The 57,671-nt window shown below is 58.8% G+C and carries 51 protein-coding genes and 1 pseudogene (1 of these 52 running past the window's edge); 31 read left to right on the top strand and 21 right to left on the bottom strand.

Features of this window, described 5'->3' with window-relative positions; all coding sequences use genetic code 11:
- The 9 genes in view from FHC49_RS11895 to FHC49_RS11855 are tightly spaced (at most 54 nt apart) and all read left to right on the top strand, a layout consistent with a single transcriptional unit that may run on beyond the window.
- Positions 1-227 carry the 3' portion of a EutN/CcmL family microcompartment protein gene (locus FHC49_RS11895; RefSeq protein WP_220439854.1) on the top strand. It extends 31 nt beyond the left edge of the window, so only the last 227 of its 258 coding nucleotides appear in the window; its start codon lies beyond the left edge, outside the window; it ends in the stop codon at positions 225-227.
- A gap of 15 nt (positions 228-242) precedes the next feature.
- Positions 243-1,400 (top strand): 1-propanol dehydrogenase PduQ, encoded by a 1,158-nt coding sequence (locus FHC49_RS11890; RefSeq protein WP_220439853.1) that lies wholly within the window; start codon positions 243-245, stop codon positions 1,398-1,400.
- A 22-nt stretch (positions 1,401-1,422) separates the two neighbouring features.
- On the top strand, positions 1,423-4,809 hold the full coding sequence (gene cutC / locus FHC49_RS11885; protein WP_220439852.1) for a choline trimethylamine-lyase: 3,387 nt from the start codon (positions 1,423-1,425) through the stop codon (positions 4,807-4,809).
- A gap of 54 nt (positions 4,810-4,863) precedes the next feature.
- Positions 4,864-5,811: a choline TMA-lyase-activating enzyme gene (gene cutD, locus FHC49_RS11880; protein ID WP_220439895.1), complete on the top strand. Its 948-nt coding sequence runs from the start codon at positions 4,864-4,866 to the stop codon at positions 5,809-5,811.
- A gap of 11 nt (positions 5,812-5,822) precedes the next feature.
- Entirely contained in the window at positions 5,823-6,263 is a 441-nt protein-coding gene (locus FHC49_RS11875; protein WP_185666483.1) for a BMC domain-containing protein, read from the top strand.
- Entirely contained in the window at positions 6,260-6,880 is a 621-nt protein-coding gene (locus FHC49_RS11870; RefSeq protein ID WP_220439851.1) for a phosphate propanoyltransferase, read from the top strand. Before FHC49_RS11875 ends, FHC49_RS11870 begins: the two co-directional genes overlap by 4 nt.
- An 11-nt stretch (positions 6,881-6,891) precedes the next feature.
- Positions 6,892-7,554 carry a hypothetical protein gene (locus tag FHC49_RS11865; RefSeq protein WP_220439850.1) on the top strand — a complete coding sequence of 221 codons (663 nt, stop codon included), beginning with the start codon at positions 6,892-6,894 and terminating at the stop codon, positions 7,552-7,554.
- A gap of 34 nt (positions 7,555-7,588) precedes the next feature.
- Positions 7,589-8,002, top strand: coding sequence for a multidrug efflux SMR transporter (locus tag FHC49_RS11860; protein WP_220439849.1), 414 nt, complete (start codon positions 7,589-7,591; stop codon positions 8,000-8,002).
- A 17-nt stretch (positions 8,003-8,019) separates the two neighbouring features.
- The gene (locus FHC49_RS11855) at positions 8,020-8,349 is read left to right on the top strand and encodes a multidrug efflux SMR transporter (protein WP_185666487.1); all 330 of its coding nucleotides are present in this window, start codon (positions 8,020-8,022) and stop codon (positions 8,347-8,349) included.
- A gap of 94 nt (positions 8,350-8,443) precedes the next feature.
- On the opposite strand, the gene FHC49_RS11850 is transcribed toward FHC49_RS11855, so the two are convergent.
- The 4 genes from FHC49_RS11850 to speFL form a co-directional block, all read right to left on the bottom strand.
- Positions 8,444-8,773, bottom strand: a complete 330-nt coding sequence (locus FHC49_RS11850; protein WP_220439848.1) for a hypothetical protein — start codon at positions 8,771-8,773, stop codon at positions 8,444-8,446.
- Between the two features lie 13 nt (positions 8,774-8,786).
- Positions 8,787-10,100: a putrescine-ornithine antiporter gene (gene potE, locus FHC49_RS11845; protein WP_185666489.1), complete on the bottom strand. Its 1,314-nt coding sequence runs from the start codon at positions 10,098-10,100 to the stop codon at positions 8,787-8,789.
- Positions 10,101-10,215: 115 nt separating this feature from the next.
- The gene (speF, locus tag FHC49_RS11840; RefSeq protein WP_220439894.1) at positions 10,216-12,384 is read right to left on the bottom strand and encodes an ornithine decarboxylase SpeF; all 2,169 of its coding nucleotides are present in this window, start codon (positions 12,382-12,384) and stop codon (positions 10,216-10,218) included.
- Positions 12,385-12,674: 290 nt separating this feature from the next.
- Entirely contained in the window at positions 12,675-12,779 is a 105-nt protein-coding gene (gene speFL / locus FHC49_RS11835; protein WP_185666490.1) for a leader peptide SpeFL, read from the bottom strand.
- Positions 12,780-13,322: 543 nt separating this feature from the next.
- On the opposite strand from speFL, the gene FHC49_RS11830 reads away from it, so the two are divergent.
- Positions 13,323-14,918, top strand: coding sequence for an EAL domain-containing protein (locus FHC49_RS11830; RefSeq protein ID WP_220439847.1), 1,596 nt, complete (start codon positions 13,323-13,325; stop codon positions 14,916-14,918).
- A 13-nt stretch (positions 14,919-14,931) separates the two neighbouring features.
- On the opposite strand, the gene FHC49_RS11825 is transcribed toward FHC49_RS11830, so the two are convergent.
- Positions 14,932-16,290: an LLM class flavin-dependent oxidoreductase gene (locus FHC49_RS11825; protein WP_185666492.1), complete on the bottom strand. Its 1,359-nt coding sequence runs from the start codon at positions 16,288-16,290 to the stop codon at positions 14,932-14,934.
- Between the two features lie 234 nt (positions 16,291-16,524).
- Here FHC49_RS11825 and FHC49_RS11820 point away from each other — a divergent pair, with 234 nt between their 5' ends.
- Genes FHC49_RS11820 through FHC49_RS11765 form a run of 12 tightly spaced genes read left to right on the top strand, consistent with a single transcriptional unit; the run spans position 16,525 to position 31,969 of the window.
- Positions 16,525-18,147, top strand: a complete 1,623-nt coding sequence (locus FHC49_RS11820) for an ABC transporter substrate-binding protein (RefSeq protein WP_220439846.1) — start codon at positions 16,525-16,527, stop codon at positions 18,145-18,147.
- Positions 18,144-19,097, top strand: a complete 954-nt coding sequence (locus FHC49_RS11815; RefSeq protein ID WP_220439845.1) for an ABC transporter permease — start codon at positions 18,144-18,146, stop codon at positions 19,095-19,097. Before FHC49_RS11820 ends, FHC49_RS11815 begins: the two co-directional genes overlap by 4 nt.
- Before the next feature lie 2 nt (positions 19,098-19,099).
- Entirely contained in the window at positions 19,100-19,936 is an 837-nt protein-coding gene (locus FHC49_RS11810; RefSeq protein ID WP_220439844.1) for an ABC transporter permease, read from the top strand.
- Between the two features lie 12 nt (positions 19,937-19,948).
- Positions 19,949-21,589 carry a dipeptide ABC transporter ATP-binding protein gene (locus FHC49_RS11805; protein ID WP_220439843.1) on the top strand — a complete coding sequence of 547 codons (1,641 nt, stop codon included), beginning with the start codon at positions 19,949-19,951 and terminating at the stop codon, positions 21,587-21,589.
- 22 nt (positions 21,590-21,611) lie between these two features.
- Positions 21,612-23,018, top strand: a complete 1,407-nt coding sequence (locus FHC49_RS11800; protein WP_185666497.1) for an LLM class flavin-dependent oxidoreductase — start codon at positions 21,612-21,614, stop codon at positions 23,016-23,018.
- Positions 23,015-24,157: an LLM class flavin-dependent oxidoreductase gene (locus FHC49_RS11795; RefSeq protein WP_220439842.1), complete on the top strand. Its 1,143-nt coding sequence runs from the start codon at positions 23,015-23,017 to the stop codon at positions 24,155-24,157. The genes FHC49_RS11800 and FHC49_RS11795 overlap by 4 nt, the downstream gene beginning before the upstream one ends.
- 43 nt (positions 24,158-24,200) lie before the next feature.
- On the top strand, positions 24,201-25,421 hold the full coding sequence (locus tag FHC49_RS11790) for an acyl-CoA dehydrogenase family protein (protein ID WP_220439841.1): 1,221 nt from the start codon (positions 24,201-24,203) through the stop codon (positions 25,419-25,421).
- Positions 25,422-25,431: 10 nt separating this feature from the next.
- Complete coding sequence (gene eis, locus FHC49_RS11785; protein ID WP_220439840.1) at positions 25,432-26,640, top strand: enhanced intracellular survival protein Eis; 1,209 nt, start codon at positions 25,432-25,434, stop codon at positions 26,638-26,640.
- Positions 26,641-26,658: 18 nt separating this feature from the next.
- The gene (locus FHC49_RS11780) at positions 26,659-28,413 is read left to right on the top strand and encodes an ABC transporter substrate-binding protein (protein WP_255581352.1); all 1,755 of its coding nucleotides are present in this window, start codon (positions 26,659-26,661) and stop codon (positions 28,411-28,413) included.
- A 10-nt stretch (positions 28,414-28,423) separates the two neighbouring features.
- Positions 28,424-30,064, top strand: coding sequence for an ABC transporter ATP-binding protein (locus FHC49_RS11775; protein WP_220439839.1), 1,641 nt, complete (start codon positions 28,424-28,426; stop codon positions 30,062-30,064).
- The gene (locus FHC49_RS11770; protein WP_220439838.1) at positions 30,042-30,977 is read left to right on the top strand and encodes an ABC transporter permease; all 936 of its coding nucleotides are present in this window, start codon (positions 30,042-30,044) and stop codon (positions 30,975-30,977) included. Before FHC49_RS11775 ends, FHC49_RS11770 begins: the two co-directional genes overlap by 23 nt.
- Positions 30,974-31,969 carry an ABC transporter permease gene (locus FHC49_RS11765; protein ID WP_220439837.1) on the top strand — a complete coding sequence of 332 codons (996 nt, stop codon included), beginning with the start codon at positions 30,974-30,976 and terminating at the stop codon, positions 31,967-31,969. The genes FHC49_RS11770 and FHC49_RS11765 overlap by 4 nt, the downstream gene beginning before the upstream one ends.
- 18 nt (positions 31,970-31,987) lie before the next feature.
- On the opposite strand, the gene FHC49_RS11760 is transcribed toward FHC49_RS11765, so the two are convergent.
- Entirely contained in the window at positions 31,988-32,599 is a 612-nt protein-coding gene (locus FHC49_RS11760; protein WP_220439836.1) for a class I SAM-dependent methyltransferase, read from the bottom strand.
- Between the two features lie 158 nt (positions 32,600-32,757).
- Between FHC49_RS11760 and FHC49_RS11755 the strand changes: the two genes are divergently transcribed.
- Positions 32,758-33,564 carry an SDR family NAD(P)-dependent oxidoreductase gene (locus tag FHC49_RS11755; protein WP_220439835.1) on the top strand — a complete coding sequence of 269 codons (807 nt, stop codon included), beginning with the start codon at positions 32,758-32,760 and terminating at the stop codon, positions 33,562-33,564.
- Between the two features lie 3 nt (positions 33,565-33,567).
- Here the strand turns inward: FHC49_RS11755 and FHC49_RS11750 are convergent, their stop codons facing one another.
- The 4 genes from FHC49_RS11750 to FHC49_RS11735 form a co-directional block, all read right to left on the bottom strand.
- The gene (locus FHC49_RS11750) at positions 33,568-34,467 is read right to left on the bottom strand and encodes a helix-turn-helix domain-containing protein (RefSeq protein ID WP_220439834.1); all 900 of its coding nucleotides are present in this window, start codon (positions 34,465-34,467) and stop codon (positions 33,568-33,570) included.
- 106 nt (positions 34,468-34,573) lie between these two features.
- A complete protein-coding gene (locus tag FHC49_RS11745; protein WP_255581351.1) occupies positions 34,574-34,894 on the bottom strand; it encodes an NIPSNAP family protein in 321 nt (106 codons plus the stop codon).
- A complete protein-coding gene (locus tag FHC49_RS11740; RefSeq protein ID WP_220439833.1) occupies positions 34,891-36,009 on the bottom strand; it encodes an NADH:flavin oxidoreductase/NADH oxidase in 1,119 nt (372 codons plus the stop codon). Before FHC49_RS11740 ends, FHC49_RS11745 begins: the two co-directional genes overlap by 4 nt.
- Before the next feature lie 14 nt (positions 36,010-36,023).
- Positions 36,024-37,760: an FAD-dependent oxidoreductase gene (locus tag FHC49_RS11735; RefSeq protein ID WP_220439832.1), complete on the bottom strand. Its 1,737-nt coding sequence runs from the start codon at positions 37,758-37,760 to the stop codon at positions 36,024-36,026.
- A gap of 310 nt (positions 37,761-38,070) precedes the next feature.
- Between FHC49_RS11735 and FHC49_RS11730 the strand changes: the two genes are divergently transcribed.
- On the top strand, positions 38,071-38,988 hold the full coding sequence (locus FHC49_RS11730; RefSeq protein WP_185666510.1) for a helix-turn-helix domain-containing protein: 918 nt from the start codon (positions 38,071-38,073) through the stop codon (positions 38,986-38,988).
- Here FHC49_RS11730 and FHC49_RS24420 read toward each other — a convergent pair.
- Both FHC49_RS24420 and benC read right to left on the bottom strand, forming a co-directional pair.
- Positions 38,985-40,715 (bottom strand): cytochrome P450, encoded by a 1,731-nt coding sequence (locus FHC49_RS24420; RefSeq protein ID WP_370631762.1) that lies wholly within the window; start codon positions 40,713-40,715, stop codon positions 38,985-38,987. The genes FHC49_RS11730 and FHC49_RS24420 overlap by 4 nt on opposite strands.
- A gap of 33 nt (positions 40,716-40,748) precedes the next feature.
- Positions 40,749-41,759 (bottom strand): annotated as a pseudogene (gene benC / locus FHC49_RS24415) (benzoate 1,2-dioxygenase electron transfer component BenC); the annotation flags it as partial.
- Between the two features lie 479 nt (positions 41,760-42,238).
- Here benC and FHC49_RS11720 point away from each other — a divergent pair.
- From FHC49_RS11720 to FHC49_RS11700, 5 genes are all read left to right on the top strand, one after another.
- A complete protein-coding gene (locus FHC49_RS11720; RefSeq protein WP_370631761.1) occupies positions 42,239-43,240 on the top strand; it encodes a FecCD family ABC transporter permease in 1,002 nt (333 codons plus the stop codon).
- Positions 43,240-44,010 carry an ABC transporter ATP-binding protein gene (locus FHC49_RS11715; protein ID WP_220439830.1) on the top strand — a complete coding sequence of 257 codons (771 nt, stop codon included), beginning with the start codon at positions 43,240-43,242 and terminating at the stop codon, positions 44,008-44,010. Before FHC49_RS11720 ends, FHC49_RS11715 begins: the two co-directional genes overlap by 1 nt.
- 24 nt (positions 44,011-44,034) lie before the next feature.
- Positions 44,035-45,162 carry an ABC transporter substrate-binding protein gene (locus FHC49_RS11710; RefSeq protein ID WP_220439829.1) on the top strand — a complete coding sequence of 376 codons (1,128 nt, stop codon included), beginning with the start codon at positions 44,035-44,037 and terminating at the stop codon, positions 45,160-45,162.
- A 479-nt stretch (positions 45,163-45,641) separates the two neighbouring features.
- Positions 45,642-45,878 carry a hypothetical protein gene (locus tag FHC49_RS11705; RefSeq protein ID WP_185666515.1) on the top strand — a complete coding sequence of 79 codons (237 nt, stop codon included), beginning with the start codon at positions 45,642-45,644 and terminating at the stop codon, positions 45,876-45,878.
- Between the two features lie 49 nt (positions 45,879-45,927).
- Positions 45,928-46,068 (top strand): hypothetical protein, encoded by a 141-nt coding sequence (locus FHC49_RS11700; RefSeq protein ID WP_220439828.1) that lies wholly within the window; start codon positions 45,928-45,930, stop codon positions 46,066-46,068.
- A gap of 49 nt (positions 46,069-46,117) precedes the next feature.
- Here FHC49_RS11700 and FHC49_RS11695 read toward each other — a convergent pair whose 3' ends face one another.
- The 7 genes from FHC49_RS11695 to FHC49_RS11665 form a co-directional block, all read right to left on the bottom strand.
- Complete coding sequence (locus FHC49_RS11695; RefSeq protein WP_185666517.1) at positions 46,118-46,498, bottom strand: hypothetical protein; 381 nt, start codon at positions 46,496-46,498, stop codon at positions 46,118-46,120.
- Positions 46,499-46,566: 68 nt separating this feature from the next.
- A complete protein-coding gene (locus FHC49_RS11690) occupies positions 46,567-48,168 on the bottom strand; it encodes an MFS transporter (RefSeq protein ID WP_220439827.1) in 1,602 nt (533 codons plus the stop codon).
- A 3-nt stretch (positions 48,169-48,171) separates the two neighbouring features.
- Positions 48,172-49,185 (bottom strand): glutaminase A, encoded by a 1,014-nt coding sequence (gene glsA / locus FHC49_RS11685; protein ID WP_220439826.1) that lies wholly within the window; start codon positions 49,183-49,185, stop codon positions 48,172-48,174.
- Positions 49,186-49,781: 596 nt separating this feature from the next.
- Positions 49,782-50,540: a thiol:disulfide interchange protein DsbG gene (dsbG, locus tag FHC49_RS11680; RefSeq protein WP_220439891.1), complete on the bottom strand. Its 759-nt coding sequence runs from the start codon at positions 50,538-50,540 to the stop codon at positions 49,782-49,784.
- A gap of 44 nt (positions 50,541-50,584) precedes the next feature.
- Entirely contained in the window at positions 50,585-51,307 is a 723-nt protein-coding gene (locus FHC49_RS11675; RefSeq protein ID WP_220439825.1) for a DsbA family protein, read from the bottom strand.
- A 6-nt stretch (positions 51,308-51,313) separates the two neighbouring features.
- Positions 51,314-53,344 (bottom strand): protein-disulfide reductase DsbD, encoded by a 2,031-nt coding sequence (locus FHC49_RS11670; protein WP_220439824.1) that lies wholly within the window; start codon positions 53,342-53,344, stop codon positions 51,314-51,316.
- 47 nt (positions 53,345-53,391) lie between these two features.
- Complete coding sequence (locus tag FHC49_RS11665) at positions 53,392-53,754, bottom strand: hypothetical protein (protein ID WP_185666521.1); 363 nt, start codon at positions 53,752-53,754, stop codon at positions 53,392-53,394.
- A gap of 163 nt (positions 53,755-53,917) precedes the next feature.
- Here FHC49_RS11665 and FHC49_RS11660 point away from each other — a divergent pair, with 163 nt between their 5' ends.
- The gene (locus FHC49_RS11660) at positions 53,918-54,850 is read left to right on the top strand and encodes a hypothetical protein (RefSeq protein WP_220439890.1); all 933 of its coding nucleotides are present in this window, start codon (positions 53,918-53,920) and stop codon (positions 54,848-54,850) included.
- A 42-nt stretch (positions 54,851-54,892) separates the two neighbouring features.
- Here the strand turns inward: FHC49_RS11660 and ansP are convergent, their stop codons facing one another.
- Positions 54,893-56,335, bottom strand: coding sequence for an L-asparagine permease (ansP, locus tag FHC49_RS11655; protein WP_185666523.1), 1,443 nt, complete (start codon positions 56,333-56,335; stop codon positions 54,893-54,895).
- Positions 56,336-56,648: 313 nt separating this feature from the next.
- Positions 56,649-57,248: a transporter gene (locus FHC49_RS11650; protein WP_220439823.1), complete on the bottom strand. Its 600-nt coding sequence runs from the start codon at positions 57,246-57,248 to the stop codon at positions 56,649-56,651.
- Between the two features lie 340 nt (positions 57,249-57,588).
- Between FHC49_RS11650 and FHC49_RS24410 the strand changes: the two genes are divergently transcribed.
- On the top strand, positions 57,589-57,671 hold an 83-nt coding region (locus FHC49_RS24410; RefSeq protein ID WP_225622907.1), incomplete at its 3' end, for a hypothetical protein.

Raw genomic sequence — 57,671 nt, 5'->3', positions numbered from 1 at the left:
TGGCCACACAAAAGAGCGATGAGCTACGGGGCAGCAACCTGCTGCTGATCACTGAACTGGATGACAACCAGCAGCCGATGAAAGACCGCTCCTGGGTCGCCGTCGATAGCGTCGGCGCGGGGATGCACGACATCGTGTTGGCCGAGGAGTACTTCGCGCTCAACAAAGACCGCTATAAAGCGATGGCGGTGGTAGCCATTGTCGAGAACGTGTTTCGGGACGCTTAAGGAGTGAATAACCCAATGAGTGAATTTTTGCTGAAACCCCGGATCTGCTTCGGCCAGGACGCGCTGTCAGCCCTGCGTGATGTCAGTGCCCATCAGGCGCTGCTGGTCACCGACCAGGCGATGGTCAAGTTTGGCCTCGCCGCTAGGGTGACGGAGATCCTCGGCGAGCGCGGCATTGCGCTGCAAATTTGGGATGACGTGGTGGCTGACCCGGACATCGCCACCGTGGTACGCGGCATGAAGTTGATGGACAGCCGCTATCCGGATCTGGTGGTCGCCCTGGGCGGCGGTTCGGTGATTGACGCCGCCAAAGCGGTTATTTTCGCCCTGGCGCAAACCCGCCCGGACGCCGGTCGCCAGCGCCCTTGCTTCGTGGCCATCCCCACCACCAGCGGTACCGGCTCGGAAGTCACCAGCTTTTCGGTGGTGAAGGCTCACGCCGAGAAGCTGGTGCTGGTCGACCCGTCGCTGCTGCCGGATATCGCCATTCTCGACCCGACGCTGGTGGCGTCGGTGCCGCCGTCCATCACCGCTGATACCGGGATGGACGTGCTGTGCCACGCGCTGGAGGCTTACGTCTCCCGCGCCGCCAGCGACTTTACCGATGCGCTGGCCGAGAAGGTGGTGCAGCAGGTGTTCCGCTACCTGCCAACCTGCTGGCGCAACGGCCAGGATTTGCAGGCGCGGGAGAAAATGCACAACGCCTCCTGTATGGCGGGCATGGCCTTTACCAACGCGTCGCTCGGCATCACCCACAGTCTGGCCCACGCGCTCGGCGGCATCTTTCGCGTCCCGCACGGTCGCGCCAACGCCCTGCTGATGGCGCAGGTGGTGGCGTGGAACGCTGACTATCAGGGGCAGTGCGATACCGAGGCCGCGCACAAATATGCGCATCTGGCCCGCCTGCTGAGTCTGCCCGCGAGCACCGCCCGCGAAGGCGTCACCAGCCTGCTGGTCGCCATTGAAGCACTGAAAGATGAAATGACCCTGCCCGCCGGCATTCACGGCACTGGCGTGGACGGCGAGGCGTTTGAGCATCGCTTAGCGGAGATGGTCGGTCAGGCGCTGCGTGACAGCTGCACCCCCACCAACCCGCGCACGCCGGACGCGCAGGCATTAACCGAACTTTATCGCCAGGCATGGAGCGGCTGCGCCGTTCAGCGCCACGGATAACAAGAACGAGAGGATCTTACCTATGGCACACTACAGCTTAACGCCGCGCGTCAAAGTGCTGGCTGAACGTTTACTGGCCAACGCCAGCACCCTGTGCACCGAACACGCGACCGTGCTGAGCGGGCTGGACGGCGATATCGCTGGCGTTCCCGCCGCCGTCAAACCGGCGCGCCGCTTCTATGAACTGATGCGTCAGCTGCCGCTCACCATCAGCGCCGATGAGCTGATCGTCGGTAACCAGACCCGCAAGCCGCACGGCGCGATTTTCCATGATGAAGCCGCCGCACGTCGCCCATCGGCGTTCCAGTTCCTCAATCTGAACAGCGACCTCGACTCCCCGGACTATAAACTGGTGGTCGAGAAAGGCGTGCTGGCGATTAAACACCAGCTGGAAGAGAAAACCCGTACGCTCGGCAGCGCCGTCAGCCGCAGCGGCATGGACGAAGTGAACGGCTGCCGCGCCGCGATTTACGCCTGTGACGCCCTGATGGCGCTGGCACAAAATCTCGCCCACAGCGCCGAGCAGTTGGCCGCCGCTGAAACCAACGCGTATCGCAAAGCCGAGCTGTTAGACAGCGTCGCGATTCTGCACCACGTTCCGGCCCATCCGGCGCGCAGTTTTAAAGAGGCCTGCCAGGCGTTCTATCTGTTCCAGCTGGCGCTGCAGCTCGATAACGGCAGCTACGCGGTGAACCCGGAAGGCGCCGACAAAGCCCTGCTGCCGTACTACCAGCACGATATTGCCAACGGCGCACTGACCGACGCTCAGGCGTATGAAATCGTTGAGTCGCTGTGGTTTAAGCTCGCGGAATTAAGCGAAGTCCGCGCCGCCAGCGCGATTGATGGCTACCCGATGTTCGATGCCCTGCTGCACGGCGCGAGCCTTGAAAACGCGAACATCAACGCCCTGTCTGAGATGTTCCTGAGTGCCCAGCACAACCTCAGCGCGTTGCATCTGCCGGTGCGTCTGTTCAGCGGCAAGCAGCCCGTTTCCGCAGCACCGTTCGCCAACTGCAGTGAAACCACCACGGCGGAAGGGCTGACCCCGCGCATGCAGCGCCTGCGCAACCACTACCTGACCGTGCGCCCAAGCGTCTCCATCTACCGCGCGCTGGCCTTTACCGAAGTGGTGAAAGCCAACCCGGGGATGCCGACCATTCTGCTGCGCGCCAAAGCGTTCCGCCATGCCTGCGAAACCGCGCCGATTCTGATTCAGGACGATGAACTGATCGTCGGCCATCCGTGCGGCAAGCCGCGCGCTGGGGCCTTCTCGCCGGATATCGCCTGGCGCTGGGTACGCGACGAGCTCGACACCATGAGCACCCGTCCGCAGGATCCGTTTGAGATCAGCGAAGAAGATAAAAAGACCATCCGCGAAGAGATCGTGCCGTTCTGGGAAGGCCGTTCCCTCGATGAGATCTGCGAAGCGCAGTACCGCGAGGCGGGCGTCTGGTCCTTCAGCGGCGAAACCTTTGTCAGCGACCTCTCCTACCACCAGATCAACGGCGGCGGTGATACCTGTCCGGGCTACGACGTGTTGCTATTTACCAAAGGGATGAACGGCATCAAAGCCGACGCCGAGGCGAACCTGGCAACGCTGAGCATGGAAAACCCGGAAGACATCGACCGTATTTACTACTACAAAGCGGCGATTGAAACCTGCGAAGGGGTAGTGAGCTACGCCCACCGTATCGCTGCCCGCGCCCGCGAACTGGCCGCCGTTGAGCAGAATGCCCAGCGTCGCGCTGAACTGCTGACCATCGCCGAAGTGAACCAGAACGTCCCGGCGAATCCGCCGAAAACCCTGCAGGAAGCGCTGCAAAGCATCTGGACCGTCGAATCGCTGTTTGAAATCGAAGAGAACCAGACCGGGCTGTCGCTGGGCCGCGTTGACCAATACTGCTACCCGATGTTCGAAGCCGATATCCGCGAAGGCCGCCTGACCCACGATGCCGCGCTGGAATTGTTGCAGGCATTTATCATCAAATGCGCCGAACTGATGTGGATGTCCAGCGAACTGGGGGCGAAGTACTTCGCGGGCTACCAGCCGTTTATCAACCTGACCGTTGGCGGCCAGAAGCGTTCCGGCGGCGATGCCTGTAACGACCTGACCTATCTGATCATGGACGCCGTGCGCTTTGTGAAGGTTTACCAGCCGTCGCTGGCCTGCCGTATTCATAACCAGTCACCGCAAAAGTACATGGAAAAAATCGTCGACGTGGTGAAAGCGGGTATGGGCTTCCCGGCCTGTCACTTCGATGACTCCCACATCAAGATGATGCTGCGCAAAGGCTTCGACTTCGAAGACGCGCGTGACTACTGCCTGATGGGCTGCGTGGAACCGCAGAAATCCGGCCGCATCTACCAGTGGACCTCCACCGGCTACACCCAATGGCCAATCGCCATTGAGTTCGTCTTAAACCGTGGCCGCATGGTGCTGTTCGACAGCTATCAGGGGTTGGATACCGGCGACCTGCGCGACCTGCACACCTTCGAGGCGTTCGACGCAGCGGTGAAACAGCAGATTGCCCACATCGTGCGCCTGTCGGCGATTGGTACGGTGATCAGCCAACGCGTGCACCGCGACGTGGCGCCGAAACCGCTGATGTCGCTGCTGGTCGAAGGCTGCATGGAAAAAGGCAAAGACGTGGCCGCCGGTGGCGCGATGGTCAACCACGGGCCGGGGCTGATTTTCTCCGGTCTGGCGACCTACGTCGACTCGATGGCCGCTATTCGCAAGCTGGTGTTCGAAGATAAGAAATACACCCTTGAGCAGATGCGCGATGCGATGCTGGCGAACTTTGAAGGTTTTGAAGGGCTGCGCCGCGACTGCCTGAACGCACCGAAGTACGGCAACGACGATAACTACGTTGACCAGTACGCGCTGGACATTACCGAGTGGACCGAGCGCGAGTGCCGCAAGTACAAAATGCTCTACTCCACCCTGAGCCACGGCACGCTCTCCATCTCCAACAACACGCCAATCGGCGAGCTGACCAACGCCACGCCGAACGGCCGTCTGGCATGGATGCCGCTCTCCGACGGCATCAGCCCGACCCAGGGCGCGGACAAACATGGCCCAACCGCCATCATCAAGTCGGTCAGCAAAATGAACGTGGAAACCATGAACATCGGCATGGTGCACAACTTCAAGTTCCTCAAAGGGCTGCTCGATACCCCAGAAGGCCGCCACGGGCTTATCACCCTGCTGCGCACCGCATCGATTCTCGGCAACGGCCAAATGCAGTTCAGCTACGTCGATAACGAAGTGCTGAAGAAAGCCCAGTTGGAGCCGGAAAAATACCGCGACCTGATCGTGCGCGTGGCGGGCTACAGCGCCTACTTCGTTGAGCTGTGCAAAGAGGTACAGGACGAGATCATCAGCCGTACGGTGATTGAGAAGTTCTGATGTAACGGAACGCATAAGGACAAGGACGTCCAGAATATTCAGGAGGCAAGCGTGATGGGCAATACGCAGGAATTAACGGGTCGAATTTTTAATATTCAGAAGTATTCGATCTATGACGGAGACGGCATTCGCACGCTGGTGTTTTTTAAGGGCTGCAACATTCGCTGCCCGTGGTGCGCCAACCCGGAAGGGTTAAGCAGCCAGTTTCAGGTGATGTTCTCTCAGGACAAGTGCATTAACTGCGGCGACTGCGTGAACGTCTGCCCGGCGGGCATTCATTACCGCGCGGAAGAAAACGGCGAAATGAAGCACTTCGTCAACCGCAATAAAGACTGTATCGGCTGCCGAAAATGTGAAGAGATTTGCACCCAGAACGCGCTGGATATCATGGGCAAAGATGTCACCGTCAGCGAGCTGATGGAGGTCATCATGCAGGACTACGACTTCTATATCTCCTCCGGCGGCGGCGTGACCATCGGCGGCGGCGAGATGAGCCTGCAGACCGATTTTGCCGTCGCCCTGTTTAGCGAATGCAAAAAAATGATGCTCAACACCGCCGTCGAAACCCAGGGCACCACCCCGCTGGCGAACTACCAGAAGCTGGCGCCGGTCACCGACACCTTCTTATTCGACATCAAGCAGATCGACAGCGATCACCACAAAACGCTGTTCGGTATCGGTAACGAAGGGGTGCGCCGCAACCTCGAATGGCTGGTCGATTCCGGCGCGAACGTGATTATCCGCATGCCACTGGTGCGCGGCTACAACGACTCGTGGGAAGCGATTACCGGGGCTATCGATTACGTACAGAAACTGGCGAAGCGCGGCAACATCCGCCGCATCGATATGCTGCCGTACCACCAGCTGGGACGCAAAAAATACGAACGTCTGGAGATGCCCTACCCGATTCTTCAGGACCCGTCGTACAGCGTGGAAGAGCTGAACCAGCTGGAGGCCTTTTTCGCCGGATTTGATTTTGATATTCGCTTAGTACGTCACTAAAGGAGCCGAGAATGAAAAGTTTAGGCGTCATTGAAACACGAGGATGGGTCGCCGCTATCCAGGCCGTCGACGCCGCCTGTAAAGCCGCAGGCGTCACCTGCATCGGCTATCGCAAGGTGGGGTCGGGGCTGGTGAGCGTCTGCTTTGAAGGAGAGATCAGCGCCATCCACGCCGCTATCGAACGCGGCGTGGAGGTGGTTAAGGCGACGAATCTGCCGGTTAATTCACTGGTCATCGCTCGTCCGGAACGCTGCATTGTGGAAGCGCTGAGCACCCTCAAAGGGCATCCACCGAGGGTGCAGACCGAGCCCGCTGCGCCGACGAAACCGGTCGAGCCCGTTAAACCGGTTATCGAACCGCCGGTGGACGTCGCTGAACCGGAAGCACCCGCCGCACCAGCCCCGGTTGTGGAAGAGAAAAACGCCGCGCATAAGAAAGGGAAAAAGGCATGATTGACACCCTGCTACAGGAAAAAATCAGCGCCCGACTGCACGAGGCCACGCCCGCCATCCCGGTGGGCGTCTCTAACCGCCACGTTCATCTGTCGCAACAGGATGTCGAAGCGCTGTTCGGCAAAGGCTATGCGCTAACGCCGTTCAAACCGCTGCGCCAGCCGGGGCAGTTTGCCGCCGAGGAGTGCGTCACCGTGGTCGGGCCAAAAGGCTCGCTGACTCAGGTTCGCGTGCTCGGCCCTACCCGGCCGATCACGCAGCTGGAAGTCTCCCGCGCCGACTGCTTCGCGCTGGGAATCAAAGCCCCGGTGCGGGAATCCGGCCAGCTGGAGAACGCGGGTGATGCGCTGCTGGTGGGGCCAAAAGGCCACGTTGAGCTGCACTCGCAGGTGATCTGCGCCTGGCGGCATATTCATATGTCGCCGCAGGATGCCCGTGCGCTTAACGTTCGCAACGGCCAGAAGGTCAGCGTTCGTAGCCACGGCGAACGACAGCTCACCTTCGATGAAGTGGTGGTGCGCGTGCGCGACGATTTCGCCCTTGAGTTCCATATCGACACCGAAGAGGACAACGCCGCCGGGCTGAAGAACGGCGCGCCGGTCACGCTGATAGGCTAAAGGAGCGACTGATGAGCGAGCAACAGATCGACCGTCTGGTGGCGCAGATCCTCCAGCGTTTACAGCCGCCGGTGCTGGTGATGGTCACCGCCGCCGACGGCTACCGTCAGGCTATTCGCCAACGGTTGGCAGGCTGCGGGCAGCGGCTGGTGCTGGCGATGGACGAAACCCTTGAGGATGCCGCAGCGTGGCATCAGCTTGGGGAGGTTCTGCCGCTGTCAGGTGAGCCGCCGATGGGCTATAAGGCGCTGCTGCTGCCGTTTCTCGACTATCCCCAGGCGGCAGATCTGGTCAACGGCACGCTGCATAGCCCGGTGGCGCGTCGGCTGCACGAGGCGCTGCTGGCGGGCATTCCGGTGCTGGCGCTGCGCTACCACTGCTGCCCGCACAGCGAGCTAAACCAGCTGCGCGGCGCGGTCATCGACAGCGCCTATACTGCGCATATCGACGCAACTCTTGCCCGCCTGGCGGCGTGCGGCGTGACGCTATGCACCATGAACGAACTGCTGGAGAAACTGACAACGGGCGTCACCGCACCTGCGCCCGCACCGTTAGCGGCAACCCGTCGTTATCTGACTGTCACAGATATCGTCAATAATCCGTCGCTGGCCGCAAGACCTGACGTCGTGCTGACCGATGCCGCCGTCGACTATGTCAAAACGAAGAAAAAATAACCTTACCTCGATAATAAAACCTGGAGTGTAGAAGATGTCTTCAAAAACAAAATGCTGGCTATGGATGCTGCTGGTTATCGTGTCAGAAACCTCGGCCACCTCAACCCTGAAAATGTTCGGTAGCAGCGAAGGCACCACCAAAATGCTGCTGCTCGCCCTGCTGGTGGTGCTCTATTGCACCTGCTACTACTCGCTCTCCCGCGCGGTGAAAGATATCCCCGTGGGCCTGGCCTATGCGACCTGGTCCGGCACCGGCATCCTGGTGGTATCCACGCTGGGCATGGCCTTCTACGGCCAGCACCCGGACACCGCCGCTATTATCGGTATGGTGATCATCGCCAGCGGCATCGTCATCATGAACCTGTTTTCCAAAATGGGCAGTGAGGAGAGCGAAGAGACGCCCGCCAAGCCTGCCGCTTCTACCCTGGACAAAAACGTCGCCAACTAACGCAAAAGGAATTCACTATGTTTAATCTCGGATTTTTATGGCTGGCGCTGTCTATCGGCTCCGAAATCACCGGCACCTCAATGATCAAAAAGACCAACGGCTTCAGCAAGCTGGGGCCATCGGTGCTGGTCGTTTGCGCCTACAGCCTGTGCTACTTCGCGCTGACCCGCGCCATGAGCACCATCCCGGTTGGCGTCGCCTATTCGCTGTGGTGCGGTTTTGGCATCGTCGGCGTGACCATCTTCTCGATGATCCTCTATAAGCAAAAGCCGGATCTGCCCGCTATTCTGGCGATGGTGCTGATCATCTCCGGCGGCGTGATCATGAACGTCTTCTCTCAGATGTAAACGTAAAAACGCCTTCCATTAGGGAAGGCGTTGAATGGTTTTCCCCCTCTCCCCAGAGGGGCGAGGGGCTCGTCCGCACACTTTTTTATGCAAGCTACCGGCTAAATGCCTGCAGTGGATGGCTCAATGCATGATTATGCACCGTGGAAATCTCGGCGATAATCACCTGATACCCCGCCAGCCAGCGCTCGCTTTTACCTTTGGCTTCAACGTGGTGGGCGTTATGAATACTCGCCTCCATCCCCGCTTTATCTGACCAGTAATAGTTGTTGATAAGCCTAAGGCCATCGGCGCTCTGGTAGCTTTCCATCCCCAGATAGCCGCTTGAGGCCAGCGTCGCCTGTTCGATGATGTCGTTCAGCGCGTCGAACTCAGCGTCATACTCTTTCTTCGCAAAAATAAAGGTCGCTTGCCACAGAGACATGCTCTTCTCCCGATTATGCCGCGTTGCTCAGTTCAAATTTTGGTGAAATAAAGCCGTACAGGGTCCAGCCGATAAAGGTCACGATAGCACCGTACATCATCGCTTCGTCACCGGAAGAGTACAGCGCATAGAAGCTATACAGCGCGCCGACAAAAGCAATCAGGTTGGCGATACGCGCTTTGCCCGGTTCCACTTTCGCGACTTTCTGGATAATCACCAGCGCCGCCATCGACAGGATGTACGGGATGATGTTGGTGACAACCGCCAGATCCACCAGCACGTTGAACTGTTTGTTCAGCGACGGGCTAATGGTCATCAGCGACAGCACGGTCTGAATCACCACGATAACCAGCATCCCTTTGACCGGCGCGTCAGCTTTGGTCACTTTGGAGAACACTTTCGGGAAGTAGCCGGTGTCAGCAGACGATTTGAACACCTGAGCAATGGTGAACTGCCAGCCGAGCAGTGAACCGCAGCAGGACATCACCATCAGCGCCATGATCACTTTACCCACCGTTGGGTTAAACATCTGGGCAAACGCCAGGCCGAACGGCGCAGTAGAGTTCGCCAGATCCATATTTGGCACGATACCGGCAATCACGTTAGTTGAGATGATGTAGATAACCGCCGCCCCCAGCGTCCCGCCCAGCACGGCGATCGGCACGTTACGTTCCGGGTTTTCCACCACGTCGGTATTGGCACACGCTGACTCAAGCCCCAGGAAGGCCCACAGGGTCATGGCGATAGAGGAACCGATAGCCGAGAAAGTTGGCGTATGGTGCGGGTTCCAGGAAGCGGCATACAGATGCGGGCTGAACCAGTACCAGCCAATAATCGACAGACCGACCACCGGAATAATCACGCCCCAGACGGTCACGCCGCTGATCTGGCCGGTAATTTTCGCCCCGCCAAAGTTAGCGACGGTACAGATCCACAGCACCGCAATGGTGGCCAGACAGATGGCAAATGGCGACAGGTTCACGCCCATCAGTTCAGTACCGTAGCCCACCGCCGAAATCGCGATGGCGACGTTGGCAATCAGCAGCGATACGCCGTAGGTGTAGTTCGCCATAAAGTTGCCGGACTTACCGAACGCATATTCGGCATAGCCGCCCATCCCGCCCGCTTTACGACTGAACATCCCGCATTTGGCGAAGGCATAGGCCAGCGCCATTGAACCCACGGCGGTCACCAGCCAGGAGACAATCGAAATGGTACCGACTTCAGCCAGCTTCGTCGGCAGCATAATAATCCCTGACCCCATCATATTGACGGCGGTTAAAATGGTGAGCTGAACCACCCCCATTTTATTTTTTGACGTACTCATAAGCTGTCCTCTTATTTAATCAGCGTTATCTTTTTTATTAACGCTCAGATTCCCCAGGCCGCCCGGCAATTCACCGAGCGGCAGGGGTAAACATAATTAACGAGATAATCTGGTCTTAACGCTCAATGACGTGCCCATAGGCGCGTTTACAGCCGTCAGCATCTTCCTGGATATATACGCCCTGTAATTCAGGGGCGAAGCCTGGCAGCAGGTTGATGCCCTCTTCCAGCGCCAGGAAATAACGCTGAACCGGGCCGCCCCAAACTTCACCAGGGACCACGCACAGCACGCCCGGTGGATAAGGAAGCGCGCCTTCGGCGGCAATCTGGCCTTCAATATCTTTCAGCGCGACTAATTCCACGTTGCCGCGAACAAATTCCATATTGGCCTGCTGCGGGTTCATGGCGACGCGTGGGAAATAATCCTTACGGAACATCTCTTTTTGCAGCTGTTTAACGTCGTAGCTGACGTACAGATCGTGCATCTCCTGGCATAACTGACGCAGGGTGTAGCCGCGATAGCGCGCTTCATGGTTGGCATACAGCGCCGGTAAGACTTCAGACAGCGGCGCATCCTCTTCCAGCAGACGCTCAAAGCGCGCAATTTGCGCCACCAGATGGCGCATCTTCGCCATGTCTTCCGCCGGCGTCAGCAGGAACAGAATCGAGTTAAGGTCGCATTTTTCCGGGACGATGCCGTTTTCACGCAGGAAGTTCGCCAGAATGGTTGCCGGGACGCCAAACGCTTCATACTCGCCGGTCTCCGCGTTAATGCCCGGCGTGGTGAGCATCAGTTTGCACGGGTCAACAAAGTACTGATCCTGCGCGTAGCCCTCAAAGGCGTGCCAGCTCTGGCCCGGAATAAAGTTGAAGAAGCGCAGATCGCCCGCCATCTCTTCGGTGTCGTAATCCTGCCATTTCTTGCCGTCTACCATTGGCGGGACGAACGGACGGATATGCTGGCACAGTTCCATAATCAGCTTGCGCGCTTCGATGCCGAACTTCACGCAGTCCAGCCACAGGCGCTTGCCGCTTTCACCGGCGTGCATTTTGGCGTTCACGTCGAGCGCCGCAAACAGCGGGTAGAACGGGCTGGTAGAGGCATGCATCATAAAGGCGTTGTTCATGCGCTTATGGCTGACGTAGCGCTGCTGGCCCTTGATATGGCTGTCTTTTTTATGGATCTGCGAGGTCTGAGAGAAGCCCGCCTGCTGTTTGTGTACCGACTGGGTCACCAGAATGCCCGGATCGTTTTCGTTCAGATCCAGCAGCAGCGGCGAGCAGTCTTTCATCATCGGAATAAACTGTTCGTAGCCAACCCACGCGGAGTCAAACAGAATGTAGTCGCACAGGTGGCCAATCTTATCCACCACCTGACGGGCGTTATAGATGGTGCCGTCGTAGGTGCCGAGCTGGATAATTGCCAGGCGGAACGGGCGCTGCTGGTTTTTACGGTCCGGCGCCACCTCTTCCACCAGCTTACGCAGGTATTTTTCATCGAAGCAGTGGGCGTCAATACCGCCGATAAAGCCAAACGGGTTACGCGCAGTTTCCAGATACACCGGGGTCGCCCCGGCCTGTAGCAGCGCACCGTGGTGGTTCGATTTGTGGTTATTGCGGTCAAACAGCACCAGGTCGCCCTGCGCCAGCAGCGCGTTCAGCACCACTTTGTTCGAGGAGGACGTCCCGTTCAGCACGAAGTAGGTTTTGTCGGCGTTGAACACTTTCGCTGCGTGCTGCTGCGCTGCACAGGCCGCGCCTTCGTGGATCAGCAGATCCCCTAATGCCACATCGGCGTTGCATAGGTCAGAGCGGAACAGGGTTTCGCCGAACCAGTCGAAGAACTGGCGGCCTGCCGGGTGACGGCGGTAGAACTGGCCGCCCTGGTGCCCAGGGCAGTCGAAGGCCGCGTAGCCTTTGCCCACGTAATCCACCATGCGGCTAAAGAACGGCGGCAGCATTTCGCTTTCGTAGCGATCGGCGGCGGCGTCGAGCTGTTTGCCATAGTAGTCGGCGTTATCGTCACACAGTTCAAAGACCCCGGTCACGCGCGGCAGCACGTCGGCCGGCAGCGTGTCTTCACAGCAGACGGCGACAAACACCGGCAGGCCAAAACCGGTCGCTTCGATGGTTTTCAGAATGCCGTTAGTGGCGTCCGCCACCGACAGCACCACGGCGGAAACGTCGGTGAAGTCGGTGCCGCGCACATCGCAGTTTTCACGGCGGCTAGAGAAGCAGGAAGTAATGGTCGAGCTAACCGCAATCTTGTTATTAAATTGGTTCATCATTTTCTCGGTACATAACAATAAATAAGGGGAGACCCTCCGACATCATTTATTTGTCGGATAATCAGAAATAGGTTTTAATGGGTTGTTTGTTTTATTTAATTACGCGTGACGATTCCTCACCTTGCGGTGAAAAAGAGAAAGCCACAAACCAGAAATAAATAACAGGCACAGCGCGGCGTTATGCTGATGCGCAATACACGATAGATTCCGGTGCTTAAGGGCGTAATAGTGATAAAACAGACATGACGTGGCGGAATAGCGTTCCGACCCACACCATTGAAGGGAGGTTATTTAGAGTTGAAGATATGAAAGTCGAAGCAGCTACGTTGGCTTACCATCATAATATGGGTAATACGTCTGATATGCGGCCAGGAATGGCTATTGTTTTCCATGTTCGTCTACTCATTGGAATTTGCGTTTATTCTGATTAAATCGTATGAGACATTTCTTGATTTTAATCAACTAAAGTAACAGGCCACACCCGTAACCCTTTTTTCCGGAAAATAAAAACTGAATGAAAAATCTATTTTGCGCGCGGACATAGATTGTCATATTCGTACATATCCGCGTACGCCTTTACCGCCTACCCGGCGGCAGGCCTTTAGAATCAGGTCTATTTGTCATACAAATATGTTTTTCCAGCACACCTTGCGCCGTGATAGCCCCAATACTGCAGCAAGATCCGTGTCATCAAAATCGCATTTTGATGCAACGAAATGAATTTATATTCATAACTGCATTTGACGAAAAACGTGATGATTAGCACGATAAGCTTAATAACACCTACTACTGATGGGGTAATTCACCGCGTAACCATACGCATAATTCCTGATAATCGGTATTATCCGCCCTTTGTGCTAGCCTGAACCGCTTCAGCAGCGATATCATTAGCGCGCGAATCTATTACACCCTCTGACCTCAACAAAGGAAAAATAATGACCACGCAACGTCTGGTGAGCCTGATCACAGGCGTGCTGATTATCGCTATTTTCCTGCCCATTGCCCTTAGTCTGTGGCTGGCAAACCGTCAGGCCAACGAACTGTTTAATCAGGAGATGAGCAGCTACACCGAGCGCGTACTGGCGCGTACCCAGCGCGTGAAGCAGCAGGCCAAAACCGCGCTTGAGGAAGTGAACCGTTTTCAGGGCAAGCCCTGCACCCTGGCTCACCTGCGCGAGATCCAGAAAATCTCCTATATCCATCAGTACATTCAGAGCGTGTTCTACCTTGATAAGCATAACGGCGCGTGCGATCTACTGAGCAACACGCTGTCTGAAAAGGTCCCCGGCACCGAATTCACCACGCCTGCGGGCTACACGGTCTTTCTCACCTCACGCCACGACCTGCAGACCGATGCCCCGATGCTGGCGGTAAGCCACGGTAAATATATGGTGATGGTTGACCCTGACTCATTGATTGACGTGCTGCCGAACCCGACCTATCCGATTCACGCCGCGCTTATCAACACCCAAAGCCACCGCATCGTCGCCAGCAACCATCCGCTCGACCCGGACATCTGGGAACACCATCTGCAAGCCTATCAGCCAGTCATGGAGTATGACCAGACGGTGTACCGCCAGCGCGTGCTGCCGGACGTTGGGGCGATTCTGCTGACCTGGTCCTCGGTGAAACCGCTATCGACCAGCTGGCATCGCCAACTGATGCTCTGGCTGCCGCTGGGGCTGTTAATTAGCGGGCTGGCCTCTTTCTTAATCCTGCGCATTTTGCGCCGCCTGCAGTCTTCCCATTTCCGCGTACTGGCAGCAATAAAAGCCAAAGAGATCACCGTGCACTATCAGCCGGTGGTGTCGCTCGAGGACGGGCGGCTGATCGGAGCCGAGGCGTTGGCCCGCTGGCAGCAGGCCGATGGTCGCTGGCTGCCGCCGGATCTCTTTATTGCCGTGGCGGAGCAAACCGGCGTGATTTGCCAGTTGACCGAGCATATCGTGCGCTGCGTGTTTGACGATCTGGGCCACTGGCTTTCGCAGCATCCTGAGGTCACGATGTCGATTAATATCACCGCCGCCGATCTCAGTTCGCCCACCCTGCCCGACCTGCTGCGCCAGCAAATTCAGCAGTGGAACGTGGCACCGACGCAGATTGCCCTGGAACTGACCGAGCGCGACCTGATCGCGCCGCAAACCGCGCGCCCGGTGCTGCAGGCCTACCGGGAAATGGGTCACAAGGTCTACATCGATGATTTTGGTGTCGGCTACTCGAGCCTGAGCTATCTTCAGGAGCTGGAGGTCGATACGCTGAAAATCGACAAAGCCTTTGTTGATGCGCTGGAGCACAAAGTGGTTACCGGCCATATCATTGAAATCGCCAAATCGCTGAACCTGAGCATGATTGCAGAAGGGATTGAGACCGAACATCAGCGCGACTGGCTGCGCGCGCACGGCGTCCCGGCCGGACAGGGCTGGCTTTACAGCAAAGCGCTACCGAAAAAAGCGTTTATCCAGTGGGCGCTGGAGAGAGGCCCACTGAAAAGCGGAGAGGCGAGTCTTATCCCGCGGCGCCCACATTCTTAAGCGCTCTACATCCCTATTTCTGTTGAGCGGGGTGGTCGCTCGCCGGTTCAGCGGCGCCCTGCGGGAAAAGCCGCTGGCGCAACGTCGGGCCAGTGGGTTTCTCGCTCAACAGGCCGCGCTGTTTCAGCGCCGGTATCACCCAGCGGGCAAAATCCTCGAAGCACCCCGGCGATAGCCACTGTGCCAGATTAATACCGTCGGTATCGCTGTCGTCGAGCCAGGTTTCAAGCTGCGCCGCCACGCTTTCACCGCTGCCAACAAACGTTTTTTGCCGCCCCAGTCCCTCTTCAGGTTGAAACACCTCGCGTAGCGTTTTGCGCGGCTGCCCTTCTTCACCGGTCACCATTTTAAGCATGGAGCGATTAGAGTTGGTTTGCTGCCACTCCAGCGGCGCATCCAGCGAATGGCCGGAGAGATCGACCCCAGTGCTGGCACCGTAGTGAATCAACGCTCCCTGCAGATCGTAGTGCGCGCGGCGTCTGGCAAAGTTCACCTGAGCCTCTTCTTCCGTTGCGCCGGTTATCACCGTCACCGCGCTGATAAACTTTATCGCCCCCGGCGCGCGTCCGTGTTCCGCCGCCCGCGCTTTAATCGCCGCAACCTGTTTTTTTACGCCGCTGGCATCCAGTCCGGCGACAAACACCACCTCTGCATGCCGCGCGGCAAAATCAATACCGCTCGGCGATCCCCCGGCCTGAAAAATCACCGGCGTGCGCTGCGGGCTGGGTTCGGAAAGATGGGCATCGGGCACCGTAAACCAGCGCCCCTTGTGGGCCACCGGATGAACGCGCTGCGGGTCGGTATAGACCCCGGCCACCTTATCGCGCTTCAGCGCCGCCCGTTCCCACGAATGTTGCCATAGCTTATAGCTGACGTTGAGAAACTCATCGGCGCGCTCATAGCGTTCGTCATGGTCCATCTGCTTTTCCAGCCCAAGGTTACGCGCAGCGCTTTCCAGCTGCGAGGTCACCACGTTCCAGGCGATGCGCCCCTTCGTCAGGTGGTCGAGGGTGGTAAATTTTCGTGCCAGCAGATAGGGCTGTTCATAGGTGGTGGATACCGTCACGCCAAAGCCCAGTCGTGAGGTGTGCGCCGCCATTGCCGAGACCAGCAGCAGCGGGTCGATAAGCGGCGACTGGATCCCCTGGGCCAGCGACGCCGCCGGACTTCCCTGCCAGCTATCAATCAGCCCCAGCGCATCGGCGATAAACAGACAGTCAAACCCCTGCTCTTCCAGCAGTTTTGCCAGCTCCACCCAATACGCGATATCGGTATAGCGATGGCTGTTGTCCTGCGGGTCGCGCCACATCCCATAGTTAATATGCGAGACCGCCGCCATGGTAAATCCACTGAGAATAATATTCTTACGCATTTTATTTACCGAAATAAAAAAACTGACCATAAATAAAACCCGGTGCATCGACAATGATTAAATCCGGCATATCAAAGCTAAAAAATGCAAATCAAAAAAAGAGAAAACAAAATAAGAAATGCGCATTTATTCTCTTTTTTAACCGATGCTAGTATCGCCCTTCAGTCTTGATACCAACATAAAAAATGACTGACTAAATATAAAAAACACCTGCTTTGCACATCGGACATCGCTATGAAAAAAAACGAAATTATAGCCGGGATATCGCTATCCCGCCGTAAGTTATTACAGCTCACAGCCGTTTCTACCACGTTAGTGATGGGATTAGGCATCCCTGCGTTGTCATTTGCCGATGATGCGGATGAAAAGTCGCGCTATGGCAAGACGTTAATTATTGGCCAGGCTCTGGAACCCACTATTTACGATCCCAACCACCAGTATTCTTATGAAACCTATCGGGTGGATAAACATATTTACGAATCACTGGTCGCGGAAGATTTATCCGTCCCGGCAGCGAAAGGTACACCGCCAATTATTCCCGGTCTGGCCACCCGCTGGGAAATTAATGACGATGCGACGGTCTTTACCTTCCATTTACGCGACGGGGTGAAATTCCACGACGGCACCGCGTTTGACGCCGAAGCGGTACGCTTTAACGTCCGTCGTTTTACCGATCCGCAGTTTGAGTACTTCGACGCCCGTTCGCAGGCCACCATGGCGCAGGTTTATCACGATCTGAAGGCCATTGAGGTCGTTGACCCACTCACCGTGCGCTACACCTTTAACCAACCGTTCCCGGATTTCCTGCGTTTTCTGCCGCAGGGCAACTGGGTGTCCGGCATCTTCAGCCCCGCGGCCCTCCAGAAATGGGGACAGGACGGACTGGCGGATCACCCCACCGGTACCGGGCCTTACCGCTTTGTGCTGCGGGTGCGTAACGATCGTACCGAACTGGTGCGCAATGACGGCTGGTGGGGCAAAAAGCCCTATATGGAACGGCTGATTTTCCGCCCTATCCTCGACGGCAGCACCGGCGTGAGCGCCCTGCAATCGGGCCAGGTCGATATTCTCTCCCGCACGCCAACCGACGCCGTCGATCTGCTGTCGCAAAGCGGCTACACGGTGCATGACAGTACCGAAGCCAACCAGCTGTTCCTCGGCTGGAACTTCGCCAATAAGTACACCAGCCAGTTGGCGGTACGTCAGGCAGTGATTAAAGCCATCAACCGTGAGGAACTCGTGAAATCGCTGTTGAACGGCCACGCGGTGGCGAGCTACAGCATTCTCAACCGTTCCAACGAAGCATTCCTGGCATCGCAACAAGATTACGCGTACGACCCGGAAGGGGCCAAAAAGCTGCTGGCCGATGCGGGCTTCAAACCGGGTGAAGTCAGCTTTACCATCATCACCTACGACCAGAATCAGCCGGTTATCGAGTGGATCCAACGCGATCTCAGCAAAGTGGGCATTACCGTGAAGGTGGTCTCACAGGAATGGATAACCTACAGCTCGCATCTGGCGAATCTGGCGGACGACACCGGGCTGTTCACCATGGAGTGGGGGCTGATTAGCCCGCAATGGCTCAACGTCGCCTGGAAAAACTATGTCGTTTCGCGCGGCAAAGGCGAGAAGGTGATTACCGGCGTCGCGCCGCTGATTGCGCAGGCGAGCGTCACCACCGACAAACCAAAAGCGCTGGCGCTGTGGCACCAGGTCAACCAGCAGTTCCAGCAACAGGCGGCGTTTGTCCCGCTGCTGGAGCTTAACCGCGTGTTTACCACCTCACCGGCTGTACAGGGCTTTAACGTTCCGGCGCAGAACTTCTACGACCTGACCCAAGTGTGGTTGAAACCATGAGCCGCCTGCTGTTGCTGCGGCTTGCGCAGACGGTGCCGCTGCTGTTTTTGATCTCGCTGCTGGTGTTTCTGATTGCCAAGCTGGTGCCCGGCGACCCGATCGCCAACGCGCTGGCCGGGCAGCTCTCCGCCGAGGCCATCGAGCAGATTCGTCAGGTCTACGGGCTGGATAAACCCGCAGCAGTGCAATATCTGCTGTGGGTGAAAAACCTGTTTAGCGGCGACTGGGGGATGTCGCTCACCATGCGCACGCCGGTCGCCGACGTGCTCGGCGGGGCATTTGCTAACACGGTTATCCTGACCGTTGCCGCCGTGCTGCTGTGCCTGATCCCCGGCGTGATTATCGGCGTGGTATGTGGGCTATGGCAGGGAACGCGCCGCGACCGTTTGGTGATGCTGGTGGTTCAGCTCGCCCACAACGTGCCTATCTTCTGGCTGGCGGTGTTTTTCATCTGGCTATTTGCCGTCAAGCTGCACTGGTTCCCGGTATCCGGCATGTATGACATGCGCGGAGACCGGGGCATTACCGACCTGTTACATCACCTGTTTTTACCGGCCCTGTCGACGGCGCTGATTTCGATGCTGATCCTCGCCCGCCAGGTACGCAACAGCGTTATCGGGATTATGCAGGCCGATTATATCCGCACCTACCGGGCGCTCGGCTACTCCACGCCCCGCCTGCTGTGGCGTCACTTGGGTCGCAACCTGCTGGCACCTATCATCAGCATTACCGGCTTACAAATTGGCTACCTGCTCAGCGGCGTGATTTTTATCGAGAAGATCTTCGCCTGGCCGGGGATTGGCACGCAGCTGTATAACGCGGCGGCAGGTCACGATTACCCCACCATCCAGACCGGCGTGATGCTGATCGCCGCCTGCTTCCTCGCCGTTAACCTGATAAGCGACGTCCTACAGGACTGGCTGGATCCCCGCCACGAAGGAGCCCGTTAATCATGACAATTTCAACGTTCCTGCGTCGGCTCTCCCGACACGGGCTGGCGCTGCTCGGCCTGGGGATTTTTCTGGCCGCCGTGGCGCTGTCGCTCGCTGCGCCGTGGGTTGCGCCCTATGACCCCCTGGCGGCGTTCGACGGGCTGCGCCTTGCGCCGCCGGGCACGCCGGGACACCTGCTGGGTCTTGATAATCAGGGGCGCGATATCACCAGCCGCCTGATTTGGGGGGGGCGCACCATTCTCGCCGCTTCGGTGCTACCGATAGTCTTTGCCGCGCTGGTCAGCCTGGCGCTAGGCCTGCTGGCGGGCTTTCGCGCCTCGGCCTTCTCCGAGCTGATTATGCGCACCATGGACATGCTGTTCGCCTTCCCGATGGTGCTGCTGGCGATTGGTCTGTCGGCGGTACTGGGCAGCGGCTATCCCACGCTCATCATCACCCTGATTTGCAGCGTGATCCCCTACCTCACCCGCGTGGTCTATCGCGACACCCGCACTGAGGTGGCGAAAGAGTACGTCGAAGCGCTGCGTGCGCAGGGGGCGAGCAACCGCGACATCCTGTTTCGCGAAATCTTACCCAACGTCGCCACCCCGCTGCTGGTGTACACCACCTCGCTGCTCGGCGGCATGGTGGTGTTCCTCGCCGGGCTGAGTTTCCTGGGGCTTGGCGTCCAGCCGCCGCAGGCCGACTGGGGGCGAATGGTAGGCGAAGGCGCGCAGATGATGATCTTCGGCTCACCCCATATCGCAACCGCGCCTGCCGTCGCGATTGTCCTGCTGTCGCTGGCGTTTAACTGGTTAGGAGATGGCCTGCGCGATCTCCTCGATCCTTATCAGTAAGGAGAGACGACAATGAGCCTATTAACCCTTTCCCACCTGAACGTGCTGTTCCATCAGCAGAACGTGCAGGCGGTCGACGATATTTCACTGACCATTGCGCCCGGCGAAGTGCTGGCGTTGGCGGGCGAGTCCGGCTCTGGCAAGAGCGTGACGGCGGCGGCGATCCTCGGTCTGCTCCCGGCCTCGCAGGTGACGGTCAGCGGCAGCATCACCTTTGACGGCCAGCCGCTGTTGCATCAGTCCACCACGCGGCTAAACCGCCTGCGCGGCCACGAGATAGCGATGGTGTTTCAGAACTCGCTCTCGACCCTCGACCCGTCGTGGCGCATCGGCAAACAGCTTCAGCACAACCTGAAACGCCTGCATCCGGAGCTTGGCCGCACCGCGCTGCGCGAAGCCGCGCTGGCGTGGCTCACGCGGATGAAAATCGGTGAGCCGGAGCAGGTGATGTCGCGCTTCCCGCACCAGCTCTCCGGCGGGATGCGCCAGCGGGTGCTGATCGCGCTGGCGGCGATGTGCCGCCCTCGCCTGCTGATTGCCGACGAACCGACCACGGCGCTGGATGCCACCGTGCAGCGCGAGGTGCTGCAACTGCTCAAAGCGCTGTGCCAACAGCAGCAAATGGCGATGCTGATTATCACCCACGATTTCGGCGTCGTCGCCGAACTCAGCGACCGCGTGGCGGTCATGCGGCAGGGGAAAATCATCGAGAGCAACGCCACGAAGGCGCTGATCGCCGCACCTCAGCACCCTTATACCCAATCGCTGCTGGCGGCGGTGCCTTATCCTAGCGCCGATCCGGTGCTCACCCCGCGCGCTGAAGGTACGCCGCTGCTGCAAGCTCGTAATCTGGGGCGCGATTTCTGGCGCCGGGAAACCGCCGGCTGGTGGCCAAAAAAAGTCGCAACCACGGCGGTAGACGGCGTCAATCTCGACGTCGCGCGTGGTGAGATTGTCGGCATTATCGGCGAATCGGGTTCTGGAAAATCCACGCTGGCGCGCCTTCTGGCGCAGCTGATACCCGCCAACCGGGGCGAGCTGCGCCTGGCGGGCAACGTGGTGGACGACAGTCATCCGGCCTCGGTTACCGCGCTGCGCCGCCAGCTACAGTGCGTTTTTCAGGATAGCCTCGCGTCGTTTAACCCGCGCCTGACGCTGGAAGAACAGCTGGTGCGTCCGCAGTTTCGCCTGGGAACGGCAGCAGACCGCCCGCAGGCCATCGCGCGGGCGGCGGCGCTATTTGCAGAAGTGGGTCTGGATACCGCGCTGCTGCAGCGCTTCCCCCATCAGCTTTCCGGCGGCCAGCGCCAGCGCGCCAATATCGCCCGAGCGCTGGTGGTTAACCCCAGCATTCTGCTGCTGGATGAACCTACCTCCGCGCTGGATCTCACGGTTCAGGCGCAGGTCATGACCCTCTTAACCCGGATGCACCAGCAGCATGCGCTGACCTGTCTGTTTATCAGCCATAACCTCGCGCTGGTGTCGCAGTTCTGCCAGCGCATCGTGGTCATGGCGCACGGCGTCGTGGTGGACGATTTCGCGCGCCACGAGCTGTACGCCACCGACCGCCATCCGGTCACCCAGCAACTGCTGGACGCCAACTATCTGCTGCCATCCGGTAACGCAGATACAGCGTTAAAACGTTTTGCCTGACCCATTTGACTAAGGACGCACTATGACAAGCGCCAAAAAACAGTTGTTATTCAACGGATTTATGATGAACGTCGTCGGCCACGTTTCCGCTGGGCTGTGGCGACATCCGGACGATCGCGCAAGCGAGTACACCACTCTCGACTACTGGCTGCATATCGCCCGACTGCTGGACGACGCCGGATTTGACGCCATGTTTATCGCCGATGCGCTGGGGCAGATTGACGTCTATCAGGGCAAGCCCGACGCGGCGCTGCGTACCGCCGCGCAGTCGCCGGTCAACGATCCTTTGCTGCTGGTTTCAGCGATGGCCGCCGCCACGCGTCAGTTAGGCTTTGGTATAACGCTCTCGACCACCTATGAGCATCCATATCTGCTGGCTCGCAAATTCACCACCCTTGATCACCTGACCAAAGGCCGGGTGGCGTGGAACATTGTCACCTCGGTGCTGGAATCCGCCGCCCGTAACCTCGGGCTGGAAAAACAGATGGATCATGACGAGCGCTATGAACGCGCGCAGGAGTTTCTTGAGGTCACCTACAAGCTGTGGGAAGGCTCATGGGAAGACGATGCCGTCCGCCGCGACCGCCACGCTGGAGTCTATACCGACCCGAGCAAAGTGCACCCTATCCGCCACCAGGGACGCTGGTTCACGGTGCCGGATGCGCACCTCTCCGAGCCTAGCCCGCAGCGTACGCCGGTGCTATTCCAGGCGGGCACCTCCGATCGCGGTCGCCTGTTTGCCGCGCAGAATGCCGAAGTGGTGTTTCTCGGCGGCACCACGCCGCAGGCTATCGCCCAGAACATCGATAAAATTCGCACCCTGGCGCATCAACAGGGACGCGCCGCTGACGCCATTCGCTTTATTACCGCCATTAGCGTGGTGGTCGACGACGATGACGACAAGGCACACGCCAAATTCCAGGATTACCTCAGCTACGCCAGCCAGGAAGCCGCGCTGGCGCTGTTCTCCGCCTGGACCGGGGTGGACTGGTCCGGCTGGGCGCTGGATGAACCGCTCAAATATATCGAAACCAACGCCAGCCGCTCGGCGCTGGCCGGGCTGACCCGCATCGATGCCGAACGTCAGTGGACGGTGGGTGACATCAGTCGCTATATCGCCATCGGCGGCATTCACCCAACGCTGGTCGGCAGCCCGCAGACCGTGGCCGACGCACTGGAGGCATTTGCCGATGCATCCGGCGTCGACGGTTTCAACCTCGCCTACGCCATCAGCCCCGGCAGCTTTGAAGACTTTGTCCGCTGGGTGGTGCCTGAGCTTCAGGCGCGCGGGCGTATGCGTCGTGCCGACGGTGCGGCGCTCACCCTGCGCGAACGTTTACAGGGCGAGGGGCAGATAAAACTGCGCGACGATCACCCCGGTACCCAATTCCGCCATCTCGATACCCACTACGTGGCGGAGGCGAAATGAGCATTCACCTGCATTGGTATCTGCCAACGAACGGCGACAGCCGGGGGATCGTTGGCGCGGGCGACGACTCGCAGCACATCAGCGGCATCGGCGGTCAGTTCCGCCCGGCGACGCTCGATTATCTGACCGATATCGCCCGCAGCGCTGAACGGCTGGGCTTTGAAGGCGTGCTCACACCCACCGGTAGCTGGTGTGAAGATGCCTGGCTCTCCACCATGGCCATCAGCCAGCACACCGAACGGTTGAAATTTATCGTCGCGTTCCGCCCCGGCTTTATCTCGCCAACGCTTGCCGCACACCAGGCCGCCAGCTTCCAGCGCCTGACCGAAGGACGGTTGATGATCAATATCGTCACCGGCGGCGACCCGGTCGAGCAGCGCCGCTATGGCGACAGGCTGGATCACGACCAGCGCTACGCCCGTAGCGGCGAGTTTATTGCCACCTTTAAAGGCGTTAGCCATGCTCGGAATAACGGCCAGCCGTTCGACTTTCACGGCGAACACTATCAGCTGGAACAGGCCACCCTGCTGCCCTCGCCGTGGCCCGTCCCTCCGGTCTTTTTCGGCGGTTCCAGCCCGGCGGCACAACAGGTTGCCGCCGCGCAGGCGGATACCTGGATTAGCTGGGGTGAACCGCCCGAGCAGGTCGCCCCGCAGCTGGACACCGTGCGGGCGCTGGCCCGCGCTCAGGGTCGCACACCGAGCTTCGGCATTCGTTTTCACGTCATCAGCCGGGATACCGAAGAGGAGGCCTGGCGTGAAGCGGCGCGACTGCTGAACGGCATTACGCCGGAGCGCATCCGCAGTGCGCAAACCCTACTGGGACGCACCGAATCCGTCGGTCAAAAACGGATGAGCGCGCTGCTGGACGATATCTCCGCCGAACAGGTGAACCCGGAGAACGTTCGTCTGCTGGAGATTGCGCCCAACATCTGGAGCGGCTACGGGCTGGTGCGCGGCGGCGTCGGTACCGCCATTGTCGGCAGCCATCAGCAGGTGGCGGAGAAGATCCAGGCCTTCCACAACATGGGCATTGCGCACTTTATTTTATCCGGTCAGCCGCACCTTGAAGAGGCTTACTGGTTTGCCGAGGGCGCAGGAGCCCTGCTACGTCGCAGCGGATTGCTGGCAACACCGTAATTAACCATAAAAACATCGCAAACAAGCACTCAGGAGAGAAACCATGAGCCACGCTCAGGACATTTATGCAGGACTTGATAACCAGGAATTTGCCCACTGGAAAGCGGTAGCCCAGGAGGTTGCGGATCGCCTGTACGCGACCTTACAGGAACGCGACCGGGCCAATAAGCACCCGTTTGAAGAGATTGACTGGCTGCGCCAGAGCGGCCTGCTGAAGCTGGCGGTGCCGAAATCACTCGGCGGCGGCGGTGCCAATCTGGTGCAGGCGCTGGAAATTGGCCGCATCATTTCCGCCGCCGATGGCTCGCTGGGCCAGCTCATCACCTACCACTACTCCAACGGCGTGTGGAGCTACATTCTCGGCAACCGCGAGCAGTGGGAGTTTATCGCCCGCGGCGTCGCCAACGACGGCTGGTTCCAGTCAAGCATCAGTAACCCGCGCGATCCGCGCCTGAAGCTGGAGTGGGACGGCAGCGACCTGTACGTCACCGGACGCCGTACCTTCGCGACCGGCGCGGCCGTCTCTCAGGTTATGACCATCGCCGTCTGGGTGGAAGACCAACTGGTGCAGTATCAGGTCACCGCCGACCAGCCGGGCATCACTTTTAATGACGACTGGGATAACCTCGGGCAGCGTCTGACCGCCAGCGGCACGCTGGAGTTTAACCGCCTGCGCCTGCAGGAGAAGGACCGCCTGACCGGGCTGGAAGAGAAACCGGAGAGCGCGCAACTGCGCAACGCCCTGCGCAACCAGTTCAGCCAGCTGATTTTCGTTCATTTCTATCTCGGCATTGCCGAAGGGGCGCTGAAGCAGGCTGCCGTCTACTTCCGCGACACCGTGCGCCCGTGGCCTGAATCCGGCGTCGAAAGCGCACTGGAAGACCCGTACCACCGCCTGAAAGCGGGTGAACTCGCGTCCGATCTGGCCGCCGGGATTGCGCTGGCGGAAAAAACCGCTCAGGCCTTCCAGGATGCCTTCCACGCGGGCGACGACCTGACCGAAGCGCAATGGGGCGAACTGGCCCTGCTGACCGACCAGGCCAAGGTCATTGCCAACAACGTGGCGCTGAAAATCAGCCATGAAATCTATGAACTGACCGGCGGGCGATCCACCAGCAACCAGTACGGGCTGGACGTTTTCTGGCGCAACGTACGCACCCACACCCTGCACGACCCGGTGGCCTACCGCACCCGCGAAGTGGGCGATTATGTGTTAAGCGGCAAGCTGCCGACGCCGCGCGTTTACGCGCCGCCGAAGCGCTAAGGACATGACCATGCCGGAGATTCGGATTATCGACGACCCCGCGAACCTGCTCGCCGCTGCCGCCGTGTTTCGTCAGGCGATGTTTGGCCTGCCGGGTGGCGTTACGCCGGTTAGCGAGTGGGCTGAGCGCTACGTGGTGCCGGGAAGGGTCTACGGCGCCTGGCTCGACGGGCAACTGGTGGGCACCAGCAACAGCTTCCCCGGCGAACTGACTCTGCCGGGCGGCCAGCGCGTGCCTCACGCCGCCGTCACCCACGTCGGTGTGTTACCACACGTTAGCCGTCGTGGCGTACTGCGAGCGCTGTTTGCCCGCCAACTGGCGGATCTCCACCAGCAGGGCGTTGCCGTGGCCTCGCTGCGCGCTTCGCAGGGAACCCTCTACCGTCGCTTTGGTTACGGTGTCGCCACGGCGGCGCAGGATCTGCGCATTGATAAGCGAGAACTTCCTGCGCTACCGGCGGCAGACGGCGACATCCGATTGCTTGTCGCCGCCGACTGCTGGGCGGTATTGCAGGATATCGAGGCCCGTTTCCCGCTCGTCCGCGCCGGTTCGCTCAGCCGCTGGCCGCAGTGGTGGGCGTTGCAGCAGCACCGGCTGGCGCACAGCAACCTGAACCACTATGTGGCCGTCGTGCTGCGTCACGGCGAGCCGCAGGGTTTTGTCCGCTATCACGCCAGGGCTGAGGAAAACTGGCTTTACAGCACCGAGCGCACGCTGGTGGTGGACGATCTGCACGCCGCCGACCCGCAGCTGGAGGCGCAGCTACTGGGCTTTTTGCTACAGTTCGATATCGCCCGCTACGTCGAGCTGCCGCATCGCCCGGTGGATGATGCCCTGCCGCTGCTGCTGGACAACCCGCGGGCGGTACAGCAGCACGCCCTGGTTGATGAGAGCTGGCTACGAGTGATTGACCTTGAGCAAACGCTCAATGCCCGGCGCTATGGCGACGGCGACGCGGTCACGCTGGCGATTGACGATCCGTGGCTGCCTGCCAACCACGGCGTCTGGCGGCTGACCCCGGACGGCGTACAGCGCAGCGCCAGCCAACCCGATCTATCGCTCAGTATCGATAGCCTGGCAATGCTGCTGCTCGGCGAGTACACCCCGTGGCAGCTTGCCGCCGCCCGGCGTATCAACCTTCACCATTCTCAGGCTGCGGCACGCTTAGCGCGTCTGCTGGCCTGTCATGAACATCCCTGGTCGGGGATCTTCTTCTAATTTTTCTGGAGATTTTTTATGCACAGCATTCGTTGGCCTCTGATGGGCCACACGCTTTCCGTCGCCCTGGTACTGGGCGCAGCGGCCCCGGCCTTGGCCGATGAGGCAGCCCCCCAACCCGGCGGCACGCTGAAGATAGCCTCGCTACAGCCGGATCTGGACGCTTTTGATCCGCTGACTGGCTATTCGGTCGACTCCTGGGAGATCCTGCGGGCGGTCACCCGTCAACTGGTCACCTACCCCGGTTCGCCGAAAAGCCTGAAGGATGACACCACGCTGGTGGGCGATCTGGCAAAATCGTGGGACGTTAGCGCCGACGGTAAAACCTACACCTTCCATCTGCGCGACGGCATTCACTACGCCGGGCCGACCACTCGCCCAATTGTGGCTAAAGATTTTGTCTACGCCATCAAACGCTTCTGCGACCCGAACAAACAGGTGGCGGCGGTGAACTACTTCAACCTCGCCTTCTCCGGCTTTGCCGACTACTGCAAAGATTTCAGCAAAGTTGCCCCCGGCGATCTGGCGGCCAGCAAAGCGTATATCGACAGCCACGACATTGCTGGCGTCAGCGCGCCGGACGATAAAACGCTGGTGCTGCGCTCTGACAGCAAGAACTACGATTTCCTCAACATTCTGTCGATGAACTTCGTCACGCCGCTGCCGGAAGAGGTCGCCTCGCGCTATTTCCCGGACTCGCAGGAGTTTCGCAAAAACTTCCCGTCCAGCGGGCCGTATGAGGTCGCAAGCTACGCCAGCGGGCAGAAGCTGGTGCTGAAAAAAGTCGCGAACTATAACCATGCGGAAGACCCGGCGCGTAAAGCCTGGGTAGACGCCATTGAAGTCAGCTTTACCGGCAATAACGAAGATAGCGTGATCCAGCGTATTCAAGCGGGCGACGCCGATTTATCGCTGTACCTCGACGTGCCGCCGCAGGCCGCCGTGCGCCAGTATCTGGTGCAAAAAAGCCCGAACCTGCACGCCGCCAACAGCGGCGCAGCAAACTTTATCGCCATCAACGCCCAGCCGCAGGCTAAAAGCGCCGGGGCCACGGCGCTGCGCAATTTGAAAGTCCGTCAGGCGCTGGCCTATGCGGTGAATAAAGCGCACCTGGTTCAGGCGCAGGGTGGGAAAATTGCCGCTCTGCCGCTGGGGCAAATCATCACCAGCACCCTGCTCGGCCACCAGACCTTTGATCCGTACGCCACGCCGGACAGCAAAGGCGACCCTGAGAAAGCCAAAGCGTTACTTAAGGAAGCCGGGCTTAACGACGGGCTGGCGCTGGATCTGGTCTACCGCGCCAACAATCAGTTCAGCACCCTGGCAGTGATCCTCAAAGAAGATCTGGCCCGCGCCGGTATTCGCCTGAACCTGATCCCGGTGCCGCCGCCGCAGTTTATGGCTTACCTGCAAAGCCCGGAAAACCGTTGGGATCTGGCGCTTGGACAGACCTCTCCTGACTGGCAAGGCCCGGCAACCCGCATGCTGCTCGGCGGCTGGCTGAACTCGGATGCCTCACCGTGCGGGCGCGGCAACGTTTACGCCATCTGCTACAGCAACGACAAGCTGAATCAGCTGGCAAAACAGGCCTATGGCTCCGATAACCCGGGTCCTATCTGGCAGCAGGCCGACCAGCTGGTCTCCGCCGACCTGCCGTGGATCCCGCTGTTTGAGAAGCGCCGTATTGCGGTGACCTCTGACCGGGTGACCCACTGGACGTGGTCGTCGCTGGCCACCCAGGCCGATATCACCAATATTGCGCTGAAGCCGTAACGGAGACGTGATGCCACTACTCAATGTACGCGACTTAACGATTGGCCTTGACTCGCACACCGCGCTGGTCAGGGAAGTCGGTTTTCACGTTGAGCCAGGGGAAACCCTGGCTGTGGTCGGCGAATCAGGCTCAGGGAAGAGCCTGAGCCTGCTGGCGGTGCTGGGGCTGTTACCGTCAGAGATGCGCGTGCAGGGAGAAATTGTCTTTGATGACCTGCCGCTGCACACCTTCACGGCAAACCAGAAACGCCAGCTGCGCGGGGCGCAAATCGGCTACGTATCGCAGGATCCGCTCAGCAATTTGCACCCGCTCAAAAGCGTGGGCCGGCAAGTTGAAGAGGCTATCCTCGCCCACCAGCGGATCCGCCGTCGGGCGCTGCGGGCGCGGGTCGTCGCGCTGCTCGATGAGGTGGGCATTCGCGATGCCGCCCGCCGTTACCATGACCGTCCGGCGGCATTCTCCGGCGGGCAACGCCAGCGGGTGATGATCGCTATCGCCATTGCGCTCAACCCGAAGCTGATTATCGCCGACGAACCCACCACGGCGCTGGATGCCACCGTGCAGGCGTCAATTCTTCGCCTGCTCAAGCGCCTTCAGCAGCAGCACGGCTGCGCGCTGGTCTTTATCAGTCACAACCTGCGGGTGGTGGCGGATATTGCTGACCGCATTGTGGTGATGCAGCAGGGCAGGATTGTTGAGCAAGGTACAACGTCGGCGCTGTTTAGCGCACCGGCGCATGAATACACCCGTTCGCTGCTGCAGGCGGGCTGGCATCCCCGTTCCTCTTCGCCGGTTGGCGGCGGTGAAGATAAGCCGTTGCTTGAGGTTCATCAGGCTTCGCTGCGTTTTGCCAAAGCGTCGCGATGGTGGTCGCGCGCGCCCACCGCTCCGGTGCTGGATGACGTCAGCTTCACGCTGCATGAGGGGGAGATCCTCGGGCTGGTGGGCGAGTCGGGGTCCGGTAAAACCACGCTGGGACGGATTGTGGTCGGGCTCGATCGCGCCGACAGTGGGCACCTTACCTTCGCCGGTCAGCCCTGGCGGACGCCGGGCAGCCATCATCCGGCTCGCCATGCGGTGCAGATGGTATTTCAGGATCCGTACAGCAGCCTTAACCCCCGTCGGCGCATCGACGATACGCTGGCGCAGCCGCTCCAGCTGACCGCCCTGCGCGAACAGGGCCAACCGCTGTCGCCCACGGCGCTGCGAACGGCGGTGGCTGAACTGCTGGAGCAGGTTGAGCTACCGGCGTCTCTGGCCTCCCGCTATCCGTCGCAGCTTTCCGGCGGGCAGCGGCAGCGCGTGGTCATCGCCAGAGCGCTGGCCATGAAGCCCCGGCTTATCGTGGCCGACGAAGCGGTATCGGCGCTGGATATCACCACCCAGCACCGCATCATCACGCTGTTTAGCCGTCTGCGCGAGCGCTACGGTCTCTCCATTCTGTTTATCTCCCACGACCTCGACGCCGTGGCGGCGCTCTGCGACCGCGTGCTGGTGCTGCAGTCCGGGAGGATTATCGAACAGGGCCGCACTGAACAGATATTCCAGCAGCCGCAACAGCCGTGGACGCGCCAGTTGCTGGCGGCCATTCCGAGCCGTGCCTGGCTTGAAACGGAGGAGTTACGCTATGACGCAGCCATTGCTCTTTGATTCGCCAGCGCAGTCAGCCCCTGCGCTATGGCGACGGTTGTGGCGCGAGCCCAGCGCCCGCTGGGGGCTGATTATCGTAGCACTGATGGTGCTGGCGGCGCTGGTGGCTCCGCTGGTCGCCGTCTGGCTGGGCCACGGTGAGACCGAGCAGTTTCGCGATAGCGCGCTGTCGGATATGGGGATCCCCGTTGGCCCCACCGCCGCCTTTCCGCTGGGGGCGGACGATAATGGCCGCGATGTGCTGGTGCGCACCCTTTATGGCGCCCGCGTGTCGCTGTTTATCGCCGTGCCCGCCACCACGCTCGCCATGATAATTGGCCTGTTTGTCGGGCTGGTGGGCGGCTATCGCGGCGGCAGAACCGATGCGATCTGCCAGCAGTTGATAAATCTGGTGCTCTCCTTCCCGTTTGTGGTGACGGCGTTAAGCCTGCTGGCGCTCAATCAGGGCGGCGAGAGCGGGCCGCGCGTCGACCCGGTGTGGGTGGTTATTTTTGTGATTACCTTCTTCTCCTGGGGCTACTTCGCGAGGCTCAGCCGTGGGCTGGTGCTGGATCTGCGCCAGCAGGAGTTTGTCTCTGCCGCCGCGCTGATGGGGGTGTCGCCGTGGCGCATTTTATGGCGCGATATTGTCCCCGGCGTGCTGCCCACGATGGGCATCTACTGGGCGATTCAGCTACCGACCAACATTATCGCCGAAGCGACCCTCTCCTTTTTGGGCGTGGGTATCCCGGCCCCTGCCGCCAGCCTTGGCAACATGATTGCCGACGTGCAGCGTTCGGCCATGTACCAGGTGCAGCCCTGGTTTTTAGCCGCTCCGGCACTGGCGCTGTTCCTGACGGTGCTGGGTTTTAACTGCCTGAGCAGCGGCCTGCGTAACGTCCTCGACCCTCATCTGGAGCGCCGATCGTCATGACCTTCTTTTCACTCATTAAAGCCCTGTTGCGCACCGGCCTGACGCTACTGCTGGTGCTGATTGTGGCCTTTGTGCTGACCCGCATCGCCTACCAGGATCCGGCAGTCATGCTGGCACCGCGCAATGCGACGCCGGAGGCCATTGAAGCCATTGCCCGCGCGCTGCACCTGAACGATCCCTGGTATCAGCAGTTGCGCTACTTCCTGCTACGCGGCCCGGATATTCAGGGTGCGCCAGTGGGGATGCTGCACTGGCCCCCCGCGCTCGGCTATTCGTTCCGCTTTCAGACGCCGGTCACGCAGCTGATTCTGGAAAAAGTGCCCATCACGCTGTCGTTAGCGCTGGGGGCGCTGGTCATCTGGACGGCGGTTTCGCTGCTGACGGGGGTGCTGGCGGCGCGCTACCGGGATCGGTTTATCGACCGGCTGCTGGCGCTCTTCGCTTACCTCGCGCTGTCGCTGCCGACGTTTCTCAGCGGGATGCTGATTATCTTCTTTCTGTTCTATCAGCTCTCGTTGCACAACATTGGCTGGTTTCCGGCGGGAGGATACGTGGCGTTTCACGATGACCCGTGGCAGTGGGCGCGCCATCTGATCCTGCCGTGGCTCACGCTGGCGCTGGCGGAGATCGGCATTTTTCAGCGGGTGCTACGCAGCAGCATGCTTGATGTGCTGCATCGGGACTATATCCGCACCGCGCGGGCAAAAGGCGTGCGCGAGTGGCGCGTCTATTTTGACCATGCGCTAAAACCGGCGCTTAGCCCGGTGCTGATGCTCACCGGGCTGGAGCTGGCGGCCATTATGGGCGGTGCGATTGTCACCGAGAAGATGTTCGGCCTCGACGGCGTCGGGCGATTGGCCATCGATGCGGCGCTGGACGGCGACTTCCCGGTGGTGATCGGCACCACCATTTTCGCCGCCTGCGTGTTTATCGTCTGTAATTTACTGACCGACCTTATCCACGCCACGTTCTTGCGAAGTCATTCTCACTAACACGAAGCGGGGTGAGCCTCAGCGCTCCCCTCGCTTTGCCAGCCACACGGTATGCCCGCCGCACTCCGGGTCCTCCATTTTCATCTCCAGCACCGCAAAACCATGTTCCGCTAATCGTTCCCGATACGCTTCTGGTGCCAGGCTCGCGTGGAACAGCGGTTCCCCTTCAAATTCGCCCATGGCGATGCCGTGATCGGTGCCGCTGGTGAACATCAAGGCGCTGCCTGGATGGCTATGACGGGCAAAAACGGAAAACATGCGGCGCTGGTCATCCTGGGTGAGGTGGAAAAAGCTATCCCAGGCGATCAGGCCGTCGAAGGTTTCAGCAAGATTGAGCGTCCGCATATCGTGGTGCAGCCAGCGCTGTTCGGGAAAACGCGCACGGGCGCGGGTTAGCATCGCCGGTGCGCCATCTACCCCGGTCAATGCGCAGCCCTGCTGGATAAAATAGTCGGCAATCGGCTGACCGTTGCCGCAGCCAAGATCGAGCATTTTCCCGGTCGTTCCCATCGCCGCCAGCAGCTTATCCAACCAGCGTTGTTCAAATAGCGTTCGTGAGCGTTGTTGGTAAAACGCTTCGGCGTGACGCTGATACAGGTCGAGAATAGTACGCGCGGCGGGATGGTCCATCTTGGGCCTCATGGTGGCGGAATGACGTGCTGAATTCACAGATTAGCCCATCTCATAGGCAAAAGTCCCCGTCTGGTTTTCATTCGTGCATTCCCTTTCCCCGCCGCGCCTCCAACAATGGCAGAGCATCTGTACACAACGAAAACGTGGAGAACACCATGATTGAACAGCACGCTTCCCAGGACTGGCTCAACCTCAGCGGCAAGGTTTTTGCCGTCACCGGCGCAGCAAGCGGCATCGGCGAAGCCATTGCCACCGCGCTGGCACAACAGGGCGCCAACGTCGCGCTGCTCGACAGCAACCCGCAGCGTTGCGATGCCGTGCGGCAGAAACTTGAACATCTGCCGGGAAAACGCGTGGCGGTGGCCTGCGACGTCAGCCGCGAAGAGCAGGTTAAAGAAGCCGCGCTGAGCGTGCGTTCGCTGCTCGGCCCGTGCGATGGCTTAGTCAACGCGGCGGGGATTTTGCGCCCGGCGGGGCTGGCGGAGATAACTCTTGAGCAGTGGCAAGCCCAGCTCAACGTCAACCTGACCGGCTATCTGCTGTGCGCCCGTGAATTCGCCCACGATATGCGGGCGGCAAAGCGCGGCAGCATGGTGCATATTGGTTCCATTTCCGGGCGCATTCCGCAGCCGTGGAGCGGCCCAGGTAAAGCCGCCGTAGGTCTGCTGTCACAGCAGATAGCCGTGGAGTGGGGTCAGGACGGGATACGCAGTAACCTGGTGGCGCCGGGAATGATCGAAACCGCGCTGACCGCTGAGTATTACGCGCAGCCAGGCGTGCGTGAGAGCCGCGAGGCATTTACCGCCAGCCAGCGAATCGGCAAGCCGGAAGATATCGCCAACGCGGTGCTGTTCCTGCTGAGTGACAAATCGAGCTATATCAACGGGGCAGAAATTGGCGTCGACGGCGGCCTGCCGACCATGCTAATGGGCAAACTGCCGCGTCCGGGCTTTACCCGCTAAACGCTACATTGCCTGGGCAGGCTCCGCGCATTCCTGCGTCGGCTTCTCGCGAAAATCACGCGGCGAGAGGCCGGTGCTGCGACGGAAAAAGCGGGAGAAATAGGTAGCGTCGCTAAAGCCGAGGTAGTCCGAAATCTGGCTGACCGTCATGCTGGTATAAAGCAGGCTGCGTTTAGCCTCCAGCAACAGCCGCTGGTGCAGCACGCTGAGCGCGCTGCAGCCGTGAAACTCTCGACAGAGGGTGTTGAGATGCACCCCGGACATGCCAATCTGGCGGGCGTAGTGCGCCAGCGGGAAATGTTCGCGGTAGTGGTTCTCCACCAGTTGGTTAAAACGGCGAATGGCGGCGCGCTTGCGCTCCACCTTATCGCTCACCTCCGCAGGCCCGCGGGTCTGCCGATTAAGCCAGACCATCAGTGCGCTCAGCAGCGAATGCAGCATCATGTCGCGTGCGTCGTTATCGGCCTGATACTCCTGCTGTAAACTCTGGAACAGAGTATGGATGTGCGCCCCCGCATCACCGACCGGTACGCGAACGGCGCGGTTTAGCACCTGCAAGGGGCGACCAAACAGCTGTTCAAATTTCGCCACCAGCGGTGCGGCAAGCGACAGCGAATAACCCTGGGTTCCCGGTGAAAAGCGGAAACCATGGACGCAGAGCGCGGGCATGACCTGCACGCAGGCGTCGGTGAACGGCTGGCGAACGCCTTCAATTTCGATTTCACCCTGACCCTGTTGGATATAGAGGATCTGCACCAGATCGGTATGTTGATGGGCGCGGATGCTCCAGTCGTAGAGGCTGCTGCGGCTTTGGATCGATTCGCAGTGCAGGAGGTCCGGCGTCGGCCAGTGCCAGCTTTCGCCGTAGAGTTTGAAAACCGGGATGCTGTTGGCGAGGTTCATGGTGCCTCCATTGGAGTGGGGAGAGGGTTTCCCCTCACCCTAGCCCTCTCCCCAAAGGGGCGAGGGAACCGATTGGTGTTGTTTGTCGATTTGCCCCCTCTCCCTTTCAGGGAGAGGGTAACGTCGTCGCCCGAATCAACCGCGTCTCCTGCGCCACAATAAACGGCTCAGAGGCTTTAAGATAGGCGGCAAAATCCGGATGCGTATCGCGCAGGCGGCTGCGACGCTCATACTCCGCCAGACTCTCATAACCCCACAGGTGCACAAACTGGTTCTGCGGCCCGACGAGGCTGGTGTAAAACCCCAGCGGGTTGCCCAGCGTCTCACGTAGTATCGGCATCGCCAGCCGGTCAAACACCTCAAGAAACTCGTTCATTTTGCGCAGACGGATAGTGTAGATACGGTGATCGATAATCGGCAGGGTCATGATTTAGCCTCCTGCGCTTGATGCGTCGGCCAGCCCAGCGGCCCAAAGCGGTCGTAGGGTTTCGGCCACGGCGCGGTTTCACCAAGCGCAATAGCCGCATGAATCGGCCAGTTCGGGTCATCCAGCATCCCGCGGCCAATCGCCACCAGATCCGCCCGTTTCTCCTGCACAATCGCCTCAGCCTGCAGCGCTTCGTAAATCAGCCCGACGGTAATCACCACCGCCTGCGGCAGCGCCTGTTTCACCGCCTCGGCGAACGGCACCATATAGCCAGGCTGGTCGGCATTTGGCGTCTGGTGATAGATGTTATAGCCGCCAGACACGTGCAGATAGTCGTAGCCCAGCGCGTGCAGTTCGCGGGCAAACTGCACCGCTTCATCAAGCGACAGCCCACCGTCAGCAAATTCACCGCCGTTAAAGCGCACGCCCAGCGGGCGGGTTTTCGGCCAGACTTCACGCAGCGCGCGGGCGACCTGTAGCGGGAAACGCATACGGTTTTCCGGGCTACCGCCGTAGTCATCTTCACGCTGGTTGCTGAGCGGAGAGAGGAATTGGTTCAGCAGATAACCGTTGGCCGCGTGCAGTTCGATAAAATCGACCCCGGCGTTCAGCGCCCGCTGCGCGGCGTCAACGAAGCCCTGGGTGATACGCGCCATTCCGGCTTCATCTAAGACCTGCGGTACACGCCAGCCGGGTTTATACGCGATAGCGGAAGGGGCCACCGTCGGCCAGCCGCCCTCTTCGTCCGTCAGCGAGGCACCCTGGTTACGCCACGGCGCATTGGTGCCCGCCTTGCGGCCCGCGTGGTTGAGCTGCACGCCAATCGGCGTGTTGCTGTAGGTGCGAATGTCGGCCAGCAGCTTTTGCAGCGCCTGCCCCTGCTCGCGGTTCCACAACCCGAGACAATGCGGGGTAATGCGCCCGTCCGCCGTGACGCCATTGGCCTCGCAGATCACCATACCGGCGCCGGAAATCGCCAGGCCGCCAATATGCTGGGCGTGCCACGGGGTCGCCACACCGTCCGCCTGTGCGGAGTATTGCGACATCGGCGGGACAACAATGCGGTTCGCCAGCGTCAGCGGGCCGACCTGTAGGGGACTAAAAAGTGTAGACATCGTGTTCTCCTGATTTATGAGGCTTCGCGCTCGGGTAACTGCGCCGTGTCGCCGCGTGCCGCCATGCTGCGGGCAGCGATGTAGCCGAAGGTGGCCGCCGGGCCAATAGTGATCCCCGCGCCCGGATAGCTGCCGCCCATCATGCTCGCCATCTCGTTACCGGCGGCGTAAAGGCCCGGAATCGGCAACCCCTGGTTATCCAGCACCCGCGCTTCGCCGTCGGTTTTCAGGCCGTGGAAGGTGCCGAGGTCGCCCATATAGAGCTTCACGGCGTAGAACGGCCCCTGCTCTATCGGCGCGACGCACGGGTTCGGCTGATGGTTGGCGTCGCCGAGGTAGCGGTTATAGGCTGACTCGCCGCGCCCAAACTGCGGGTCTTTGCCCTGACGCGCGTCGGCGTTGTAGTCGCGCACGGTGTTTGCCAGCGCGTCAGCGGGAATGCCCATTTTTTGCGCCAGCTCGCTGAGGGTTTTCCCTTCCAGCAGATAGCCGCTTTTCAGGTAGACCGAGACGGGGATCGGTGCCGGTTTAGCAAACCCCATGCCGTACTTTCGCAGCGCCTGGCGGTCGCAGATTTGCCAGGCGAAGGTGTCGCTATCGTCACGGCAGGTTTCAATCATCGCGATACCAACGTCGTGGTAGGAGTCGGCCTCGTTGCAAAAGCGCACGCCGTGGCGATTAATCATGATAAAACCAGGCTTGTAGCGGTCGACCAGATGCGGGAAGACGTACGACTGACGACCAATCTGCACCTTTGAGGCCGGGATCCACGCCGCGCCGTTAGCGTAGCTGTCGTCAAAGCGGGCGCCGATACGCTCGGCCATGGCAATCCCGTCGCCGGTATCCACGCCGGGCGGCGTCGGCGAAAGCTGAATTCCGCCGCGACGCACGTGCGGGTAGAGTTTTTTCAGCCGCTGCTCGTCGCGGGCAAAGCCACCGGAGGCCAGCACCACGCCGCGTCGAGCGTACAGGTTGACCCGCTCACCGTTCAGCTCAACCACCACACCGCGCACGATGCCGTTTTCAACAATCAAATCCTTCGCCGCCACGCCGGTGTGAATCGGTATGCCGAGATCCAACGCCGAACAGGCCAGACGGGCCACCACCGCATTGCCACCGTTGGCGGTGATCCCGCGTCCGTAGCGCGCCACTTCCAGCAGGTGGCAGCTCAGGCGTTTGACCACGTAGGCGAACGATTTCAGCGAGCGGGTGGCGTTGAAGAAGTGCTTCAGGTCGTTATTTGAGGAGCTGAACATCATCCCCATAAATGTGATGGTGCGCAGCGGTTTGCGCAGGCGCGGCATGGACTTGCCCAGTTCGCGAATATCAAACACCTCCGGTACCACTGAACGCCCACGCATCACGCCGCCGGGGGCATCGGGATGGTAGTCCGGGTACTGGTAAAGGTTGCAGCGAAAGCGAGTGTGCTCTTCAAAATAGCGCAGCATCTCCGGGCCGTTTTTGAGGAAGGCATCCACCACCTCCGGGCGGAAGCTGTCCCCTGCTTCACCCTGCAGGTAGGTTCGCGCGGCGGCCTGACTGTCTTCAATGCCCTGCTGGCGTGCCAGATGGTTGTCGGGGATCCACAGCACGCCGCCGGAAAACGCGGTGGTGCCACCGAAGACTGTCTCTTTTTCGATAACCTGGACATCCAGCCCATTCAGACCCGCGGTGACCGCGGCCGACAGTCCGCCGACGCCGCTGCCAATCACCAGCACATCGCACTCGCGGACGGGGAGTTCTACAGCCATAGGGTACCTCGCAGATGAATGATTTTTATTATTTTGCTGATGTTATAAAAACGTTACATATGCATTTTTCACAGCCCACCGGGGAAAAAGAAGGGCACTTTCACACCAAAACCTGCACTTTTCGACAATTGCGAAGAAGTGTGTTCTGGCGCAAATTTTTGCGTTCACTGCTATAGAGAAGCGACGTATTTCCGCCCGACTCACATCACAAGATGAAGATTCAGCACTTGCACGATTGCGCGTTTTATCACCGAATTAACATTATTCGCCATCAAGGCTCCCTTCATCTCAACAGGACAAAACCGGCATCATGCCTGCTCACGCTAACGCGCGCCGAACGCTACCCAACTACGCCCTTTACGGCGCGCAGGACGATCCCACCGCCGTGGATAGCGTGCATCACGAGCGCATCCCGTCGCGGGCCAGCCGCTTTGGGTTTGAGATTGAACCGCACTTTCACGACGCATTAATCCAGACGCTGTACATCACCCACGGCGGCGGCGAGACGTCGATAGACGGTCAGACCTGGCAGCTGGAAGCGCCGTGTCTGGTGGTTATTCCGGCACGTTCCGTTCACGGCTTTCATTTTCGCGATGACATTGACGGCCACGTGATCACCACCGCCCAGTCGGCCATTGAGTCGATCGCCATGACCGCCGCCCCTGAGCTGTTGGCCTTCGTACGCACGCCAGCGGTGCTGGCCGTTGACCCGGCGAGCCCCCGTGGCGCACCGCTGGAAGCGTTGTTCGATGCCATCGGTCGTGAGGCAGAGCACCCGGAACGCTGGCAGTACACCGCCGGGCTGGCGCTGACCATCGCCTTGTTCGTGCAGATTGCCCGCCTGAGCGAAAAAGCGCGTCTGGCGGGTAACCCCTCACGCGCTGCGCTGGTTGCCCGCATTGAGCGCTTTCGCCTGCTGCTCGACGATCGCTGCCGTACCCGCCAGCCGGTGGCCAGCTACGCCAGCGCCATGGGCATTTCCGCCGGCCAGCTCACCCGTATTTGCCGGGAAGCGTTCGGCATCTCCGCCATTGAGGCCATCGACCGCCGCGCCGTGCATGAAGCCCGGCGGCTGTTGGTCTACTCCAGCTTCAGCGTCAAGCAGATAGCCCGCGAGCTGGGCTTTCGCGACGAGGCCTACTTTGGCCGCTTTTTCCGCAAGCAAACCGGGCTGCGGCCCACCGAATACCGTATTCAGGAGCAGGGCCGCCTGTCGCACGCCGTTTAATCTTCGCGCGCGCGCATCTGTACAAACAGATGTTCCGGCCCTGAGTTGGTGAGATTGTTGCCGCGGACATACTGAATGGGGCGCGCCGGGTCGAGACTCATCTCCCCCACTTTGCGCGCCACCAGTTTCGCGGCAATCAGCGTTTCGAGCTTGGCCAGCGGCTGGCCGAGGCACTTGTGAATGCCGTTGCCAAAGCCAAGATGCCCGCTGCTGTCGCGGTCGATATTGAAGCTCTCACCGTCGATAAACTTGCGGCTATCGCGGTTGGCCGCCGACAGCAGCAGGCGTATCACCGCGCCTTTCGGGATGGTCACGCCCGCCACGGTGGTGGCCTCGGTGGTGATGCGGCTGACCCGCTGGACGGTGCCGCGATAGCGCGCCACTTCTTCCACAAAGCGGTCGGCGTCATCAGAGTTTTCGCGAAGGCGCACCACCAGCTGCGGCTGCTCGGCAAACATGCGGAAGGCGTTCGCCACCAGGATGGTGGTGGTGTCATGCCCGGCAATAAAGACGAAAGCACACAGCTCTTTCGCCTCTTTTTCGCTCAACAGCCCCGCTTTCCACATGCGGGCAATATGGCCGCCAATCGACTGGCTGTTGCTGAGATAGAGCCGCTCCATCGCCTCTTTCAGATAGGCAAAGAAGGCCATTGCGCTCTGCTCGTCGGTGCCGGTACCGGGGGCGTTACGTGCCAGGCGACCAAAGTAGCTGAAGGTTTCGTCCGACCAGAACTTCATTTTCTCTTCGTCTTCGTTCGGCACGTCGATCATCGCCGAAATGGTGGCAATACTCAGTGGAATGGCAAAATCTTCCACCACATCGCCACCCCCGTTGGCCAGCATCTGGTCGATGAGCACTTCGGCGCGGCGTTCGATTTCAGGGATAAACGGTTCAAGCGACAGCGGCATAAACGATGGCTGCGCCACTTTGCGCAGGCGGGTATGCCCCGGCGCATCGAACAGCGTGAGGAAGGTCAGCGGCGGCGGGCTTACCACTTCTGAAGAGAACAGCTTCGGGTTGCGGATCGCCTGGTAAACATCGTCATAGCGCGACAGGAACCAGACATCGGTGGTGGCCGACTGGCAGCGCAGCACCGGCGCGTGTTCGCGCATCCAGCGATAGTGCTCATACGGGTCGCCCTGCGAACCGTCATCCACCACTTTGAACGGCGCAAGCCCTTCTGGCCACGCCAGTTCGTGGGAGTAAGGCGGCAGCGAAGGCTGAAGATCATGGAACGGGCAGCGCGGCGCTTCTGGCTCCGGCGCGGGCGGCGCAACGGGGAGGCCAATGGCGGCAGGGGCCGTTTTCAGCGCCAGCGCCCGGCTCATGGTGGTACGCGAATGCTGCGCGTGCTGGGCCAGCACGTCGCGGGCGGCGTTAAGATCGCCATATTCAAAGGCCGAGACCAGATCCCGGTGCTGCTGCACGATATCGCCGACGATCTCCACGCTGACGGTCAGCGCGCGGTCGATATAGTCACGCACCGTCAGCTGGGCGTAGAGCGCAATCAGCTGCGCGTTGCGGGTGGCCTCAATCAGGAACTGATGGAAGGCGTGGTTAGCTTCCACGTAGCCCGGCACATCAAGGAAGCGCCGCCCGGAGACGAATGCCGCCGTGGCCTCGGCCAGGCGACGGAAGGTGGTCAACTGCTCTCCGCTAAGCCGCCCCATGGTTAACTGCACCGCGCCAAGCTCCAGCGCCAGACGCAGGTCAAAGGCATCGTCCACATCTGCCGCGGCAATCGGTGCCTCCACGCTCGGTGCCGTCTGTCCTGCGCCCGCAAATTTCTCGTAGTAGAAATTACGCGGCGTCAGCCCTTCGGCGTCCAGATAGCGACGCACGGCATCCACCATTGGCGGTGGGCCGCAGAGGTAAACGTCGGCATCACCGCCGTTCAGCATGCCCGCATCGATATGCTGGGTGACGTAGCCTTTGTGCGGCGCGTCGCTTTCCGGGTCGGCGACGGTACAGCGGTAGCTGAAGTTTGGCAGCTGTCGGGCGTAATCGTCGAGGGTCTCAATCGCCACCCGGTCTTCATCGCGGGTGATGCCAAAAATCAGGTGCACCGGCTGGTGCGTGGCGTTGTCATCCACCAGCGCGGCCAGCATCGACAGGAACGGTGCCAACCCGGTGCCGCCTGCCAGGAACAGGAGCGGACGCTCCACCGGGCGCAGGTAGAAGCTGCCCATCGGCCCGCGAAACGACATCGCATCGCCGACACGAGCACGCTCACTCAGCCAGGTCGACATCAGCCCCTGCGGCACGTTACGCACCACGAACGAGACCTCGGTTTCTCGCGGCCCGGAGCTGAATGAGTACGAGCGCGTCTGGTCGCTGCCCGGTACCTGCACGCTGACGTACTGGCCAGGCAAGAAGCTCAGCGCCTGGCGGTCGTCGAGCGCAATGGAGAAGGTTAACGTCGTCGGTGACAGCGCACGGCTGGCGGTGATATGCCCTTGATATGTAGCCACACAGACAGCGTCTGACGCGGCGGCAATCTCTACCACGCAGTCGCTGGACGGGCGCATCTGGCAGGTCAGCACCCTGCCCGCGCGGGCCTCTTCGGCGGAGAGCGCGTCGTTCACGTAGTCGCCGTGCTGATAATCACCGGAGGCGCAGGTGGCCTTACAGGTGCCGCAGACGCCGTCACGGCAGTCAAGCGGAATGCTGATTCTGGCGCGCAGCGCGGCATCGGCAACGGTCTCACCGGTGCGGCACTCCAGGGTCTGCATCACGCCGTCTTCAAAACGAAGGGTAATCTGATGGGTCATCTCTCTCATCCTCCAGGCTGTTGCGGTCGGAAAATCCGATGCCTCATCAAATGCTGGATGGCGTTCAGGTACAACGGACAGAGATGACATTAAGCAGGACAAAACCGGCATAGTGTTGGGTTAGCGGGGGCGGTCACATTTATTGGGTGGGGAGATTGGGCTTGTAAATTACGTGGTTATTGCGGTGCTTTTCCCCTCACCCTAGCCCTCTCCCCAGAGGGCTAGGGTGAGGGGATTAGTTAAACAAACAATCAATGGAACGCTAATTATTTTCATATTGAATTGATAAGCATTATCAATTCAATATATTGTCGCCAGCTCTCTCCAGGATATTGGATATCCTGCATTTTTCGCCTCGGGACAGGCGGGAGGTTCACTGAATTTACCCTGTTCCATAAGGTTATCCGATGAATTCCAGCCTTGCCTCCAGCGCCGACTCCCCCGCGCTGGCGATTGCCGCCCGCTATCGTCGGGTGGTTATGCAGCGTTACCTGCTTGCCGGTGTCGTGCTGCTCTGTATCCTCTGCTCCCTGCTGCTTGATTTCACCCTCGGCCCCTCGGGCATCTCCGTATCGACGCTGTGGCAGACGCTGTTCCACGCCGACGCCGCCGATGCAGGCACCCGCGTGATTGTCTGGGAGCTGCGTTTACCGTTCGCGCTGATGGCGATTCTGGTCGGCATGGGCTTAGGGCTTGCCGGGGCAGAGATGCAGACCATCCTCAACAACCCACTGGCCAGCCCGTTTACCCTCGGCGTCTCCTCCGCCGCCTCGTTCGGCGCGGCACTGGCGATTATTCTGGGGCTCGGCATTCCGGGCATTCCCGACCAGTGGTTTATCTCGGTGAACGCCTTTGTCTTTGCGCTGATGGCCTGCTTTATTCTCGACGGCATCAGCCGCTGGACGCGGGTTGCCACCTCCGGCGTGGTGCTGTTTGGTATCGCGCTGGTCTTCACCTTTAACGCGCTGATCTCCATTTTGCAGTTCGTCGCCAGCGAGGACACCTTGCAGGGTCTGGTGTTCTGGACGATGGGCAGCCTGGCGCGCGCCTCGTGGGACAAGCTGGCGATTCTGGCGGTGGCGCTGCTGATTATCACCCCGCTGTCATTGAAAAATGCCTGGAAGCTGACCGCGCTGCGCCTTGGCGAAGACCGCGCCGTCAGCTTTGGCATTAACGTGCGTAAACTACGTCTGGCGACGCTGCTGCGCATCAGCATTATCTCGGCGCTGACCGTGGCCTTCGTCGGCCCCATCGGCTTTATCGGCCTGGTCGCGCCGCACATTTCCCGCATGATGTTTGGCGAAGATCACCGCTTCTACCTGCCCGGCAGCATGCTGATTGGCGCGTTGGTGCTGTCGCTGGCGTCGGTGGTGTCTAAAAATATCGTCACCGGGGTCATTATTCCGGTGGGCATCGTGACCTCGCTGGTCGGCGTGCCTTTCTTCCTGAGCATTATTATTCGCCACCGAGGAACGCTGTAATGGATGGCCTCTCTATTCGCGACCTCCATACCGGGTATGGCAAAAAGAAAATCATCGATGGCCTGACCACGCCGCTGCTGCCGCGCGGCAAGATTACCGCCCTGCTCGGCCCCAACGGTTCCGGTAAATCGACGCTGCTGCGGGCGCTGGCGGATCTCAACCCGGCGCAGGGCGTGCTGTCGCTGAATGGCGAAGACCTAATGACGCTGATGCCCGCCAAACGCGCCCAGAAGGTGGTTTATCTGCCGCAGTCGCTGCCCGCCGGTGTGCATCTGCACGCGCTGGAGTCGGTTATCGTGGCGCGTCGCGCCAGCGGCTACCACGAAGGCAACGCCGAGCAGGAAGCCTACGCCATTCTGGAAAAACTCGGCGTCGCCCATCTGGCGATGCACTACCTCGACCAACTCTCCGGCGGCCAGAAACAGCTGATTGGCCTGGCGCAGTCCCTGATCCGCCAGCCGGATCTGCTGCTGCTCGATGAACCGCTGAGCGCCCTCGACCTCAACTTCCAGTTTCATGTGATGGATATCGTCGCCAGAGAGACACGGCTGCGCAATATCGTCACGGTGGTGGTGATCCACGATATCAACATTGCCCTGCGTCACGCCGAATATGCCGTGATGCTGAAAAATGGTGCGCTGGTAGCAAGCGGCGTACCGGATGAGGTAGTGATTCCACAAAATCTGGCGACCGTTTATGGCGTGCGTGGCCGGGTCGAACATTGTTCACAAGGGCTACCGCACGTGGTGGTCGATGGATTAACGACATAACAATAATCGTAAGACGGGGAAATCATGACGATGAAGAAGGCACTATTAGGCGCAGCGCTGCTGCTTTCACCGCTGCTGGCGATGGCGGGTAACTGGCCGGTAACGGTCAAGGATATGGACAACCGGACGGTCACGGTAACGCAGGAGCCGCAGCGCATTATTCTGCAGGACGGCCGCGATATTCTGACGCTGGCGGTGCTGGAGCGCGACAATCCGTTCGCCAAAGTGGTGGCGTGGAACAACCTGCCGAAAAAACAGGATACCGAAACCTGGAACGTGCTAAAGCGTAAATGGCCCGAGGCGGATAAAATCCTCGATATGAAATTCTCCGACCAGGGCAACGTTGACCTGGAGACGGTAATCTCTCGCCACCCGGATCTGATGATTGCCCAGCTGCGCGCTAAGCCATCGCTGGTGCAAAGCGGTGTGCTGGCGAAGCTCGAGGCGCTCCACGTGCCGGTCGTTTTCGTTGACTACGAACTGCATCCGGTTGAGAACACCATGCCAAGCATCGCAATGCTCGGCAAAGTACTCGGTCAGAGCGACCGCGCACAGGCCTATATCAACTTCTATCAGCAGCGTCTGGACACTATTCACCAGCGTCTGGCTAAGGTTGAGAAGAAGCCATTAGTGTTTATCGAGCCGATTGCCGGGGTTGCCGGGCTGGATAACGGCTGCTGCTTCACCCATGCGCGCAACGGCTGGGGGGGTCTGGTCGAAGCCGCAGGCGGCGTGAACATTGGTTCGCAGCTGCTGCCGGGCGCCACCGGCAATATCTCGGTGGAGAAAATCATCTCCATGAATCCGGATTACTACCTGATGACCGGCTCTAAACGCCCGGGAAAAGGCACGGCGATTATTCCGTTCGGCTACAACGTGCCGGAAAGCGATGTGGTCAGCGCCTTTAACGCGCTGCTGGCGCGTCAGGGTGTGAGCAGCATTCCGGCGGTTGTCGCAGGGCATACCGGGGCGCTGTATCACCACTTCTATAACAACCCGTACAACATTATCGCCATCGAGACGCTGAGTAAGATTTTCTATCCAACGCAGTTTAAAGATGTCGATCCCCTGGCAGACTATCATCAGCTGATTACCCAATTCACCCATATTCCGGATGATAAGGTGATTCTGAGCTATACGCCTGGGAAGTAAAAAAACGTGTGGCGTCAGTGGAATTTTTCACTGGCGCCTTTTTTATTCTATTTTACCGATCAACGATCGCTATTCTGAAATCGCTATTAACGTTGGTTATATTCAGCTAAAATAATAATAAAGGCAGTGACTATCATTCGATAAACAGTAGTACTAAACCCTATACCAAATAGGTAACAAAATTAAAATGCCGTTAAAAATAAAACACTAGCCCTCCTCACTTTATCTTTATATATCATGGTGATTTACAGGTTTTGATATTTTTAAAACAACCATGAACTCACAATATATCGCGTAAATTGATATGTATCAGTTTCAAATTAATTCCCTATAGAAACCATCAAACTTGATTTTGGTCAACTCCCTGCCAGGTTATAAAATGCATTTTATAGCGCTCTTATATTGACTGGGTGAATGATTAATTGGTTTTAAGACTTGAACAGATGTTTAGCAGGCCATCAAGCCTGTGGGGTTGGTTGATGTGTAATGCCCTGAACGGCATTGCTATCGTTATCTGCTTTGCCTCCATTAGCGCCGTTATCGGCATCAGAGAAGGTGTCTGGCATATTGTCATCACCGTCGCCATTATTATTTCAGCATTTTATAGCGCTAACTATTTCGCCGCCCTGGAATCACGTAATGATTCCCGCCGTTATTATTTACTGGTGTGGGTGATTATCACTATCGCAACTAACTTTATTCGCGTCTGGGGTTAATCCCTACGCGGCATAAAATACACAACGCACAACAATAAGGATTCACGCCTTGACACTGGCAATGATTTTTATCCTCATCAATAACCATAAAGGGCTGTCGGCACTGCTGCTGCTGATAATTCTGGCGCTGTTCTGGATACTTGGCCCACGGGTAAGAAAGCTGCTGGACGGCATTAAAGACCGGTCCTGATGGCTTGATGGGTTACCGATGCGCCCGCATCGGTAACCCATCACGATAATTAGCCCATCTCACTGCACTGGCAGCCAATCTTAACGCTCGCAAACTTATATGCCGCCACGAGATAAAATAGCGCAATCGCAAAACCGACAATCGGATAGAACAGCAGGCTAAATACCGCCACCACCAGAATATGCCCCACGCCCGCCATCAAAAAACCACGACGCTTTAAGCGCAGTCGCCCGTAAGAAAAGACAAACGCCAGATAGGCGATGATAAACAGCACAATCACCAGCTTGAACGATAAAAACTGCACCGAGAAATTCATCCCAGCGACGCCCAGATGCGGCAGCGCAAGAAGCACAAACAGGGTGAAAAAAAGCAGCGAGGCGAGCTTGACCCACGCCATTACGCCCTTCCAGAAAGATATACGCGTCATCATGAAATCCTTAATTCGAAGATAAACGGCGTTGAGGCATGTCGAATAACCTCAACGCCGGGAAAGTATTGCTACACCGGAATATTGCCCGGCGAGTAGCCCGGCAGTCGGCGAGCCGGGAGAATCGCCAGTGCGGAGATCAGCGCCATGATCAGGATCCCGAGCTTCAGCGCCTTCAGCCTGGACGTCTCGTTGATGTCCATCGCTTCCTGCACCTGCGCAGGCGTTGCCGAGGTATTTTCCAGCACCGTCGCCAGACGCTCGTTGCTGACAAAGTTGATGTTATCCAGATTCACCTCCGCCTGAAGTTCGGCGGTCACCACCGGCGAGGCCACCACGCTTTTCATCACGCTGGCGCTGAGCAGGCCAACCAGCAGCGCGCCCGCAACCGCCGTACCAATGGCGTTTGCCAGATTACTGGTGGTGCCGCGAAGCGCCCCGACGTCGCTTGCCAACGATTTAGGTGAAGAGCTGACCAGCACGTTGAACACCAGCGTAACCAGCGCACCCTGCCCCATGCCGAAGACAATCAGCCCCACCATCACCGGCCATTCACTCCAGTTATTGGTGACAACCCAGGAGAGCCAGACCAGCGCCGCGCAGCAGACGATGAACCCCGAGGTGGCAATCTGTTTCGGCGTGAATTTGTCGTACAGCTTAATCACCAACAGCGCGGAGAAGAACACCGACAGGTTGAACGGCAGCATCGCCACGGTGGTCGCCATCGGCGTGCGTCCTTGCACAATCTGGATATACAGCGGCACGGTGAAGTTCAGCATCGCCTCCAGCGCCACCACGGCGAACATCACGGTGACGGCGGCTTTCTCAGACGGCGAGTCCATCACTTCCAGCGCAATCAGCGGCGTGCGGCCGCGCTGTTTGATATGACGGTTCCACATCACAAACCCTTGCAGCAGGATAAAGCCCACCACAATCATCACCGGCGCGGGTGACAGGCCGTTCAGAGTAAACGGCGCGGCGGGTTTCGCCATCAGGCCACCCCAGCCGTTCAGGTTATTGAATCCCAGCGAGAGCAGTACAATAGCGCTGGCAGCCAGCAGCAGGCCGACCACATCTATCTGCACGCTGGGGTCGCCTTCGTCTTTACGCAGACGGAAGCTCAGGGCAAAGGTGATAAGCGCCAGGACAATCATCACGGCAAACACCGGGCGCCAGCCGATCCAGGTACCAAAGACGCCGCCAATCAGAAATGCCGCTACGCCTGCACCCGCACGGGCGGACCCAAGTGAGCCGAGTGCCGTCGCCTGCTGTTTACCCTTGTAGTTTTCCGCAATCAGCGCCACCAGCGATGGCACCAGCGCGGCGGCGGTAAGCCCGCAAAGCGCCTGTGCGGCAATCATGGTTTGCACGTTCTGGCTGATAACCATGAAAATCTGCGCGCAGCCAAAGACCAGCACCGACACGCGAAAAACGATGACTGGGCCAAAGCGCTGGCTGAGTTTCGAACCCGCCATCACAAACGCGGCGACGGAGAGCGAGTACATAATAATGCCGGTGGCAATATCGGTTGGCGGCACGTTAAAGCTGTTGACCATGCCACTAAGCGCGACCGGCAGTGAAGCGACGTTAAATGACATCAGCACCTGGGCCAGCGCGATGGCGATCATTGGTGCCCAGGAGCGCTGCTGTTGTTCTGCGGTTATTGTGCTCATTGGTTACTCCTGCGCCGTTAGGCTACGGTTATCGGTATAGGGTTTAGCAACCAGCAGATCCATCCCCAGACAGCGCGATAATGATCGAATGGCTTTCTGCGCTTTAACGCTATTTCCGGCCCCGTCGAGCAGCGGAGAGAAAGCGCTTAACGCACATTTTCCCGGTGAGACGGCAACAATGCCGCCACCGATACCGCTTTTGGCAGGCAGCCCGGTTTCATATAGCCATTCACCGGAGGTTTCATACATTCCCGACGTCAGCATCACGGCGAGGGTATAATGACAGATGGCATTATTAATAATTTTATCTCCGGTTACCGGGTTAATTCCGCCGTCGGCAAGGGTTGCTCCCATTACAGCTAAATCACGGGAATTAATATTCAGGCAGCATTGACGGGTATAGAGTTCGGTGGCCATTTCCGGGTCACATCCGAGGCGTCCGTAGCTATAAAGCAGATGGGCAATTCCGCGATTGCGATAATTACTCTGGCAGGCGGATTGATATATTTCTTCGTTTAATGTCAGCTTACGCCCGGCAAATCCACAGAGGCCGTTGTAGATATAGTGCCATTTCTCTTCTTTGGTTTTTCCTGGCGTAAAACTGGTGGTGGCAATGGCACCGGAGTTAACCATCGGGTTCGTCAGTTTTGTGGTCGACTGCTCAATGGCCGATACCGAGTTAAACGGCATCCCGGTACCGTTGACGCCAAGCCGTTCGCGCGCCGCCTGCGGCCCAATGGCCTGGCACACCAGCGCAAAGATAAAGGGCTTGGAGATGCTCATGATAGTGAACTCGGTCTCCACGTCACCGATGGAGAACTCGTAGCCGTCCACGCCTTTGAGGTAGATGCCAAACAGGTTCGGGTCGACGCGGGTTAACGCCGGATAGACCGTCGAAACGGCACCCTCTTGCTCGGAGCGCAGGGCCGAATAAACGTCCGTAATCAGGCGTTCAATGTGTTCGCCGCTGGGCAGCGATATATTTTGGTTATGGTGGTCCCTGGAATGATATTCCATAAAGACGTTCCTTTATTTTTGGCGCACAGCAGAATAACAAAATTTATGATTTAAATTTTGCTGTACGAATAAGCGTATTGAAAGACGCAGCGTGACCTATACGCTAGACAGGGAAAATAACCGTCGAGCGGTAAGGAGAAAAAATAGTAGATGCTGTGAGAAACAGCGGGGGCAATTATGGCGTAGAAGGGGGTTTGGTCTGCAGATAGCGTTGACTTCGGGTGATGATATACATTTGCTTATCCATAGCATATGACTCATTGGTAATGAATGATTGATGTTTTTCCTTAGAGCGGCGGCATTATAGCGTTATTCCCGTTAAAGATTCGCCAGCTGAATGTAAATAAGTGTCATTTGAGATACCAGTTAAATAATATAACCACAAAGTAGTACACCTGGAATAATTCAATAATCTGACAGGGGTAATTTTGGTAAATTACCTGCTTTTATTAGCGCTTAATTGTAGCTATTTTTCCCTGTTCCCTGGTTCCGCGCATTACCCTCACCCCGGCCCTCTCCCTGGAAGGGAGAGGGGGAAAACCAGCGACGCCAATCGGTCCCCTCGCCCCTTTGGGGAGAGGGGGCTACGCGTCATATCAGGGTTTAGGACCAAACATCGCCTCAAGCTGTTTCTCATCAGGCATCCCCACCACCTGCTGCAGCTCGTTCTTGTCGTTCATATAGTAAATCGCCGGCGTGGCGTTCGCGCCTAAGTCATCCATCATCTTCTGATGCTGTTGCAGCAGATTGAAGGTTTCGCGCGGCGTGACGCCGTCAAAACGCGGCAATTTCTTACCGTTGGACAACTCGTAATCCCGCCAGGCCGCTACCGGATCCGCCGCATTAAGAATGGCCGTCGCGTTGCGCCCGCTTTTCGGGTTCAGGAAGGCCACCAGCAGGATATTGAGCTGGACGTGACCCGCCTCAACCCACGGCTGCGCCGCCGCCCAGAAAGTTTTGCAGTAAGGGCAGAAAGGATCGGCAAACACAAACACCTTTCTCGGCGCGGTATCGGCCCCCTCCTTCAGCGCGTGGGCGCTATTGAGCGTTTTCCACATCTCCTGGCCCATCGGTACGTAAATCGCTTCGGTAAAGTAGCCTTCACTCAGGTTTTTACCTTTGTCGTCATAAAGGTACCCCGATACCACGTGCTTGCCGTCAGGGGTCAGGAACAGGTTCACCCCCATATCCTGATACTTCCCGACCCAGCTTTTCAGCCCGCCGGGGGCCTCCACCTCTTTAATGATGGTGATGTTCTGCTGTTCGCTAAAGCGCTTCACGATATCGGGAAGCGGCGCGCTGGCGTAGGCGAACGCCGGGAGCAGCGCCAGTGACGTTAGAATAATCGATTTCATCATCGTCTCTCTCTGAACGGGGGATCGCTCCCCCGAAAGTGAATTTACTGTTTTTTCAGCGCGTCGCTGACCATAGCATCAAACTGCTCATAAGGAACCCAGCCGGAGAGCATTTCATCGCCAATTAGCGTGGCGGGCGTACCCTGAATACCCAACTGCTGCGCCAGCGCGAGGCTTTTCTTCACCGTCTCAAAGCTCTCGCTGTCCGGTTCATTCACCACCACGCCCGCTTTCTGCTTGGCCTGGGCGATGCTGGCATCGTCGTGATAACCCTTTTTCGCCATCAGCAGGTCGTTAAACTTCATAAACTGCTCCGGGTGAGTACGCCAGACGGTGAGCGCATCCCGGGCCGACGTCACCGAGCTTTCCGAGCGGTAAGGCAGGAATTTGAACACCACGGCAACGTCCGGGTATTTCGCCACGATCTTCTCCAGATAAGGATCAAATTTCTTGCAGTATGGGCAGTTATAGTCGGTAAAGACCACCAGCGTCAGACGCGGTTTCGCCGCCCCGATACGCGGGGAGTTGGGGTCGCGGTAGAGAAAATCGCTGTTCTGCGCGATGACCGATTTCATCTGCTGCTGGCTGGCCTCGGCGCTTTGCTGATCCAGCTTTTCTGCCGCAGCGGCCAGAATTTCCGGGTGTTTAAGCAGCGTCTCCTGCACTAATTCCTGGACGCGAGCCTCCTGGGCTGGCGTAAGCGCTGGCGCGGCAACGGCCTGCAGTGAGGCGGTCATTAAAAGCGTAAACAGAAGCGTGTATTTCATGATTCATTAACCTTTGGCATGTTTCAGGGCGGCAAGCAGCGTTTGTTGGTCCAGCAGCGGCGAGAGGATCTCGCCCTCGGGCTGGCCCGGCCCGTAGATTTCATTGAAGGGGATGGCGTAGCGGTTGCGCTTTTGCAGGAAGGCGGCGATCGATGCGGAAGGCTTGCTCCAGTCACCGCGCAGCGCCACCACATCAGGGGCATTCAGCGCCGCGACGATCTCCGGCTGGTTCAGCACGCGCATTTCATTCACCTTGCAGGTCACGCACCAGTCGGCGGAGATATCCACGAAAACGCGTTTCCCCTGTGCCAGCGCCTGATCAATCGCCGCTTCGCTGAGCGGCTGCCAGCGAATGTCCGCGCTGGCCTCGGTGGACGAGGCTGACGGCGACTGAATCAGCCCACGCAGCTGATAGCCGCCAAGGCCGGTGAGCAAAATCACCGCCAGATAGAACGACGCACCGCTGCGCGGGCCGGTGAACAGAACGGCCACCAGCGCCACGATGGCCAGCAGCAGAATCACCATATCGCTGACCCGGTCACCCAAATGCAGGCTCAGCAGCGACGCCAGCCACAGGCTTGAAGCCAGCATCATCAGCGCCAGAATAGTTTTCAGCATCGCCATCCAGCGCCCTGGACGTGGTAATAGCGCAGCGGTTTTTGGCAGCAGCGCCACCAACAGCCAGGGAATCGCCATCCCGATACCAAGCGCGATAAAAATAAGCCAGAGATCCTGAAGCGGAGCCCCCAGCGCAAAGGCCACGGCGGTGCCGAGGAACGGCGCCGAACACGGTGTGGCCAGCAGCGTGGCAAACATCCCCTCGAAGAAACTGCCCAGCATTCCGTTGCCACCGGCGGTGGCCATCCTGCCGACCATGGATGACGGCAGCAGCACGGCAAAGGTGCCGAACAGGTTCAGCGCGAAGATAAAGGTGACGGCGACCATCAGGCCAATAAACCACGGGTTCTGGAACTGGATCCCCCAGCCCAGCGCCGCACCGGTCAGCTTCAGCACCGTGACCATCGTCGCCAGCAGCGCAAAGGAGACAAGGATCCCGGCGCTGGTCGCGAGGAATCGCAGACGGATACTGCGCGTATCCGACCCGGCGTGGAGCACCGCGCTCAGCTTCATCCCCATTACCGGCAGGACGCAGGGCATCAGGTTGAGGATAAACCCGCCGAGCAGCGCGAACAGCAACATCTGCATGATACTGACGCTGGCTGCATCGGGCGCATTGGCGGTTTGATCGGCCCCTACTGTCAGGGTGGTTTGCTGGGCTTTTCCGTCGCTGGTGAGGACAAAGGAGAGCGTTTTCCCCGCGAGCGTTGCCGGTTTTTCGCCCCACTCGTCCGTCACCGGCGCACTCACAACCAGCTCCGCACCGTGCATTTTGATACTCGGGTCGCCGGGAATAATGCCGCCGTCCATCGGGTCAAAATAGATTTCCGGGGAACGCCACGTTCCCGCAGTAGTGCCGGTGATCACCAGACGATCGCCCTCAAGGTGCGCCGCAAGATCCTCCGAAATACCCTTTTCCGCCGGGATGGTGCGCATTGCCTGCTCGAACGCGTCCTGGAACTGGCCGTCGACCGGCTGGTTAAAATCAAGATGCAGCGGGTAGTCCGTTAATAAACAGACGTTGCTGCAGGTTGAGAGCGTCAGCGTGCCGTCCAGCACATCCCCCGGATTCCCGGTGATGATCATCGGAATCACCACCCGGTTATGGTAGCCCTGGGTGGTCAGCCCCGAAATATCAAAGCGCGACGGCACCGGCCAGTACCACTGCGCCTTTTCACCGTTTTTCCAGTGAATTTCGGGCGCCACGCCCCCTTCTCCCGGCGATCGCCAGTAGGTTTTCCAGCCGGACTGTAGCTCAACGCTCAGCAAGCCATACAGGCGGTCCTGCCCTCTTTCCGCCTGGAAACGAATCTTAGCGTGGTCATTTTGCGGGGACGTGAGCCACCCGGTATCGGCTGCGTGAGCGGTACCCACGCAGGCCAGCAACAGGAGGAGTAATCCCCTGAAGATATTCAACATGTTTTTTCTCCGTGAATTAAATAATCAATCGTCGTCAGGACGATGATTCATTCACGGAAAACGCAGTTTTTGAGGTGTATGCGAAGCGTGGGCGGCCGTCTGGGCACGTCGCGGAAGACAAACGTACGCACTTCAGCGAATAGCTGAATCAGGGCCAGGAAGATGATAACGGCAGGCAGCGCGCCGTCGAAGAAAATGGGCTGCGCGCACAACAGCGAGTTGGCGCTAAGCTGGCACGGCGAAGGCCCAACCTGGGATTCGTCCGTTGCCGGCGTGGAGAGAGTCTGAACCGGGTTGCCGACCTGCTCAAGAAAATGGTGCAGATAGACCGCCCGCTGCACCAGGCAAAGCGCCATGGCGAGGCAGGTCACTATCAAGAACCCTTTAGCAAGAAGCCGACGATTACGCATAAATTACCAGACGTTTCAGAACAGCCGAATCATAAACAATCCTCAACAATGCGCAAGGCCGCGAGTGTAAGGTTTTGTCTTACTGCGGCGGGATCCTGCTCTATAGTTAATCCATTATCACCCGATTGAGGCTTCACCGACCATGATCGCGGCATTTCCCGGCATGTTCATGCTTCTGCTGACTTCGCTAACCTTCAGCACCGCGCTGCAAGCGGCGGACGGTCAGCGCATTAAGCAGCGGGCCGATGCGGTGCTGACGCTGATGAGCTACATGATTGTGCCGGATATTACCGCCAGCGACCTCAATATCGGTTCGGGCTCCGACGATAAAACCGAGCTGTCGATCACCCAGTTTGGCGGCGGCGCAACGATGGGCGACACGTTTCCGCTTTATCTCGAAGGGGCGATGGGCTACAGCCGCTACGACCCGCAGTTCGTCATCAGCGATGGCGACCAAAGTCGACGTATTCCGACCAAATGGAACAGCCTGACGGCCACCGGCGGTATCGGCTGGGATTTTAATCTGCACCGCGACCGCTGGGGCGGCAACCTGGTGCTGCGTCCGATTGCCAACGTGATGCTCGGCACGATGGCGAGCGATCTGCGGGTCGGAAAATGGGCGCTGGAACGGCATCGCAACGCCGAGTATGACTTTCTCGACGGCGGCCGGCTCAACGCCTATGGCCTGGGCGGTTCGTTAATGCTCGACTATGAGCTGGTCTCCCCGGCGCAGGATATTGACGTTGAGTTGCGCTACACGGGCATGAATCTGCAAACCTTCGGCAACACCTCCAGCGCCGTTGAGGGCAGTGCCACGGCACAAAACCTCGGGCTTTATCTGCGCCGTCGCGCCCCGCTTTTCGACTGGACGCTGCTGAAAAGCCCGGTGCGCTACGTGCTGGAAGGCGCGCATACCGAGTACCTCGGCGAACAGCGCGGCACGTTAGGGTTTGATAGTTTGAGCTCGGTAGGGATTGGGATTGAGATGGACAGCAGTAAGTACCCGGTCTTTATTACCCGCACGCGTCTGGTGGCGCGCTATATGTTTGGCAACGGCACCAGCGGCTATGGCGTGGGGTTAGCCATGAGCTTTTAGCTGCCAGGAAAAAGGCCTGACAACGTCAGGCCTTATCGTAGATTACGGTGCGGTGCTGTGAATTTCCGCTACACGCTTACGAACCCCGAACCATCCGGCCACCAGCAGAATAGCAATCAGCGGCAGCGAGGCGATGGTGTAGGTGCCGTTCGGATAATCGAACGCCATCAGTACCAGCACGCTCAGCAGGAACAGCAGCGTCAACCAGGAGGTAAACGGCGCGCCCGGCAGCTTGAAGTTCACGTCCGCGGCCTTGCCTTCTTTGATGGCCTTACGCAGGCGCAGCTGGCACACCATGATAAACGCCCACGAAGCGATAATGCCCAGCGAAGCGAAGTTCAGCACGATTTCAAAGACCTGAGACGGCACCAGATAGTTCAGGAACACGCCCACCACGTAGACTACCAGCGTCGCCATAATGCCTGCGTACGGCACGTGCTGGCGGCTCATTTTGCTCATAAACTTCGGTGCGGAACCGCCCATCGCCATCGAGCGTAAGATACGCCCGGTGCAGTAGAGGCCCGAGTTAAGGCTTGAGAGCGCCGCCGTCAGTACCACGATGTTCATGATGCTACCGATGTAAGGCACGCCGAGCTTAGAGAAGAAGGTCACAAACGGACTCTGCCCCGCCTGATAAGCCGTCCACGGCAGCAGCAACACCAGCAGCACCACCGAACCCACGTAGAACAGGCCGATACGCCAGATAACGCTGTTGATGGCGCGCGGCACCATGGTCTGCGGGTCTTTACACTCGCCCGCTGCGGTACCGACCAGTTCAATGGAGGCAAAGGCAAATACCACGCCCTGCACCAGCACCAGCGCAGGCAGCAGGCCATGCGGGAAGAAGCCGCCGTTGTCGGTTATCAGATGGAAGCCGGTGGCATTGCCGTCCAGCGGTTTGCCGCTGCCCAGATACACGGTCCCGACGACGAGGAACACCACAATCGCCAGCACTTTCACCAGCGCAAACCAGAACTCCATCTCGGCGAACCACTTCACGCCAATCATGTTCATGGTGCCGACAATCGCCAGCGCGCCCAGCGCAAACACCCACTGCGGCACGTCACCAAACGCGCCCCAGTAGTGCATATAGAGCGCCACTGCGGTGATATCAACAATGCCGGTCATCGCCCAGTTGACGAAGTACATCCAGCCCGCCACATAGGCGGCCTTTTCGCCGAGAAACTCACGGGCATAGGAGACGAAGCTGCCGCTCGACGGGCGGTGTAATACCAGTTCACCCAGCGCGCGAAGAATAAAGAACGAGAAGATGCCGCAAACCAGGTAAACCAGCGCCAGCGCCGGACCTGCCATTTGCAAACGCGCACCTGCGCCGAGGAACAAACCGGTACCGATAGCGCCGCCGATGGCGATCATCTGTACCTGTCGGTTGCCCATCGCCTTGTGATAACCCTCTTCGTGGGCGTTCAGCCAGCGTCGTTTTGCCGCGCGTTGCTCCGCGGCCTGTGAGTGTTGTGTTTCCATTATTACCCTGTACCTGTCTGATGTATGGAATGCATAAGGTTATCGAATGAATACGGAACGCCTATCCACGACAACCCGCGCGGTTTTTCCCGTCATTCTGCGTAGGGATAAAACTGCCGCGAAGCATCCTACCTGCAATTATTAAGCGGCGCAAAACATACGCTTACTCTTCAGACCTCTTTCGCGCATAAAACGGTGCCCTCTGCGAAAACGCCGGTCACTTGCTCTGGGGTCGTGCTTTCGCCCGGCGACGGGTACGAAAAAGGCCTCCCATAGGAGGCCCGTAAACGCGATGATTTATTGGGTGGAAAATTTAACGGTGGCCTGCTTTCTGCCGACGAAATATTTCTACCGAAGCCGCCAGGCAGAGAATATAGCCAAAGAGTTCCGTCCCCTCTTCCACCATATTTTTCACCTCCCGAACGTAGCCATCCTGCAGCAGGGAGTGCCAGAGCAACGACATACCAAACAGGCGAGAAAACACCAGGGTGGCTAATAATCCCGCGAGCATCATCCCGAAGGCGGGTTTTGCTGTATACAGAGTGAGTTGATGTAATACCCGCTGAGGCTGTCGAAACGCGTAGATAAGCGCCGTAATACTGACCGCCAGTGCAAACCATACCCAACTGCCGTGGTGGATCAGGTCAAAAATGCCGTCGAGTTCGCGGATCAGCATGGCCATAAAGAAGCCAGCAATCAGGGTATTACATTGACGCATATCGGGTTGCTTACGTGCCGCCACGAGGTGGATCAGGACGATAAGCAAGAGGATAGTCTCCTGAACAATCTCGGAGAGCGAGACCTCAGACAGGGTATTTTTGAGAATATTGACATCGATATGCAGGCATAAAATAGCCGCGCCGGTCGCCAGCGATAAAAAGAAGCAGCGTAAAAACAAATTAACTAAAATCATAATAGTCACGGTCTTTTAATAAACAAACAGTTTACATTACTGACCGTAACAGAACTTATCCTTATGTGCCTCAGCGACCATGAAATTTAACAATTGTTGCGTTATTCCAGATCAGTAATTAATACCACTTTAGCGCAGTGAATATATTTTAGTATGAGAAACGCCTGACAAACATATTAATATCGATATAAAAATATCGGTGTCAGGGCATATTTTTCGCACATTCAGCGCGGCCCGCCTCGGCGACAGCCGCGCATCAACGCTCCAGCCTCAGGCTGCTAGCCAGCGCTGCCCTTCTGCTTTCATTTGGCTTTGTTGAATAAATCGAACTTTTGCTGAGTTGAAGGATCAGATCACGCATCCTCCCGACAACACAGACCATTCCGTGGCAAAGCAAAAGTTCAGAATCACCAACTGGTCCAC

The sequence above is a fragment of the Kluyvera sp. EC_51 genome (assembly GCF_019584505.1).
GTDB lineage: Bacteria > Pseudomonadota > Gammaproteobacteria > Enterobacterales > Enterobacteriaceae > Kluyvera > Kluyvera sichuanensis.
This window is presented reverse-complemented; position numbering and strand designations above follow the sequence as displayed.

What these genes read in the sequence shown, in the direction of transcription:
- FHC49_RS11755 (WP_220439835.1), top strand. Translation starts at nt 32,758, where the DNA reads ATGATTGAACAGCACGCTTCCCAGGACTGGCTCAACCTCAGCGGCAAG.
- FHC49_RS11860 (WP_220439849.1), top strand. Translation starts at nt 7,589, where the DNA reads ATGTCTTCAAAAACAAAATGCTGGCTATGGATGCTGCTGGTTATCGTG.
- FHC49_RS11695 (WP_185666517.1), bottom strand. Translation starts at nt 46,498, where the DNA reads ATGATGACGCGTATATCTTTCTGGAAGGGCGTAATGGCGTGGGTCAAG.
- FHC49_RS11780 (WP_255581352.1), top strand. Translation starts at nt 26,659, where the DNA reads ATGCACAGCATTCGTTGGCCTCTGATGGGCCACACGCTTTCCGTCGCC.
- potE (WP_185666489.1), bottom strand. Translation starts at nt 10,100, where the DNA reads ATGAGTACGTCAAAAAATAAAATGGGGGTGGTTCAGCTCACCATTTTA.
- FHC49_RS11720 (WP_370631761.1), top strand. Translation starts at nt 42,239, where the DNA reads ATGCAGCGTTACCTGCTTGCCGGTGTCGTGCTGCTCTGTATCCTCTGC.
- FHC49_RS11715 (WP_220439830.1), top strand. Translation starts at nt 43,240, where the DNA reads ATGGATGGCCTCTCTATTCGCGACCTCCATACCGGGTATGGCAAAAAG.
- FHC49_RS11735 (WP_220439832.1), bottom strand. Translation starts at nt 37,760, where the DNA reads ATGGCTGTAGAACTCCCCGTCCGCGAGTGCGATGTGCTGGTGATTGGC.
- dsbG (WP_220439891.1), bottom strand. Translation starts at nt 50,540, where the DNA reads ATGAAATCGATTATTCTAACGTCACTGGCGCTGCTCCCGGCGTTCGCC.
- FHC49_RS11810 (WP_220439844.1), top strand. Translation starts at nt 19,100, where the DNA reads ATGACAATTTCAACGTTCCTGCGTCGGCTCTCCCGACACGGGCTGGCG.
- FHC49_RS11870 (WP_220439851.1), top strand. Translation starts at nt 6,260, where the DNA reads ATGATTGACACCCTGCTACAGGAAAAAATCAGCGCCCGACTGCACGAG.
- FHC49_RS11820 (WP_220439846.1), top strand. Translation starts at nt 16,525, where the DNA reads ATGAAAAAAAACGAAATTATAGCCGGGATATCGCTATCCCGCCGTAAG.
- FHC49_RS11740 (WP_220439833.1), bottom strand. Translation starts at nt 36,009, where the DNA reads ATGTCTACACTTTTTAGTCCCCTACAGGTCGGCCCGCTGACGCTGGCG.
- FHC49_RS11670 (WP_220439824.1), bottom strand. Translation starts at nt 53,344, where the DNA reads ATGTTGAATATCTTCAGGGGATTACTCCTCCTGTTGCTGGCCTGCGTG.
- FHC49_RS11730 (WP_185666510.1), top strand. Translation starts at nt 38,071, where the DNA reads ATGCCTGCTCACGCTAACGCGCGCCGAACGCTACCCAACTACGCCCTT.
- FHC49_RS11795 (WP_220439842.1), top strand. Translation starts at nt 23,015, where the DNA reads ATGAGCATTCACCTGCATTGGTATCTGCCAACGAACGGCGACAGCCGG.
- FHC49_RS11790 (WP_220439841.1), top strand. Translation starts at nt 24,201, where the DNA reads ATGAGCCACGCTCAGGACATTTATGCAGGACTTGATAACCAGGAATTT.
- FHC49_RS11760 (WP_220439836.1), bottom strand. Translation starts at nt 32,599, where the DNA reads ATGGACCATCCCGCCGCGCGTACTATTCTCGACCTGTATCAGCGTCAC.
- cutD (WP_220439895.1), top strand. Translation starts at nt 4,864, where the DNA reads ATGGGCAATACGCAGGAATTAACGGGTCGAATTTTTAATATTCAGAAG.
- FHC49_RS11775 (WP_220439839.1), top strand. Translation starts at nt 28,424, where the DNA reads ATGCCACTACTCAATGTACGCGACTTAACGATTGGCCTTGACTCGCAC.
- glsA (WP_220439826.1), bottom strand. Translation starts at nt 49,185, where the DNA reads ATGGAATATCATTCCAGGGACCACCATAACCAAAATATATCGCTGCCC.
- FHC49_RS11890 (WP_220439853.1), top strand. Translation starts at nt 243, where the DNA reads ATGAGTGAATTTTTGCTGAAACCCCGGATCTGCTTCGGCCAGGACGCG.
- FHC49_RS11850 (WP_220439848.1), bottom strand. Translation starts at nt 8,773, where the DNA reads ATGTCTCTGTGGCAAGCGACCTTTATTTTTGCGAAGAAAGAGTATGAC.
- FHC49_RS11750 (WP_220439834.1), bottom strand. Translation starts at nt 34,467, where the DNA reads ATGAACCTCGCCAACAGCATCCCGGTTTTCAAACTCTACGGCGAAAGC.
- FHC49_RS11675 (WP_220439825.1), bottom strand. Translation starts at nt 51,307, where the DNA reads ATGAAATACACGCTTCTGTTTACGCTTTTAATGACCGCCTCACTGCAG.
- FHC49_RS11660 (WP_220439890.1), top strand. Translation starts at nt 53,918, where the DNA reads ATGTTCATGCTTCTGCTGACTTCGCTAACCTTCAGCACCGCGCTGCAA.
- ansP (WP_185666523.1), bottom strand. Translation starts at nt 56,335, where the DNA reads ATGGAAACACAACACTCACAGGCCGCGGAGCAACGCGCGGCAAAACGA.
- FHC49_RS11805 (WP_220439843.1), top strand. Translation starts at nt 19,949, where the DNA reads ATGAGCCTATTAACCCTTTCCCACCTGAACGTGCTGTTCCATCAGCAG.
- eis (WP_220439840.1), top strand. Translation starts at nt 25,432, where the DNA reads ATGCCGGAGATTCGGATTATCGACGACCCCGCGAACCTGCTCGCCGCT.
- FHC49_RS11825 (WP_185666492.1), bottom strand. Translation starts at nt 16,290, where the DNA reads ATGCGTAAGAATATTATTCTCAGTGGATTTACCATGGCGGCGGTCTCG.
- cutC (WP_220439852.1), top strand. Translation starts at nt 1,423, where the DNA reads ATGGCACACTACAGCTTAACGCCGCGCGTCAAAGTGCTGGCTGAACGT.
- FHC49_RS11765 (WP_220439837.1), top strand. Translation starts at nt 30,974, where the DNA reads ATGACCTTCTTTTCACTCATTAAAGCCCTGTTGCGCACCGGCCTGACG.
- FHC49_RS11875 (WP_185666483.1), top strand. Translation starts at nt 5,823, where the DNA reads ATGAAAAGTTTAGGCGTCATTGAAACACGAGGATGGGTCGCCGCTATC.
- FHC49_RS11865 (WP_220439850.1), top strand. Translation starts at nt 6,892, where the DNA reads ATGAGCGAGCAACAGATCGACCGTCTGGTGGCGCAGATCCTCCAGCGT.
- FHC49_RS11650 (WP_220439823.1), bottom strand. Translation starts at nt 57,248, where the DNA reads ATGATTTTAGTTAATTTGTTTTTACGCTGCTTCTTTTTATCGCTGGCG.
- FHC49_RS11800 (WP_185666497.1), top strand. Translation starts at nt 21,612, where the DNA reads ATGACAAGCGCCAAAAAACAGTTGTTATTCAACGGATTTATGATGAAC.
- FHC49_RS11690 (WP_220439827.1), bottom strand. Translation starts at nt 48,168, where the DNA reads ATGAGCACAATAACCGCAGAACAACAGCAGCGCTCCTGGGCACCAATG.
- FHC49_RS11745 (WP_255581351.1), bottom strand. Translation starts at nt 34,894, where the DNA reads ATGACCCTGCCGATTATCGATCACCGTATCTACACTATCCGTCTGCGC.
- FHC49_RS11665 (WP_185666521.1), bottom strand. Translation starts at nt 53,754, where the DNA reads ATGCGTAATCGTCGGCTTCTTGCTAAAGGGTTCTTGATAGTGACCTGC.
- FHC49_RS11855 (WP_185666487.1), top strand. Translation starts at nt 8,020, where the DNA reads ATGTTTAATCTCGGATTTTTATGGCTGGCGCTGTCTATCGGCTCCGAA.
- FHC49_RS11705 (WP_185666515.1), top strand. Translation starts at nt 45,642, where the DNA reads ATGTGTAATGCCCTGAACGGCATTGCTATCGTTATCTGCTTTGCCTCC.
- FHC49_RS11815 (WP_220439845.1), top strand. Translation starts at nt 18,144, where the DNA reads ATGAGCCGCCTGCTGTTGCTGCGGCTTGCGCAGACGGTGCCGCTGCTG.
- speF (WP_220439894.1), bottom strand. Translation starts at nt 12,384, where the DNA reads ATGAACCAATTTAATAACAAGATTGCGGTTAGCTCGACCATTACTTCC.
- FHC49_RS11710 (WP_220439829.1), top strand. Translation starts at nt 44,035, where the DNA reads ATGACGATGAAGAAGGCACTATTAGGCGCAGCGCTGCTGCTTTCACCG.
- FHC49_RS11830 (WP_220439847.1), top strand. Translation starts at nt 13,323, where the DNA reads ATGACCACGCAACGTCTGGTGAGCCTGATCACAGGCGTGCTGATTATC.
- FHC49_RS11770 (WP_220439838.1), top strand. Translation starts at nt 30,042, where the DNA reads ATGACGCAGCCATTGCTCTTTGATTCGCCAGCGCAGTCAGCCCCTGCG.
- speFL (WP_185666490.1), bottom strand. Translation starts at nt 12,779, where the DNA reads ATGGAAAACAATAGCCATTCCTGGCCGCATATCAGACGTATTACCCAT.